Source organism: Pseudomonas sp. S2_A10 (genome assembly GCF_054668465.1).
Map to the genome: position 1 here is coordinate 1 of NZ_CP162773.1, position 57,671 is coordinate 57,671.

The 57,671-nt window shown below is 59.1% G+C and carries 47 protein-coding genes, 2 tRNA genes and 3 rRNA genes (1 of these 52 running past the window's edge); 24 read left to right on the plus strand and 28 right to left on the minus strand.

Annotation, left to right across the window (positions count from 1 at the left end; translation table 11 throughout):
- Positions 1 to 1,281, minus strand: a 1,281-nt coding sequence (locus AB4N41_RS00005) for an enoyl-CoA hydratase-related protein (RefSeq protein WP_460138305.1), incomplete at its 3' end; no start/stop codon positions are given.
- Between the two features lie 527 nt (positions 1,282 to 1,808).
- Positions 1,809 to 2,246 carry a hypothetical protein gene (locus AB4N41_RS00010; protein ID WP_041477352.1) on the minus strand — a complete coding sequence of 146 codons (438 nt, stop codon included), beginning with the start codon at positions 2,244 to 2,246 and terminating at the stop codon, positions 1,809 to 1,811.
- 103 nt (positions 2,247 to 2,349) lie between these two features.
- On the opposite strand from AB4N41_RS00010, the gene AB4N41_RS00015 reads away from it, so the two are divergent.
- Positions 2,350 to 2,787, plus strand: a complete 438-nt coding sequence (locus AB4N41_RS00015; protein WP_016775498.1) for a universal stress protein — start codon at positions 2,350 to 2,352, stop codon at positions 2,785 to 2,787.
- A gap of 192 nt (positions 2,788 to 2,979) precedes the next feature.
- On the opposite strand, the gene AB4N41_RS00020 is transcribed toward AB4N41_RS00015, so the two are convergent.
- Positions 2,980 to 4,902, minus strand: coding sequence for an ATP-binding cassette domain-containing protein (locus tag AB4N41_RS00020; protein ID WP_460138306.1), 1,923 nt, complete (start codon positions 4,900 to 4,902; stop codon positions 2,980 to 2,982).
- Between the two features lie 214 nt (positions 4,903 to 5,116).
- Here AB4N41_RS00020 and AB4N41_RS00025 point away from each other — a divergent pair, with 214 nt between their 5' ends.
- On the plus strand, positions 5,117 to 7,045 hold the full coding sequence (locus AB4N41_RS00025) for a transglycosylase SLT domain-containing protein (RefSeq protein WP_252868012.1): 1,929 nt from the start codon (positions 5,117 to 5,119) through the stop codon (positions 7,043 to 7,045).
- 82 nt (positions 7,046 to 7,127) lie between these two features.
- On the opposite strand, the gene AB4N41_RS00030 is transcribed toward AB4N41_RS00025, so the two are convergent.
- On the minus strand, positions 7,128 to 8,909 hold the full coding sequence (locus tag AB4N41_RS00030; protein ID WP_252876660.1) for an ABC transporter transmembrane domain-containing protein: 1,782 nt from the start codon (positions 8,907 to 8,909) through the stop codon (positions 7,128 to 7,130).
- 258 nt (positions 8,910 to 9,167) lie between these two features.
- Between AB4N41_RS00030 and AB4N41_RS00035 the strand changes: the two genes are divergently transcribed.
- Positions 9,168 to 9,347, plus strand: a complete 180-nt coding sequence (locus AB4N41_RS00035; protein WP_024013646.1) for a PA1571 family protein — start codon at positions 9,168 to 9,170, stop codon at positions 9,345 to 9,347.
- Between the two features lie 154 nt (positions 9,348 to 9,501).
- On the opposite strand, the gene pdxB is transcribed toward AB4N41_RS00035, so the two are convergent.
- Positions 9,502 to 10,647 carry a 4-phosphoerythronate dehydrogenase PdxB gene (pdxB, locus tag AB4N41_RS00040; RefSeq protein ID WP_460138307.1) on the minus strand — a complete coding sequence of 382 codons (1,146 nt, stop codon included), beginning with the start codon at positions 10,645 to 10,647 and terminating at the stop codon, positions 9,502 to 9,504.
- Positions 10,648 to 10,807: 160 nt separating this feature from the next.
- Between pdxB and AB4N41_RS00045 the strand changes: the two genes are divergently transcribed.
- The gene (locus tag AB4N41_RS00045) at positions 10,808 to 12,217 is read left to right on the plus strand and encodes an MATE family efflux transporter (RefSeq protein WP_276574740.1); all 1,410 of its coding nucleotides are present in this window, start codon (positions 10,808 to 10,810) and stop codon (positions 12,215 to 12,217) included.
- A 48-nt stretch (positions 12,218 to 12,265) separates the two neighbouring features.
- Here the strand turns inward: AB4N41_RS00045 and tusA are convergent, their stop codons facing one another.
- Positions 12,266 to 12,514, minus strand: a complete 249-nt coding sequence (tusA, locus tag AB4N41_RS00050) for a sulfurtransferase TusA (protein ID WP_016775503.1) — start codon at positions 12,512 to 12,514, stop codon at positions 12,266 to 12,268.
- A 162-nt stretch (positions 12,515 to 12,676) separates the two neighbouring features.
- Positions 12,677 to 13,750, minus strand: coding sequence for a 23S rRNA (cytidine(2498)-2'-O)-methyltransferase RlmM (rlmM, locus tag AB4N41_RS00055; protein WP_041477361.1), 1,074 nt, complete (start codon positions 13,748 to 13,750; stop codon positions 12,677 to 12,679).
- Positions 13,751 to 13,972: 222 nt separating this feature from the next.
- On the opposite strand from rlmM, the gene acnA reads away from it, so the two are divergent.
- Positions 13,973 to 16,714, plus strand: a complete 2,742-nt coding sequence (gene acnA, locus AB4N41_RS00060; protein ID WP_460138308.1) for an aconitate hydratase AcnA — start codon at positions 13,973 to 13,975, stop codon at positions 16,712 to 16,714.
- 314 nt (positions 16,715 to 17,028) lie between these two features.
- Here the strand turns inward: acnA and AB4N41_RS00065 are convergent, their stop codons facing one another.
- A complete protein-coding gene (locus AB4N41_RS00065) occupies positions 17,029 to 17,517 on the minus strand; it encodes an SRPBCC family protein (protein ID WP_016775506.1) in 489 nt (162 codons plus the stop codon).
- 176 nt (positions 17,518 to 17,693) lie between these two features.
- Here AB4N41_RS00065 and AB4N41_RS00070 point away from each other — a divergent pair, with 176 nt between their 5' ends.
- Positions 17,694 to 18,608, plus strand: coding sequence for an ADP-ribosylglycohydrolase family protein (locus tag AB4N41_RS00070; RefSeq protein WP_252876662.1), 915 nt, complete (start codon positions 17,694 to 17,696; stop codon positions 18,606 to 18,608).
- Between the two features lie 40 nt (positions 18,609 to 18,648).
- Complete coding sequence (locus AB4N41_RS00075; protein ID WP_252876663.1) at positions 18,649 to 19,053, plus strand: lysozyme inhibitor LprI family protein; 405 nt, start codon at positions 18,649 to 18,651, stop codon at positions 19,051 to 19,053.
- A gap of 44 nt (positions 19,054 to 19,097) precedes the next feature.
- Here the strand turns inward: AB4N41_RS00075 and mrdA are convergent, their stop codons facing one another.
- The 6 genes from mrdA to AB4N41_RS00105 all read right to left on the minus strand — a co-directional run bounded on the left by mrdA (position 19,098) and on the right by AB4N41_RS00105 (position 26,406).
- The gene (mrdA, locus tag AB4N41_RS00080; RefSeq protein ID WP_041477368.1) at positions 19,098 to 20,990 is read right to left on the minus strand and encodes a penicillin-binding protein 2; all 1,893 of its coding nucleotides are present in this window, start codon (positions 20,988 to 20,990) and stop codon (positions 19,098 to 19,100) included.
- Positions 20,991 to 21,181: 191 nt separating this feature from the next.
- A 5S ribosomal RNA gene (rrf, locus tag AB4N41_RS00085) occupies positions 21,182 to 21,297 on the minus strand.
- 154 nt (positions 21,298 to 21,451) lie between these two features.
- Positions 21,452 to 24,345 (minus strand): 23S ribosomal RNA (locus AB4N41_RS00090).
- Between the two features lie 238 nt (positions 24,346 to 24,583).
- A tRNA-Ala gene (locus AB4N41_RS00095) sits at positions 24,584 to 24,659 on the minus strand.
- Between the two features lie 10 nt (positions 24,660 to 24,669).
- Positions 24,670 to 24,746: transfer RNA gene (locus tag AB4N41_RS00100), tRNA-Ile, on the minus strand.
- A gap of 123 nt (positions 24,747 to 24,869) precedes the next feature.
- Positions 24,870 to 26,406, minus strand: a 16S ribosomal RNA gene (locus AB4N41_RS00105).
- The 16S, 23S and 5S rRNA genes sit together here with 2 tRNA genes alongside, the layout of an rRNA operon.
- A gap of 667 nt (positions 26,407 to 27,073) precedes the next feature.
- On the opposite strand from AB4N41_RS00105, the gene rhtA reads away from it, so the two are divergent.
- Both rhtA and AB4N41_RS00115 read left to right on the plus strand, forming a co-directional pair.
- Positions 27,074 to 27,961, plus strand: coding sequence for a threonine/homoserine exporter RhtA (gene rhtA, locus AB4N41_RS00110; protein WP_252876664.1), 888 nt, complete (start codon positions 27,074 to 27,076; stop codon positions 27,959 to 27,961).
- Positions 27,962 to 28,129: 168 nt separating this feature from the next.
- Positions 28,130 to 28,411, plus strand: a complete 282-nt coding sequence (locus AB4N41_RS00115; protein WP_095182157.1) for a hypothetical protein — start codon at positions 28,130 to 28,132, stop codon at positions 28,409 to 28,411.
- Here AB4N41_RS00115 and AB4N41_RS00120 read toward each other — a convergent pair whose 3' ends face one another.
- Entirely contained in the window at positions 28,412 to 28,981 is a 570-nt protein-coding gene (locus tag AB4N41_RS00120) for a TetR/AcrR family transcriptional regulator (protein WP_095182158.1), read from the minus strand. It lies immediately after the preceding gene.
- Positions 28,982 to 29,072: 91 nt separating this feature from the next.
- On the opposite strand from AB4N41_RS00120, the gene AB4N41_RS00125 reads away from it, so the two are divergent.
- Together AB4N41_RS00125 and AB4N41_RS00130 are read left to right on the plus strand one after the other, a co-directional pair.
- Positions 29,073 to 29,801 carry an SDR family oxidoreductase gene (locus AB4N41_RS00125; protein ID WP_252876665.1) on the plus strand — a complete coding sequence of 243 codons (729 nt, stop codon included), beginning with the start codon at positions 29,073 to 29,075 and terminating at the stop codon, positions 29,799 to 29,801.
- 41 nt (positions 29,802 to 29,842) lie between these two features.
- A complete protein-coding gene (locus AB4N41_RS00130; RefSeq protein ID WP_252876666.1) occupies positions 29,843 to 30,439 on the plus strand; it encodes a 2-hydroxychromene-2-carboxylate isomerase in 597 nt (198 codons plus the stop codon).
- A 44-nt stretch (positions 30,440 to 30,483) separates the two neighbouring features.
- Here the strand turns inward: AB4N41_RS00130 and AB4N41_RS00135 are convergent, their stop codons facing one another.
- The 5 genes from AB4N41_RS00135 to AB4N41_RS00155 form a co-directional block, all read right to left on the minus strand.
- Positions 30,484 to 32,292 carry an aminopeptidase P family protein gene (locus AB4N41_RS00135; protein WP_252876667.1) on the minus strand — a complete coding sequence of 603 codons (1,809 nt, stop codon included), beginning with the start codon at positions 32,290 to 32,292 and terminating at the stop codon, positions 30,484 to 30,486.
- A gap of 65 nt (positions 32,293 to 32,357) precedes the next feature.
- Positions 32,358 to 33,524 (minus strand): aminotransferase class V-fold PLP-dependent enzyme, encoded by a 1,167-nt coding sequence (locus AB4N41_RS00140; protein ID WP_252876668.1) that lies wholly within the window; start codon positions 33,522 to 33,524, stop codon positions 32,358 to 32,360.
- 206 nt (positions 33,525 to 33,730) lie between these two features.
- Positions 33,731 to 34,345 carry a LysE family translocator gene (locus tag AB4N41_RS00145; protein ID WP_252876669.1) on the minus strand — a complete coding sequence of 205 codons (615 nt, stop codon included), beginning with the start codon at positions 34,343 to 34,345 and terminating at the stop codon, positions 33,731 to 33,733.
- Positions 34,346 to 34,446: 101 nt separating this feature from the next.
- The gene (locus AB4N41_RS00150) at positions 34,447 to 34,716 is read right to left on the minus strand and encodes a hypothetical protein (protein WP_016770723.1); all 270 of its coding nucleotides are present in this window, start codon (positions 34,714 to 34,716) and stop codon (positions 34,447 to 34,449) included.
- 101 nt (positions 34,717 to 34,817) lie between these two features.
- On the minus strand, positions 34,818 to 35,180 hold the full coding sequence (locus AB4N41_RS00155; RefSeq protein WP_056788591.1) for an antibiotic biosynthesis monooxygenase: 363 nt from the start codon (positions 35,178 to 35,180) through the stop codon (positions 34,818 to 34,820).
- A gap of 102 nt (positions 35,181 to 35,282) precedes the next feature.
- Between AB4N41_RS00155 and soxR the strand changes: the two genes are divergently transcribed.
- The 10 genes from soxR (at position 35,283) to AB4N41_RS00205 (ending at position 42,786) form a co-directional block, all read left to right on the plus strand.
- Entirely contained in the window at positions 35,283 to 35,735 is a 453-nt protein-coding gene (soxR, locus tag AB4N41_RS00160) for a redox-sensitive transcriptional activator SoxR (protein WP_056788635.1), read from the plus strand.
- 111 nt (positions 35,736 to 35,846) lie between these two features.
- Complete coding sequence (locus AB4N41_RS00165) at positions 35,847 to 36,305, plus strand: VOC family protein (protein WP_056788589.1); 459 nt, start codon at positions 35,847 to 35,849, stop codon at positions 36,303 to 36,305.
- Between the two features lie 214 nt (positions 36,306 to 36,519).
- Positions 36,520 to 37,719 carry a PepSY-associated TM helix domain-containing protein gene (locus AB4N41_RS00170; protein ID WP_016770800.1) on the plus strand — a complete coding sequence of 400 codons (1,200 nt, stop codon included), beginning with the start codon at positions 36,520 to 36,522 and terminating at the stop codon, positions 37,717 to 37,719.
- A complete protein-coding gene (locus tag AB4N41_RS00175) occupies positions 37,716 to 38,258 on the plus strand; it encodes a hypothetical protein (protein ID WP_056788587.1) in 543 nt (180 codons plus the stop codon). The genes AB4N41_RS00170 and AB4N41_RS00175 overlap by 4 nt, the downstream gene beginning before the upstream one ends.
- On the plus strand, positions 38,255 to 38,596 hold the full coding sequence (locus AB4N41_RS00180; protein ID WP_056788584.1) for a hypothetical protein: 342 nt from the start codon (positions 38,255 to 38,257) through the stop codon (positions 38,594 to 38,596). Before AB4N41_RS00175 ends, AB4N41_RS00180 begins: the two co-directional genes overlap by 4 nt.
- A complete protein-coding gene (locus AB4N41_RS00185) occupies positions 38,593 to 39,168 on the plus strand; it encodes a DUF6162 family protein (RefSeq protein WP_056788582.1) in 576 nt (191 codons plus the stop codon). The genes AB4N41_RS00180 and AB4N41_RS00185 overlap by 4 nt, the downstream gene beginning before the upstream one ends.
- A gap of 35 nt (positions 39,169 to 39,203) precedes the next feature.
- On the plus strand, positions 39,204 to 40,133 hold the full coding sequence (locus AB4N41_RS00190; protein WP_056788579.1) for a metal ABC transporter substrate-binding protein: 930 nt from the start codon (positions 39,204 to 39,206) through the stop codon (positions 40,131 to 40,133).
- On the plus strand, positions 40,130 to 40,981 hold the full coding sequence (locus AB4N41_RS00195) for a metal ABC transporter ATP-binding protein (RefSeq protein WP_252876670.1): 852 nt from the start codon (positions 40,130 to 40,132) through the stop codon (positions 40,979 to 40,981). The genes AB4N41_RS00190 and AB4N41_RS00195 overlap by 4 nt, the downstream gene beginning before the upstream one ends.
- Positions 40,981 to 41,880: a metal ABC transporter permease gene (locus AB4N41_RS00200; protein WP_007917717.1), complete on the plus strand. Its 900-nt coding sequence runs from the start codon at positions 40,981 to 40,983 to the stop codon at positions 41,878 to 41,880. Before AB4N41_RS00195 ends, AB4N41_RS00200 begins: the two co-directional genes overlap by 1 nt.
- Positions 41,881 to 42,786, plus strand: a complete 906-nt coding sequence (locus AB4N41_RS00205) for a metal ABC transporter substrate-binding protein (protein ID WP_056788574.1) — start codon at positions 41,881 to 41,883, stop codon at positions 42,784 to 42,786.
- Between the two features lie 198 nt (positions 42,787 to 42,984).
- Here AB4N41_RS00205 and AB4N41_RS00210 read toward each other — a convergent pair whose 3' ends face one another.
- The 5 genes from AB4N41_RS00210 to AB4N41_RS00230 all read right to left on the minus strand — a co-directional run bounded on the left by AB4N41_RS00210 (position 42,985) and on the right by AB4N41_RS00230 (position 47,551).
- Positions 42,985 to 43,209 (minus strand): MbtH family protein, encoded by a 225-nt coding sequence (locus tag AB4N41_RS00210; RefSeq protein ID WP_016770808.1) that lies wholly within the window; start codon positions 43,207 to 43,209, stop codon positions 42,985 to 42,987.
- 83 nt (positions 43,210 to 43,292) lie between these two features.
- Positions 43,293 to 44,705, minus strand: a complete 1,413-nt coding sequence (locus tag AB4N41_RS00215) for an aspartate aminotransferase family protein (RefSeq protein ID WP_252876671.1) — start codon at positions 44,703 to 44,705, stop codon at positions 43,293 to 43,295.
- A 141-nt stretch (positions 44,706 to 44,846) separates the two neighbouring features.
- A complete protein-coding gene (locus AB4N41_RS00220; RefSeq protein ID WP_252876672.1) occupies positions 44,847 to 45,332 on the minus strand; it encodes a GNAT family N-acetyltransferase in 486 nt (161 codons plus the stop codon).
- Between the two features lie 216 nt (positions 45,333 to 45,548).
- A complete protein-coding gene (locus AB4N41_RS00225) occupies positions 45,549 to 46,871 on the minus strand; it encodes an ATP-binding protein (protein WP_252876673.1) in 1,323 nt (440 codons plus the stop codon).
- On the minus strand, positions 46,871 to 47,551 hold the full coding sequence (locus AB4N41_RS00230; RefSeq protein WP_039759813.1) for a response regulator: 681 nt from the start codon (positions 47,549 to 47,551) through the stop codon (positions 46,871 to 46,873). The genes AB4N41_RS00225 and AB4N41_RS00230 overlap by 1 nt, the downstream gene beginning before the upstream one ends.
- Positions 47,552 to 47,706: 155 nt before the next feature.
- Here AB4N41_RS00230 and dsbD point away from each other — a divergent pair, with 155 nt between their 5' ends.
- From dsbD to dsbG, 3 genes are read left to right on the plus strand one after another with little or no spacing between them, the layout of a single operon-like run.
- A complete protein-coding gene (gene dsbD, locus AB4N41_RS00235) occupies positions 47,707 to 49,440 on the plus strand; it encodes a protein-disulfide reductase DsbD (RefSeq protein ID WP_252876674.1) in 1,734 nt (577 codons plus the stop codon).
- Complete coding sequence (locus tag AB4N41_RS00240; RefSeq protein WP_252876675.1) at positions 49,440 to 50,321, plus strand: TlpA disulfide reductase family protein; 882 nt, start codon at positions 49,440 to 49,442, stop codon at positions 50,319 to 50,321. Before dsbD ends, AB4N41_RS00240 begins: the two co-directional genes overlap by 1 nt.
- A complete protein-coding gene (gene dsbG / locus AB4N41_RS00245; RefSeq protein WP_056788557.1) occupies positions 50,297 to 51,067 on the plus strand; it encodes a thiol:disulfide interchange protein DsbG in 771 nt (256 codons plus the stop codon). Before AB4N41_RS00240 ends, dsbG begins: the two co-directional genes overlap by 25 nt.
- A 30-nt stretch (positions 51,068 to 51,097) precedes the next feature.
- On the opposite strand, the gene AB4N41_RS00250 is transcribed toward dsbG, so the two are convergent.
- The 3 genes from AB4N41_RS00250 to AB4N41_RS00260 all read right to left on the minus strand — a co-directional run.
- Positions 51,098 to 52,126: a ParB/Srx family N-terminal domain-containing protein gene (locus AB4N41_RS00250; RefSeq protein ID WP_252876676.1), complete on the minus strand. Its 1,029-nt coding sequence runs from the start codon at positions 52,124 to 52,126 to the stop codon at positions 51,098 to 51,100.
- 172 nt (positions 52,127 to 52,298) lie between these two features.
- A complete protein-coding gene (locus AB4N41_RS00255; protein WP_252876677.1) occupies positions 52,299 to 53,111 on the minus strand; it encodes an alpha/beta fold hydrolase in 813 nt (270 codons plus the stop codon).
- Positions 53,112 to 53,338: 227 nt separating this feature from the next.
- Positions 53,339 to 57,671: the 3' end of a non-ribosomal peptide synthetase gene (locus tag AB4N41_RS00260; RefSeq protein ID WP_460138309.1), read on the minus strand. Its footprint extends 8,666 nt past the window's final position; the window shows 4,333 of its 12,999 coding nt (coding positions 8,667-12,999); its start codon lies beyond the right edge, outside the window; the stop codon is at positions 53,339 to 53,341.

Genomic DNA, 57,671 nt, shown 5'->3' on the forward strand with positions numbered 1-57,671 from the left:
GGACGCGAGGATGGTGTCCTCTTTGACCTTGTCTTCGACTTCAGCCAGTACCGCTTGCTTGACCTTCGGGTTTTCGACCACAGCTTCAACGACCAGATCGACGTGACCGAAGTCGCCGTAGGACAGGGTCGGACGAATGCCGTTGAGCACTTCAGCCATCTTCGCAGCGGTCATGCGACCCTTGTCAACGCGGCCGACCAGCAGCTTGGCGGCTTCGGCCAGACCCTGCTCGATACCGTGCTCGTTGATGTCCTTCATCAGGATCGGCGTGCCTTTGGAAGCCGACTGATAAGCGATACCGCCACCCATGATGCCGGCGCCGAGTACGGCAGCCTGCTTCACGTCCTTGGCGATTTCGTCATAGGCCTTGGCCTTTTTCTTCAGCTCCTGATCGTTCAGGAACAGGCCGATCAGGCTCTGTGCGGCAGAGGTCTTGGCCAGTTTGACGAAGCCTGCAGCTTCAACTTCCAGTGCCTTGTCGCGACCGAAGTTCGCGGCTTTCTGGATGGTCTTGATCGCTTCAACCGGCGCCGGGTAGTTCGGGCCGGCCTGGCCAGCCACGAAACCTTTGGCGGTTTCGAAAGCCATCATTTGCTCAATGGCGTTCAACTTGAGTTTTTCAAGTTTCGGCTGACGCTTGGCTTTGTAATCGAACTCACCGGAGATGGCGCGCTTGATCAGTTCAAGGGCAGCTTCCTGCAGCTTCTCTGGAGCAACCACGGCGTCGACGGCGCTGACTTTCAGGGCGTCTTCAGGACGGTTTTCCTTGCCGGCGGCAATCCACTCGATGGCGTTGTCGACACCGATCAGGCGTGGCAGACGCACAGTACCGCCGAAGCCTGGGTAGATGCCCAGTTTGACTTCCGGCAGACCGATCTTGGCCTTGGTGGACATGACGCGATAGTCGGCCGCCAGGCACATTTCCAGACCGCCACCGAGGGCGATGCCGTTGATGGCCGCGACGGTCGGCACGTTGAGGTCTTCGAAATCGCTGAAGATCTTGTTGGCTTCGAGATTGCCTGCAACCAGCTCGGCATCCGGCAGCTTGAAGTTGTCGACAAATTCGGTGATGTCGGCGCCGACGATGAACACGTCCTTGCCGCTGCTGACGATCACGCCCTTGATCGAAGCATCTGCCTTGATGGTGTCTACGGCCTGACGCAGTTCGTTCAGGGTTAGACGGTTGAACTTGTTGACGGACTCACCCTTGAGGTCGAATTTCAATTCGACGATGCCACTTTCAAGAGCTTTAACCGTGATGGCTTTACCTTCGTAAATCATCAACTGATCTCCACGATATGGAAGCTGAACAGTACACGTCGGACGCAGGCATATGGCTCAGAAGGACGCTTTGTTCGTCGATGCTGACACCTGTCCGCCTGGCACACCCGCCAACGCGATAGTCGGGATTCTGTAGGAGCAGTCTGTAAGACAAACGCTCAATTCATACGCCCGTTTGATTCGGGTACGTCACCTTCACGGAATTTCAGACAATTGTCAATCGCCCTAAATTCGGGCTGAAATGCGACTTTGCGGTCATTTCTGCACCATGATGAGCAGCAACACCCGTCTCGATGTTGAGCCATTCATAGAATCAATAGTTAGAAAAGTCGCCCTAATTTCCGCCGAGCCCTGTTCAGAAGGCTACGCTGGGTGGACTGCGAGGAAATTTGCCGAGGCGATCAAAGCGCCTGCCGCAACAAAAGATTACCGGCCTGCCTGGCCAATCCGCCCGACGAATCATGTCGGGCTTTTTATTGCGCGTCTGCCGGACGTTTCACACCGTTGCAGTGAGAAAAGTCCGCGCATCACGCCAGTGCTTTCAGGGTCGCGTCGATATCCTGCAGAACCGTCGCCTCGCCCTTCTCGCCCCAGTACAAGGCGATCATCTGCTTGTCCGCTTCGATCTTGAAAACATTGCCCGGCAATTTTTCGAAATAATCGAGCAGGATCCGGTCATCGCAGACTTCTTGCCATTGATTGACCCACACGCCCGGGGTTTTCTGCCAATAGGTCCAGCACGCCGGTTGACTGCCACGCCGGGGCCGGTGGTACTGGGCGCAGGGGTTTGGCGGCTCCGGCAGCAGCCAGTGCGGCCACTCCTGCGGCGCCAGCTGCATGGCCAGGCCGATGCGTCGCGCCTCCATGCGCAGGGCCATGCGCCCGCTCTGCGTTCGCGATGGGCGCAACCATGCCAGTGGACTTAAAACTACCAGCAGGATTGACACCACCAGCCAGACCGTCATATCTGTACTCCCGATTTTTGATGAGCCCATTGTGTCACTTGCGAACCAATGCGCTTGAAACCAGCCATACTTACCAATATCGAACCCTCAGGAGGAGCACCTCATGCCCTACCACCACATACTGGTCGCTGTAGATCTGACCGAAGAGTGCGACCCTGTGATCCACCGCGCCCGCGAGCTGTCGGTGAGCAACGCTGCCAAGTTGTCGCTGGTGCATATCGTTGAACCGATGGCCATGGCCTTCGGTGGCGACGTGCCAATGGACCTGTCACAACTGCAACAACAGCAGTTCGATCAGGCCAAGGAGCGTCTTGAAAAACTCAAATCGAAATACCCCGAGCTCGAAGGCGCCAATTGCCATCTGACCTACGGCCAGCCACGCCAGGAAATCCATCATTTCGCCAAGGAACAAGCGTGCGATCTGATCGTGGTCGGAAGCCATGGCCGTCATGGCTTGGCACTGCTGCTCGGCTCGACCGCGAATGACGTGCTGCACGGTGCGCCATGCGATGTGCTGGCGGTACACCTGGTCAAACGCTGATCTGTCTTGCTCTTTGTGGGAGCGAGCCTGCTCGCGAATACGTCGGCACATTCAATATGAGTGCCGCCTGACACACCGCTTTCGCGAGCAGGCTCGCTCTCACAGTTGACCTGCTCCAGCCTGTAGATCGCGCTACATATGAAAAGCCCGGCGCTCATCACTGAGCGCCGGGCTTTTTCACATCAGGAGCAATCAGGCATCCAGCTCGGCCCAACGCTCCACCAACGCATCCAGCTCGGCCTGCAACTGCTCCAGCGAAGCAATCACCTTGGCCGTTTCCGCCGGCGGACGCTGATAGAAACCGGCTTCAGCCATTTCGGCTTCAACCGCGGCGATTTGCTGCTCCTTGGCGTCGATGTCGCCCGGCAAGGCTTCCAGCTCGCGCTGCAGCTTGTAGCTCAGTTTCTTCTTGGCAACCGGAGCAGCCGCCGCAGGCGCAGCCACCGGAGCCGGCTCAGCGGTAACCACCGCCGAGTTCAGGTCAGCCTTGCCCGACTTGCTTTCAGTCACGCCCAACAGACGCGGCGAACCGCCCTGACGGATCCAGTCCTGATAGCCGCCGACGTATTCACGAACCTTGCCTTCACCTTCGAAGACCAGGGTGCTGGTCACCACGTTATCGAGGAATGCCCGGTCGTGGCTGACCATCAGCACGGTGCCGTTGAAAGTCAGCAGCACTTCTTCGAGCAGCTCGAGAGTTTCCACATCGAGGTCGTTGGTCGGTTCGTCGAGCACCAGCAGGTTCGCCGGTTTGCTGAACAGCTTCGCCAGCAACAGACGCGCACGTTCACCACCCGACAACGCCTTGATCGGCGTGCGTGCACGCTGCGGGCTGAACAGGAAGTCGCCGAGATAGCTCAGCACGTGACGGCTCTGCCCGTCGATGTCGATGAAGTCGCGACCTTCGGCGACGTTGTCGATCACGGTTTTTTCCAGATCCAGCTGATGGCGCAACTGGTCGAAGTACGCCACGTCGATCCGGGTGCCCTCTTCCACTTTACCGCTGGTCGGTTGCAGACCGCTGAGCATCAGTTTCAACAGGGTGGTCTTGCCGGTACCGTTGGCGCCGAGCAGACCGATACGGTCGCCGCGCTGCAGGACCATGGAGAAATCCTTGATCAGGAACGGCCCGCCCGGATGCGCGAAGCTCACGTTCTCGAGGACCATCACCTGCTTGCCGGATTTGTCCGCGGTTTCCAGCTGGATGTTGGCCTTGCCGGTACGCTCGCGACGCTCACTGCGCTCAACGCGCAGGGCTTTCAGGGCGCGCACGCGACCTTCGTTGCGAGTGCGGCGGGCCTTGATGCCCTGACGGATCCACACCTCTTCCTGAGCCAGACGCTTGTCGAACAGCGCGTTGGCGGTTTCTTCAGCGGCCAGCGCAGCTTCTTTGTGCACGAGGAAACTGGCGTAGTCGCCGTTCCAGTCGATCAGCCCACCGCGATCCAGTTCGAGGATTCGCGTGGCGAGGTTTTGCAGGAAGGAACGGTCGTGCGTGATGAACAGCACGGCGCCCTGGAAATCTTTCAGCGCCTCTTCGAGCCAGGCAATCGCACCGATGTCCAGGTGGTTGGTCGGTTCGTCGAGCAGCAGCAGGTCCGGTTCGGACACCAGCGCCTGCGCCAGCAGCACGCGACGACGCCAGCCGCCGGAGAGTTCGGCGAGGGTCTTGTCGGCCGGCAGTTGCAGACGGCTCAGGGTGCTGTCGACCAGCGTCTGCAGGCGCCAGCCATCACGGGCTTCGAGGTCGTGCTGAACATGCATCAGCTTGTCCAGATCAGCGTCGGTGACGATGTTCTGGCTCAGGTGATGATATTCGGCGAGCAAGGCGCCAACACCATCGAGGCCTTCAGCCACCACGTCGAATACCGTCCGGTCGTCGGCCACTGGCAATTCTTGCGGCAATTCGCCGATTTTCAGACCGGGGGCACGCCACACCGAGCCGTCATCGGGCTTCTGGTCGCCCTTGACCAGTTTCATCATGCTGGACTTGCCAGTGCCATTGCGGCCGATGATGCACACCCGCTCACCACGGGCGATCTGCCAGGACACCTTGTCCAACAACGGCATAGCGCCGAACGCAAGGGACACATCGCTGAATTTGAGCAGGGTCATGAGCTTCTCCAAAAACCGGGCGCGCATTCTACCTGACTTGAGGCTTCAGCAGGCCGGCAATTTGTCTGTCGAAGCACTCTGCACAACATTTGTTGCGAACTTGTGCAGCGAGGCTCGCAAAGCTTTCGCCGCTTGCTGGCAAAAGGCTAAGCTACAGTCAATTCAGTGCGGATTCCGATCGGCACTTGTCATGATTTCTCTGCCCGGATGTCTCATGCGCAGTCGCCTTTTCAGTGTTTTGTCCTGCTTGTTTCTTACCGCCGCTGCCGCTCAATCCGTCCAGGCGGTGGACTTGTCCACCCAACGCCAGTATTACGATGAAGCCAAGCGCGCCTTGGCCAAGGGTGATACCGGCCCGTATTTCCGTTACAGCCAGGCGCTGGCCGATTATCCGCTGGAACCGTATCTGGCCTACGACGAACTGACCGCGCGTCTGAAGACCGCGAGCAACGCAGAAATCGAGAAATTCCTCGCCGAACACGGTGACCTGCCGCAGGCCAACTGGATGAAGCTGCGCTGGTTGCGCTGGCTCGCCGATCGTGGCGACTGGGCGACCTTCGTCAAGTATTACGATCCGAAGCTGAATTTCACCGAGCTCGACTGCCTCAACGCGCAGTACCAAATCAGCCACGACAAGAAGGCTGAAGGCTATGCCAACGCAGAAAAACTCTGGCTGACCGGCAAATCGCAACCCGCCGCCTGTGACGCGCTGTTCGGCATCTGGGCTGCCGACGGCCAGCTTACCGAGCAGAAACGCTGGGAGCGCACCAAACTTGCTGCGCAGGCACGCAACTATCCGCTGGCCAACAGTCTGATCAACGGCCTGACCACCCTCGCCCCGCGCGGTCGTTTGCTGGTCGACGTGGCGCAGAAACCCGAATTGCTCAATCAGCCGTCGCGCTTCAGCCCGGCCGACGAGCCGATGTCAGACGTCGTCAGCCTCGGCTTGCGCCGCCTCGCTCGGCAGGATCCGGACAAGGCCATGGCTTTGCTCGACGGTTACGCCAGCAGCATGCATTTCTCTCGCGATGAGAAGGTCGCGATCGCTCGCGAGATCGGCCTGACCCTCGCGCGCCGCTTCGACAGCCGCGCGCTGGACGTGATGACCAAATACGATCCGGAGCTGCGCGACAACACCGTCTCGGAATGGCGCCTGCGCCTGCTGCTGCGTCTGGCACGCTGGAACGATGCCTACGAATTGACCAAACGTCTGCCGCAAGACCTGGCCACCACCAACCGTTGGCGCTATTGGCAGGCGCGCAGTCTGGAGCTGGCCGAGCCACAAAACCCGCAAGCGCTGACCCTGTACAAGAATCTGGCGCGGGAACGAGACTTCTACGGCTTCCTCGCCGCAGACCGTTCACAATCGCCTTACTCGCTGAACAACAAGCCGCTGGTGCTCAGCCAAGCGTTGATCAACAAGGTTCGTAACACCCCCGGCGTGCGGCGCGCGCTGGAGTTTCATGCACGCGGGCAGATCGTCGACGGGCGTCGCGAGTGGTATCACGTCAGCCGTCATTTCAATCGCGATGAAATGGTCGCCCAGGCCAAACTGGCCTACGACCTGAAATGGTACTTTCCGGCGATTCGCACCATCAGTCAGGCACAGTACTGGGACGATCTGGACATCCGCTTCCCGATGGCTCACCGCGATACCCTCGTGCGTGAAGCCAAGGTTCGCGGCCTGCATTCGAGCTGGGTGTTCGCCATCACCCGGCAGGAAAGCGCCTTCATGGACGACGCGCGCTCCGGCGTCGGCGCCAGCGGTCTGATGCAACTGATGCCAGCCACCGCCAAGGAAACCGCACGCAAATTCAGCATCCCCCTGGCTTCGCCGCAGCAGGTGCTCAATCCAGACAAGAACATTCAGCTCGGCGCCGCTTACCTCAGCCAGGTGCACAGCCAGTTCAACGGCAACCGCGTGCTCGCCTCCGCCGCTTATAACGCCGGGCCAGGCCGCGTGCGTCAGTGGCTGCGCGGCGCTGATCACCTGAGTTTCGACGTCTGGGTGGAAAGCATCCCGTTCGACGAAACCCGTCAATACGTGCAGAACGTGTTGTCCTACTCGGTGATCTACGGGCAAAAACTCAACTCGCCGCAACCGCTGGTGGATTGGCATGAGCGGTATTTTGACGATCAGTAATCACCAGGCTGACGCCGGATCATGAAAAATGCCCGTATCGTGAGATGCGGGCATTTTTTTGGTCGGTTACTTGGTCGATCGCTCAGTCTGCTGTGACAGATCGACCATCATTGAACTGCAACGCCGCCAGCCGTGCGTACAGCGGATTGCTGGCGATCAACTCCTGATGTGTCCCCACCGCTACTAGCTTGCCTTGATCCATCACCGCAATCCGGTCAGCGTTCTTCACCGTGGCCAGCCTGTGAGCGATCACCAGCGTGGTGCGGTTTTCCATCAGCGTTGGCAGGGCCTGCTGGATCAGATGTTCGCTCTGTGCGTCGAGGGCGCTGGTGGCTTCGTCCAGGAGCAGGATCGGCGCGTCCACTAGCAAGGCGCGGGCAATGGCCAGACGTTGGCGCTGACCGCCGGACAACCCGAGGCCGCCATCGCCCAGATGAGTCTGATAGCCGTCCGGCATTTGTTCGATGAAGTCGTGGGCGTGGGCAATTCGCGCAGCTTCCTTGACCTGTTCAAGCGTGGCCGTCGGGCAGCCGTAGCGAATGTTGTCCTCCACGCTGCCGAAAAACAACGCGGGGGTTTGCGAGACCAGGGCGAAACAGCGGCGCAGATCCAGCGGGTCAAGGCTGGTCAGCGGCACGCCATCGAGGAAAATCTGCCCCTCGCGTGGATCGTAGAAGCGCAGCAACAAGTCGTAAACCGTGGACTTGCCCGCGCCCGACGGCCCCACTAATGCCAAGGTCTCGCCCGCCCTCACCGTCAGATTCAAGCCATCGACGGCGTAGCTTTCCGGACGCGAGGGGTAGGAAAAGCGCACGTCGCGCAGCTCAAGTTCACCTTTGACTCGCGCTGGCAGAGTGACCAGTCCGGTCAACGGTGGCTGGATGATGTTTTCCGAACGCAGCAATTCTGCGATCCGCTCCGCTGCGCCAGCAGCGCGCTGCAGCTCGCCGATCACTTCGCTCAGCGTGCCGAACGCACTACCGACAATCAGGCTGTAGAAAACGAACGCCGCCAGTTCCCCAGCCGAAATCCGCCCCGCCATCACATCCATGCCGCCGACCCACAACATCACCGCCACCGCCCCAAGCACCAGCACGATCACCAGAGTGATCAGCCACGCACGCTGGAAGATCCTCTTACGCGCGGTTTCGAACGCCTGCTCGACGGTAGAAGCGAAACGCTGCTCGTCCTGCACTTGATGGTTGTAGGCCTGCACGGTTTTGATCTGACCAAGGGTTTCCGACACATAGCTGCCAATGTCGGCGATGCGGTCCTGGCTCTGGCGCGACAGATTGCGCACGCGGCGGCCGAAAATCAGGATCGGCGCGATCACCAGCGGCAGTGCAATCACGACAATGCTGGTCAACTTCGGATTGGTGATGAACAGCAACACCACACCACCGATGACCATCAGCAGATTGCGCAGGAACAGCGAAAGCGACGAGCCGATCACCGATTGCAGCAGCGTGGTATCAGCGGTCAGACGCGACTGGATTTCCGAGCTGCGGTTGTCCTCATAAAAGCCCGGATGCAGATACACCAAGTGATTGAACACTTGGCGGCGAATGTCGGCGACCACGCGCTCGCCTATCCACGACACCAGATAGAAACGGGCAAAGGTGCCCAGCGCCAGTCCGAGCACCAGCAACATGAAAATCCCGATCGACTGATTCAGCAGATGCGGCGAACGGGTCATGAAACCCTGGTCTACCAACAACTTGATGCCCTGCCCCATCGACAAGGTGATGCCGGCGGTGACGATCAGCGCGAGCAGTGCGCCGAAGGCATGCCAGCGGTACGGCAGGAGAAAATGACTGGTCAGGCGCAGGGCGCGCCGGTGTCGGGAAGAAAACATGGAGATCATGGCGTTCACGTCTGCGCAAATGGATCGGGCCAGCCTACAGACTCAGATGGGGTGGAACTCTGTAAATCACAATGAGTCAGGTTAAATATGCCCGGGATGTCCGGATGCTAGAAACGATTGGTCTAAGGTTGCGGTTGAGACGAGCGGTCATTTCTGTTTGAGTAGAGATGCCGCCCGCCGACAGACCGCAGGGAGTTGTCACAGCCTGGTCACGTGGCGGTTTTAACTTAGGCACACAACCTGATGAGGAGACAGGCCATGTCCTTGCAACACAGCAGCGAAGACAAGATTGAAGTGATCCGCACCAAACCCGACCAGTCTCTGGGTTGCTCGATTATCGATGAGCAGGGCCGCGAAGTACCGATCACTGAAGACATGATCCAGGACGCGTGCCGCGAACTGGAGAAGCGATTGGTCAAGCCTGCCGAACAAGAGTGATGTAGCCACCGTCTTCCTGACCCGGCCCTGACTGGCCGGGTTTTTTATATCTGTAATTTACCTGCGAATCGTGTAAGAGCTGCCGAAGGCTGCGATCTTTTGATCTTCAAAAAGCAGGATCAAGAGATCGCAGCCTCGTTTCACTCGACAGCTCCTACAGGACACGGGTTGCCCCCAGCGCCGCCACAATCTGCCGCAACAACGGCGACTCCCCTTCAATCCGCACCTTCAGCCCTTCGATCTCGCGTCGCACCGGGTACTGCTTGCGCAACACATCAAACGCCGAGCGCTGCTCAGCGACATTTCCCACCAGGCTGCGGCGGAAATCCGCATCATCGCGGCGCGGGTCATACACGCCCCGGCACAACATCGCCAGCGCCCACGCCGGATCGCTGTCACCGTGCAGGGAAACTTCCGACAACCAGGTTGCTGGCAGCAGATCGCTGAGCTGGATAGCTGCAGGTTGGCCGCTGAAAGCGCAGTAGGCCTGATAAATCTGCGCGGTCCCGCGTTGCTTGCCATCGAGGCTGTAACCGGCAATATGTGGCGTGGCCAATACGCAGAGTTCGGCCAACGCAGGGTCGACTTCCGGCTCTTTTTCCCAGACGTCGAGCACCGCTTGCAGGTCCTCGCGCTCCAGCAGCACCTCACGCAGCGCAACGTTATCCACCACAGGGCCGCGCGCCGCGTTGATCAGCCATGCACCCTGCTTGAGTTGCTGCAAACGCTGTTGATCGAACAGATGCCAGGTTGCAGAGTCGCCGCTGCGGGTCAATGGCGTATGCAGACTGATTACGTCGCACTGCTCGATGATCTGCTCAAGGCTGACATATTCGCCGCCCTCGGCAGCCTGACGCGGCGGATCGCAAACCTTGACGTTCCAGCCCAAGCCCTTGAGAACCTTGATCAAGCGCCCCCCCACTTCACCGGCGCCGACGACGCCGTAAGTACGCTGAGTCAGATCCGCGCCTTCGATTTCGGCCAGTGTCATCAGACTGCCCAGTACGTAGTCGACTACACCACGGGCATTGCAACCCGGCGCGCTCGACCAGCAGATCCCGGCCTCGTTGAAGTAATCGAGATCCAGATGATCGGTGCCGATGGTGCAGGTGCCGACAAAGCGCACCTTGCTGCCTTCGAGCAGCGCGCGATTGACGTTAGTCACCGAGCGCACCAGCAACACATCGGCCTGCTCAACCGTCGCGCGGTCAATGGAGCGGCCCGGCACTCTGCGGATGTCGCCGAAACCGGCAAAAAAAGCATCGAGCAGCGGGATATTTTCGTCGGCAACAATCAGCATGGCGGGCTCCTTGGGCGGATCGGCAGTTTAGGTGCTGACGCGTCGATCAGCCAGCAGGGTTTGCGCTTACAAATACGCAACAGAGGATATTTCCTGACCGAGGCGTCAGCGGCGTAGAATGCGCCGCTCTGCGCATCAATACTTTCTGGACGCTTTGCCTGTGAACCCTGTAACTGACCAACCTGTCGCCGTCTCGCTGAGCCGCCCTGCGCGGATTCGCCTGGAGTTGAAAAACCTGCTCGCCCTGGCCCTGCCGATCATCATCGCGCAACTGGCGACCACGGCCATGGGCTTCGTCGATGCGGTGATGGCCGGGCGCGTCGGCCCCAAGGACCTGGCGGCAGTGGCGCTGGGCAACTCGATCTGGGTTCCGGTGTTTCTATTGATGACCGGCACCCTGCTGGCCACCACACCAAAAGTCGCCCAGCGTTTCGGCGCCGGCAAGCACAGCGAAATTGGCCCGATTGTGCGTCAGGCGTTGTGGCTGGCATTGGTAGTCGGATTGATCGCCACCTCGATGCTGATCGCTGCCGAGCCGGTGCTGCACCTGATGAAGGTCGATCCCGAGCTGATCGGCCCGTGCATGCAATATCTGCACGGCATCGCCAGCGGCTTGCCGGCGGTGGCCCTCTATCACGTGCTGCGCTGCACCAGCGACGGCATCGGCCGCACCCGCCCGGCCATGGTGCTGGGCCTCTGTGGTCTGGCGCTGAACATCCCGCTGAACTACATCTTCATCTACGGTCACTTTGGCGTGCCGGCCATGGGCGGCGTCGGCTGCGGCTGGGCCACGGCGATCGTGATGTGGGTAATGGCGCTGGGCCTGGCCGGGTACGAACGCTGGGCACCGGCCTATCGCTCAAGCGAATTGTTCAGCCGCTTCGACTGGCCGCAGTGGGCGGTGATCAAACGTCTGCTGTCGATTGGTTTGCCGATCGGCATCGCGGTGTTTGCCGAGTCGAGCATTTTTGCCGTGATCGCCCTGCTGATCGGCAGCCTCGGCGCGACGGTGGTGGCCGGGCATCAGATCGCGCTGAACGTCAGCTCGCTGGTATTCATGATTCCCTATTCGCTGGGCATGGCGGTCACCGTGCGTGTCGGTCAGGCGCTTGGGCGCGAAGAACCGCGTGAAGCGCGCTTTGCCGCCGGAGTCGGCATGGGCACGGCGCTGGCCTACGCCTGCCTGTCGGCGAGCCTGATGCTGGCGCTGCGCGAGCCGATTGCGGCGATCTATACCGCTGATCCAACGGTGATTCATATTGCGGCGATGCTGATTGTTTATTCGGCGCTGTTCCAGTTTTCAGATGCAATCCAGGTGACTGCGGCCGGTGCACTGCGTGGCTATCAGGACACTCGGGTGACGATGATCCTGACTCTCTTCGCCTACTGGGGCATCGGTCTGCCGGTCGGTTATGCGCTGGGCCTGACCGACTGGCTCGGCGAGCCACGCGGTCCGAGCGGTTTGTGGCAGGGTTTGATTGTCGGCTTGAGCTGCGCAGCGTTGATGCTGTCGATTCGTCTGACACGCAGTGCGCGCAAGCGGATTCGAATCAGTCGTTCGGCGGGTTGATCACCCATAAAAAAAGACCTGCATTTGCAGGTCTTTTTTTGCCCTGAGTCAGGACTTCTTGCGAATCCAGTACAGATAGGTGCCGGCCTCTTCGTGCTGGCTGACCAGCTCATGGTCAAGAAACACGCAGAACTTGGGGATATCGCGCTTGGTCGAGGGATCGGTGGCGATCACCTTTAGCAAGCCGCCGGGCACCAGATCGCGGATGTGCTGGTGCAGCATCATCACCGGTTCCGGGCAATTGAGGCCGGTGGCGTCGAGGGTGCCGTCGACCGGGGTATCGATCATTTCACTCATGGTTCACTCCAGAAACTGGCCGGCATTGTCGCGCATTGCTTGGGATATCGTCCAACCCATGTGGGAGCGAGCCTGCTCGCGAGGGCAATCCGTCAGTGAACACATCGCTGGCTGCCCCACCGCTTTCGCGAGCAGGCTCGCTCCCACAGGTTCAGTGTTGTGTCAGCGCGATTTGGTTTTCCTGGTGTCGTGCCGGCGCAGATGGCAAGTCACTTCCTCGCGGTCGTGATACAGCTGCTTGCAGCCGATATCAACCTTGATCCCACGAGCCTTGAAACCATCGGCAATGCGCTCGAGCAGACGTTTCACTTCGGCATAACGCTGTTTCATCGGCAGCTTCAGGTTGACCACCGCCTCGCGGCAATGCCCCTCGCCGATCCACTCTTCCAGCATCGCCGCGTTGCGCGCCGGTTTCTCGACGATGTCGCAAACCATCCAGTCCACCGGCTGCTTCGGCTTGAAGGTAAAACCGTCCGCCATCAGATGCTGGACCAATCCGGTTTCCATCAGGCTTTCAGCCATCGGGCCGTTGTCGATCGCCGTCACCAGCATGCCCCGGTTGACCAGTTGCCAGGTCCAGCCGCCCGGTGCGGCGCCGAGGTCAACGCCGGTCATGTCGCTGTGCAGGCGATCTTCCCACTGATCACGTGGAATGAAGTGGTGCCACGCCTCCTCCAGCTTCAAGGTCGACCGGCTCGGCGCCTCGCGAGGAAACTTCAGGCGCGGAATGCCCATCGGCCACATCGCCGAATTGCCGGCATCGGCCATGCCGAGAAACACTTCGCGGCCACTCTTGAAGGTCAGCAACAAACGCGGCTTGCTGGCGTCTTCCACCAGTTTGCCAGCGGCGGTCAGCGCCTTGCGCAGCGGGCCTTCGAATTTTTTGCAGAAATTCGACAGTTCCTTGCCGTCATTGGTATCGACCACTTCCAGCCACAGACTGCCAAACACCGGGAAATCGGCCATGTGCGCGAGGATTACGCTGATGCGATCGTTTTCCGGCAGATCAATGAAAAAGCCCCGCGCCCACTGCCGAGGGAAGATCAATTCGGCGAAACGCTGACCGCGCATCAGGCGTTCGGCGCCGTCGGCTTCAGTGCAGACAAACTCGGCGCAGGCCGTGGCGGTTTTGGCTTTGGCGTAACCGGCGACATTGAGACGGGCGGCGAGATCGGAAATCTCCGAACAGACTTCGCCTTCGAAGCCTGGCCGGCAATGCATGAATAGGGTGTTCATTCTTACTCCTGGGCAGCGGTCGATCATTCGACCGGTGCGCGATGCTCAAGCCTTGCGTTGCCGCAATGCCTGTCACGAAAACCGGCGCATGATAGCTGAAGTCGGAACCATGGTTGCGCCGATAGAGTCCAGTTATTAGCCAGCTACTCAAAACAGGGCTAGGTTTAATGCTCTGCCCGTCCCCTCAGTCCGTAGCCGTGCGGACTCAAAGGAGTGATCGTAATGCCGTCCCTCGATAGTCTGAAGTCACTGAAAACCCTACAAATCGATGCCACGACCTACCATTATTTCAGCCTGCCGGAAGCCGCCAAAAGCCTGGGCGACCTCGACAAGCTGCCGATGTCGTTGAAGGTCCTGCTGGAAAATCTGCTGCGCTGGGAAGACGAAAAAACCGTCACCGGCACTGACCTCAAAGCCATCGCCGCCTGGCTCAAGGAGCGCCGCTCTGATCGGGAAATCCAGTACCGCCCTGCCCGTGTATTGATGCAGGATTTTACCGGCGTCCCCGCCGTGGTCGATCTCGCCGCCATGCGTGCGGCAATGGCCAAGGCCGGCGGCGATCCGCAGCGGATCAATCCGTTGTCGCCGGTGGACCTGGTGATTGACCACTCGGTGATGGTCGACAAGTTTGGCAGCGCCAGTGCGTTTGAACAGAACGTCGACATCGAAATGCAACGCAACGGCGAGCGCTATGCCTTTCTGCGCTGGGGCCAGAGTGCGTTCGATAACTTCAGCGTGGTCCCGCCGGGTACCGGCATCTGCCACCAGGTCAACCTCGAATATCTCGGCCGCACCGTTTGGACCAAAGACGAGGATGGCCGCACCTACGCGTTCCCCGACACGCTGGTCGGCACCGACTCCCACACCACCATGATCAACGGCCTCGGCGTACTCGGCTGGGGCGTGGGCGGGATCGAAGCGGAAGCGGCGATGCTTGGGCAACCGGTATCGATGCAGATTCCGGAAGTGATCGGCTTCAAACTCACCGGCAAACTCAAGGAAGGCATCACCGCCACCGATCTGGTGCTGACCGTAACGCAGATGCTGCGCAAGAAAGGCGTAGTCGGCAAATTCGTCGAGTTCTATGGCGATGGTCTCGCCGATCTGCCACTGGCCGACCGCGCAACCATCGCCAACATGGCCCCGGAATACGGTGCGACGTGCGGCTTCTTCCCGGTCGACGATGTCACGCTGGAATACCTGCGCCTGTCCGGCCGGCCGCCGGAAGTGGTGAAACTGGTCGAGGCCTACACCAAGGCTCAAGGCCTGTGGCGTCTGCCGGGTCAGGAGCCGGTGTTCACCGACAGCCTGGCCTTGGACATGGGCAGCGTAGAGGCCAGCCTGGCCGGACCGAAACGTCCGCAGGATCGAGTCTCCCTGCCGAACGTCGCGCAGGCCTTCAGTGATTTCATCGACCTGCAATTCAAACCCACCAGCAAGGAAGAAGGACGCCTGGAAAGCGAGGGTGGCGGCGGCGTAGCAGTGGGCAACGCCGATCTGGTGGGCGAAGCGGACTACGAATACGAGGGCAAGACCTATCGCCTGAAAAACGGTGCAGTGGTCATCGCCGCGATTACCTCCTGCACCAACACCTCCAACCCGAGCGTGATGATGGCTGCTGGACTGCTGGCGAAAAAAGCTGTCGAGAAAGGTCTGACGCGCAAGCCTTGGGTCAAAAGCTCACTGGCCCCCGGTTCGAAAGTCGTCACCGACTATTACAAGGCTGCCGGGCTGACTCAATACCTTGATCAGCTCGGGTTTTCGTTAGTTGGCTACGGTTGCACCACCTGCATTGGCAACTCCGGGCCACTGCCGGAGCCGATCGAGAAAGCCATTCAGAAAGCCGATCTGACCGTCGCGTCGGTCTTGTCCGGCAACCGCAATTTCGAAGGCCGCGTGCACCCACTGGTGAAGACCAACTGGCTGGCCTCGCCTCCGCTGGTCGTCGCCTACGCACTGGCTGGCAGCGTTCGCACCGACATCAGCAGCGAACCGCTGGGTGAGGATCAGCAGGGCAATCCGGTGTACCTGCGCGATATCTGGCCGAGCAGCCGGGAAATCGCCGAAGCGGTGAATCAGGTCAACACGGCGATGTTCCACAAGGAATACGCCGAAGTGTTTGCCGGTGATGAGCAATGGCAGGCCATCAAGGTGCCGCAAGCGGCGACTTACGTGTGGCAGGACGATTCGACCTACATTCAGCATCCACCTTTCTTCGACGACATTTCCGGCCCTCTGCCGGAAGTCAAAGACGTCAAAGGCGCGCGGGTCTTGGCCTTGCTCGGCGATTCAGTGACCACCGACCACATCTCCCCCGCCGGCAACATCAAGATCGACAGCCCGGCCGGGCGATACCTGCAGGAAAAAGGCGTGGAGCCGCGCGACTTCAACTCCTACGGTTCCCGTCGCGGCAATCATGAAGTGATGATGCGCGGTACTTTTGCCAACATCCGTATTCGCAACGAGATGCTGGGTGGCGAGGAAGGTGGCAACACCCTTTACATTCCCACCGGGGAAAAAATGGCGATCTATGACGCAGCGATGAAATATCAGGCTTCGGGTACGCCGTTGGTGGTGATTGCCGGTCAGGAGTACGGCACCGGGTCGAGCCGTGACTGGGCGGCGAAAGGCACAAATCTGCTGGGCGTCAAAGCGGTGATTGCGGAGAGCTTCGAACGTATTCACCGCTCTAATCTGGTCGGCATGGGTGTGCTGCCGTTGCAGTTCAAGCTTGATCAGAATCGCAAGAGTCTCAATCTGACCGGCAAAGAGACGTTCGAGATTCTGGGATTGACCGGCGTCGAGCTGAGGCCGCGGATGAACCTGCCGCTGGTTATCACTCGGGAGGATGGGCGTCAGGAGAGAATCGAAGTCTTGTGCCGCATTGATACGCTGAATGAGGTCGAGTACTTCAAATCCGGGGGGATCCTGCATTATGTGTTGCGGCAGTTGATTGCTTCGTGACGGGATGACATTCGCGCAGGCTGTGATCTTTTTGACTTGGCTTTTAAAAGCAGAATCAAAAGATCGCAGCCTTCGGCGGCTCCTACATTCAGGCGAAAAAAAACCCGCCGAAGCGGGTTTTTCCCAAGACCATTATCGACTCCCTGTCGGCAGCGATCCTTGCGATGGTCGATCGTCCATGATCCTGAAACACTCCCTGTGTCTCAGTTGATGTGTGTAGATTACCCAGTGGATCCAATCAGCAATAGTCGTAAAAGCTACCAATGCGTGTAAGACATTCGCCATACAAACACTTCCGAAAACCCCTAGGTCCGTCAGGCACCGCCGCTTTCACGAGCCCTGGCGCTTTCGGCGAGAAACTGTTCAAGCCTGCTCAACTGCTCCTCCCAGCCGCGACTGTCCATGTAATACGCTTCTTTCTGACGGATATCAGGGATGTGCGCGAAGCCGGACTCCGAGACCTTGAGTAGAGTGCCGTCCTCGAAGTCCTGCAATTCGAACTTGACCAGCGTGGTCGGCTCTTGCGAGTAGTCGATCTTCGGGTTGACCGCATACGGGTGCCAGCGGAAAGAAAACAACTGCTGCGGCTCGACCCGCTCGATCAGCACATTCCACAATACGTGTTCATAACCGGGGTACGTGACCTGGCCCTGCGTCCACTCACCGGCAATGAAGCGCCGGCCCTCAAGTGCCACGCCAAACCACTGGCCGAACGCCTCTGCATCGACCAATGCGCGCCAGACATGGGAACGCGACGCCTTGAGCGTGATCTTGCGTTCGAAACTGTTAGGTACTGGTTTCATACGTCACCTCCTGTTCTGAACACTAGGCTTGTATGACCACATGTCCAATGCGAAGTTGTATCCAGGCGCTGCAGGCATCGATCCGAGCAGACACATCCTGCGGTAGTTTGCGCTCTGTGATCGGCGCCGCTTGACCTGTTATCTTTCCAGCGAATCCGCAGAAACAAGGACGAATCATGCAGCCCTCTCTTGCCGATCGGTATCGCGGCGCCCTCCTCGGCCTGGCTTGCGGCGATGCGGTCGGCACAACAGTTGAGTTCCAGCCGCGAGGATCATTCCAGCCGCTGAGCGACATGGTCGGCGGTGGCCCGTTCCAGCTCAAGCCAGGGCAATGGACCGATGACACCTCAATGGCACTCTGCCTGGCCGAGAGCCTGCTGCGCAAAAACGGTTTCGACGCGGCTGATCAGATGGGCCGCTATCTCAATTGGTGGAAATGGGGATATCTGAGCTCCACCGGGGAATGTTTCGACATCGGCATGACCGTGAGCCAGGCGCTGGAACAGTTTCAGCGAACCGGGAAGCCTTTCGCGGGGTCGACTGATCCATTGACTGCTGGCAACGGGTCGCTGATGCGATTGGCTCCTGTCGTACTGTTTTATTTTCCCGACGCTAGACAGATCCAGATCCACGCTGCCGACAGTTCGCGCACAACCCATGCGGCGCCGGAGGCAATCGAGTGCTGCCAATTGCTGGCTGATCTGATCGCACGAGCGCTTGAGGGAGCCGACAAAACGCAACTGCGCCAATCGCTACTTGCAGAGTATTCGCAACCCAAGGTGGTTGCGATCGCGCGGGGTGAGTATCTCGGCAAAAAAGAAAACGAAATCAAGGGCAGCGGCTATAGCGTGCAATCATTGGAAGCCGCTTTGTGGTGCTTCCATCACACGCAAACGTACGCTGACGCGATACTGAAAGCAGCCAATCTCGGTGATGATGCGGATACCACAGCTGCTATCGTGGGTCAGTTGGCCGGTACTTACTACGGCGCTCGGGCGATTCCCGAGCACTGGCTGGAGCAGTTGCATGAAGGCGAGGAAATCACCGCCACTGCGGATCGCTTGCTTGAGGCCTCCCGGCTACGTACATAACACTCGATACACTCTTTCCACTCGATACAGCGAGAATCTTATGTCAGTGCGTCTGCTTCTGGCCTCTGCGCCCTTTTTGTTTGCCCCTTTCGCCCATGCCGCCGTTGATTGCGCCAACGCCAGCGATCAGTCGACGATGAATCAATGCGCGGGGCAAGCCTTCAAAGCGGCAGACAAGGAACTGAATACGCTCTATCAGCAGATCACCGGACGCCTGAAGGACAACCCGGACGGAAAGAAGCTGCTGGTCAACGCGCAGCGGGCGTGGGTCAGCTTTCGGGATGCCGAGTGCAAGTTTTCGGCTTCTGGGGTGGCAGGCGGGAGTGTGTATCCATTGGTTTACAGTAGTTGTCTTACAGACGTAACCAAGGCCAGAGTAGAAACCCTCAAGCAGTATTTGAAATGTGAGGAAGGTGATATGAGCTGCCCGGTACCCGGTGCGTAATCACAGGCTCCGCTTACGGAGCCTGTGCTGTGAACCGTTACGCCTCAGACGTGAGGATCGCCCGGCGCTTTGCTCGGCGCAGCGTATTGAGGTTTAAGGTGACCATCCTGATCGAGTAACCAGGCGTCCATGATCTGCCGCACTACTGGACCGGCAACACGACCACCCGCCTCGCCGTTCTCGATCATTACCGAGATGGCGATCTTCGGATGCTCGGCCGGTGCGAATCCTACAAACAGGGCGTTGTCACGGTGGCGCTCAAGGGTTTTCTCGCGGTTGTAACGCTCACCCTGCTTGATCGCCACCACCTGCGCCGTACCACTCTTGCCGGCGATGCGATATTGCGCCCCCGCAGCGGCCGCACGGGCAATGCCTCGAGCATCGTGCATGACCATCTGCATACCGTGGTTGACCTGCTCCCAATCCCGCGGATCTTTAAGCAGGATATTTGGCATTGGATGCTCATCAACCGGAGCTACACCGTCGACCGACTTGGCCAAATGCGGCCGATTCCATATCCCCTTATTGGCGATCAGGGCAGTGGCCTGGGCCAATTGCAGCGGTGTGACCTGCATGTATCCCTGGCCGATGCCGAGAATAACCGTCTCGCCGGGATACCAGGCCTGTCGCCGTGTAGCGCGTTTCCACGCTTGCGACGGCATCAGACCGGGGGACTCTTCAAACATGTCCAGCGAGACTTTTTCACCAAGGCCGAACATCGCCATGTAGTCGTGCAGACGATCGATGCCAAGCTTGTGCGCCAGATCATAGAAGTAGGTGTCGTTGGAACGCATGATCGCCGCGTCCATGTCCACCCAGCCATCACCGCTGTGGTTCCAGTTGCGATACTTGTGATCGAAGTCCGGTAATTGGTAATAGCCGGGATCGTATACGCGGGTCTGCGGGGTCACGACGCCGGCGTCCAGACCAGCGATAGCGACTTCCGGCTTGATCGTCGAGCCCGGGGCGTACAGACCACGCAACACGCGGTTGAACAATGGCCGATCAATGGAATCCCGCAGCGCTGAATATTCCTTCGAACTGATCCCGGTGACGAACAGATTCGGATCGAAACTCGGATTGCTGACCATCGCCAGCACTTCTCCGGTGGACGGGTCGAGAGCTACCACTGAACCACGACGGTCTCCCAAAGCAGCTTCGGCAGCTTCCTGCAGCTTTACATCGAGGCTCAGGACGATGTTTTTGCCTGGCACCGGATCGGTGTGCTTGAGTACCCGTAGCACGCGGCCTTGAGCATTGGTCTCGACTTCTTCGTAACCGACATGGCCGTGTAACTGCGCCTCATAGAAACGCTCGATACCGGTTTTACCAATGGACTGCGTACCTCGGTATTCCACGGAGTCGAGGGTTTTAGCTTCCTTTTCATTGATCCGACCGACATAACCGATCGAATGAGCGAAATGTGCGCCGAGAGGATAGTGCCGGACAAACTGCGGTTCGACATCAATGCCCGGCAAGCGAAATTCGTTCACCGCCAGGACGGCGATCTGCTCTTCCGTCAGCTCATAAAACAGTGTGACCGGTGTGAATGGATGCCGGGATTGCTTCATCGCCTTGTCGAATACCGTGCGGTCTTCAGCAGGCAAGTGCAGCAAGTTGATGACTTCGTCCAATTCTTGATTGACGTCGGTTGCACGCTCACGGGTGATGGTCAGGTTGTAGCTGGGACGGTTGTCGGCGAGTAATACGCCGTTGCGGTCGTAGATCAATCCCCGCGTCGGCGGTATCGGCAGGACATGGACACGGTTGTTTTCGGAGATGGTCGAGTGGTAATCGAATTCCACGACCTGGAGAATGTACAGGCGCACCACCAAAGCGCAGCTGATGGCGAACACGAACAGAGCACAGGCAATCAAGCGTTTGTTGACCAGCCTCGTCTCTTTTTCATGGTCCTTGATCGGGATTGGTTCAGGCATTTCTACAGCAACTCTTAGACGTAAATGAGTGCCGATCCGTGGGCAGGACATCAGTCCGTTAAAAAACGAGCTGCACCATACCAAAACTCGCCATCCACTTCAGGATGAATTTCCCCGGTGGCAGGCTAAAAACTTTCTCGCAGGCAAAACAAAACCCCAACTGCTTTCGCAATTGGGGTTTCGGAATTTAATCTTGACGATGACCTACTCTCACATGGGGAAACCCCACACTACCATCGGCGATGCATCGTTTCACTGCTGAGTTCGGGATGGGATCAGGTGGTTCCAACGCTCTATGGTCGTCAAGAAATTCGGGTACTGACTCGGGACCAGACGGCCTCGCTTCAGCAAATTGGGTATGTGACAGCTAGGTGTTTGTGAATTTCGAACTTTCGGTTCGTTTCGTCTTCACACACCGCAATCTGGTGCCTTTTCAGGTCAGCAAATTGCTTGGGTGTTATATGGTCAAGCCTCACGGGCAATTAGTATTGGTTAGCTCAACGCCTCACAGCGCTTACACACCCAACCTATCAACGTCGTAGTCTTCGACGGCCCTTCAGGGAACTCAAGGTTCCAGTGAGATCTCATCTTGAGGCAAGTTTCCCGCTTAGATGCTTTCAGCGGTTATCTTTCCCGAACATAGCTACCCGGCAATGCCACTGGCGTGACAACCGGAACACCAGAGGTTCGTCCACTCCGGTCCTCTCGTACTAGGAGCAGCCCCTCTCAAATCTCAAACGTCCACGGCAGATAGGGACCGAACTGTCTCACGACGTTCTAAACCCAGCTCGCGTACCACTTTAAATGGCGAACAGCCATACCCTTGGGACCGGCTTCAGCCCCAGGATGTGATGAGCCGACATCGAGGTGCCAAACACCGCCGTCGATATGAACTCTTGGGCGGTATCAGCCTGTTATCCCCGGAGTACCTTTTATCCGTTGAGCGATGGCCCTTCCATACAGAACCACCGGATCACTAAGACCTACTTTCGTACCTGCTCGACGTGTCTGTCTCGCAGTCAAGCGCGCTTTTGCCTTTATACTCTACGACCGATTTCCGACCGGTCTGAGCGCACCTTCGTACTCCTCCGTTACTCTTTAGGAGGAGACCGCCCCAGTCAAACTACCCACCATACACTGTCCTCGATCCGGATAACGGACCTGAGTTAGAACCTCAAAGTTGCCAGGGTGGTATTTCAAGGATGGCTCCACGCGAACTGGCGTCCACGCTTCAAAGCCTCCCACCTATCCTACACAAGCAAATTCAAAGTCCAGTGCAAAGCTATAGTAAAGGTTCACGGGGTCTTTCCGTCTAGCCGCGGATACACTGCATCTTCACAGCGATTTCAATTTCACTGAGTCTCGGGTGGAGACAGCGCCGCCATCGTTACGCCATTCGTGCAGGTCGGAACTTACCCGACAAGGAATTTCGCTACCTTAGGACCGTTATAGTTACGGCCGCCGTTTACCGGGGCTTCGATCAAGAGCTTCGCGTTAGCTAACCCCATCAATTAACCTTCCGGCACCGGGCAGGCGTCACACCCTATACGTCCACTTTCGTGTTTGCAGAGTGCTGTGTTTTTAATAAACAGTCGCAGCGGCCTGGTATCTTCGACCGGCATGAGCTTACGGAGCAAGTCCTTCACCCTCACCGGCGCACCTTCTCCCGAAGTTACGGTGCCATTTTGCCTAGTTCCTTCACCCGAGTTCTCTCAAGCGCCTTGGTATTCTCTACCCAACCACCTGTGTCGGTTTGGGGTACGGTTCCTGGTTATCTGAAGCTTAGAAGCTTTTCTTGGAAGCATGGCATCAACCACTTCGTGTTCTAAAAGAACACTCGTCATCAGCTCTCGGCCTTAAGATCCCGGATTTACCTAAGATCTCAGCCTACCACCTTAAACTTGGACAACCAACGCCAAGCTGGCCTAGCCTTCTCCGTCCCTCCATCGCAATAACCAGAAGTACAGGAATATTAACCTGTTTTCCATCGACTACGCTTTTCAGCCTCGCCTTAGGGACCGACTAACCCTGCGTCGATTAACGTTGCGCAGGAAACCTTGGTCTTTCGGCGTGGGTGTTTTTCACACCCATTGTCGTTACTCATGTCAGCATTCGCACTTCTGATACCTCCAGCAAGCTTCTCAACTCACCTTCACAGGCTTACAGAACGCTCCTCTACCGCATCACCCGAAGGTGATACCCGTAGCTTCGGTGTATGGTTTGAGCCCCGTTACATCTTCCGCGCAGGCCGACTCGACTAGTGAGCTATTACGCTTTCTTTAAAGGGTGGCTGCTTCTAAGCCAACCTCCTAGCTGTCTAAGCCTTCCCACATCGTTTCCCACTTAACCATAACTTTGGGACCTTAGCTGACGGTCTGGGTTGTTTCCCTTTTCACGACGGACGTTAGCACCCGCCGTGTGTCTCCCATGCTCGGCACTTGTAGGTATTCGGAGTTTGCATCGGTTTGGTAAGTCGGGATGACCCCCTAGCCGAAACAGTGCTCTACCCCCTACAGTGATACATGAGGCGCTACCTAAATAGCTTTCGAGGAGAACCAGCTATCTCCGAGCTTGATTAGCCTTTCACTCCGATCCACAGGTCATCCGCTAACTTTTCAACGGTAGTCGGTTCGGTCCTCCAGTCAGTGTTACCTAACCTTCAACCTGCCCATGGATAGATCGCCCGGTTTCGGGTCTATTCCCAGCGACTAGACGCCCTATTAAGACTCGCTTTCGCTACGCCTCCCCTATTCGGTTAAGCTCGCCACTGAAAATAAGTCGCTGACCCATTATACAAAAGGTACGCAGTCACAGAACAAAGTCTGCTCCCACTGCTTGTACGCATACGGTTTCAGGATCTATTTCACTCCCCTCTCCGGGGTTCTTTTCGCCTTTCCCTCACGGTACTAGTTCACTATCGGTCAGTCAGTAGTATTTAGCCTTGGAGGATGGTCCCCCCATATTCAGACAAAGTTTCTCGTGCTCCGTCCTACTCGATTTCATGACTAAGAGATTTTCGCGTACAGGGCTATCACCCACTATGGCCGCACTTTCCAGAGCGTTCCGCTAATCTCAAAGCCACTTAAGGGCTAGTCCCCGTTCGCTCGCCACTACTAAGGGAATCTCGGTTGATTTCTTTTCCTCAGGGTACTTAGATGTTTCAGTTCCCCTGGTTCGCCTCTTGCACCTATGTATTCAGTACAAGATAACCATCTTATGATGGCTGGGTTCCCCCATTCAGACATCTCCGGATCAAAGTCTGTTTGCCGACTCCCCGAAGCTTTTCGCAGGCTACCACGTCTTTCATCGCCTCTGACTGCCAAGGCATCCACCGTATGCGCTTCTTCACTTGACCATATAACCCCAAGCAATCTGGTTATACTGTGAAGACGACATTCGCCGAAAATTCGAATTTCTCAACTAAGAGAACTCACAAATTTTACCTTAGCCTGATCCGTTACCAGTGAAAGTAACGTTCAGTCTATCTTTCTATCACATACCCAAATTTTTAAAGAACGATCTAATCAAAAGACTAGAAATCAATATTCAGCTCGAATATTCATTTCTAAACTCTCAAACTTCGAAGCAGTTTATGGTGGAGCCAAGCGGGATCGAACCGCTGACCTCCTGCGTGCAAGGCAGGCGCTCTCCCAGCTGAGCTATGGCCCCATAACAAAATTGGTGGGTCTGGGCAGATTCGAACTGCCGACCTCACCCTTATCAGGGGTGCGCTCTAACCAACTGAGCTACAGACCCAATTTCGAGCTTGTAACTGTTAGCTCAGAGCTATCAGCTTGGAGCTTAAAGCTGCTTCTATCGTCTTCTTCAATGAATCAAGCAATTCGTGTGGGAGCTCATGCAGCAGCTGATGTCGTCGATTAAGGAGGTGATCCAGCCGCAGGTTCCCCTACGGCTACCTTGTTACGACTTCACCCCAGTCATGAATCACACCGTGGTAACCGTCCTCCCGAAGGTTAGACTAGCTACTTCTGGTGCAACCCACTCCCATGGTGTGACGGGCGGTGTGTACAAGGCCCGGGAACGTATTCACCGCGACATTCTGATTCGCGATTACTAGCGATTCCGACTTCACGCAGTCGAGTTGCAGACTGCGATCCGGACTACGATCGGTTTTATGGGATTAGCTCCACCTCGCGGCTTGGCAACCCTTTGTACCGACCATTGTAGCACGTGTGTAGCCCAGGCCGTAAGGGCCATGATGACTTGACGTCATCCCCACCTTCCTCCGGTTTGTCACCGGCAGTCTCCTTAGAGTGCCCACCATTACGTGCTGGTAACTAAGGACAAGGGTTGCGCTCGTTACGGGACTTAACCCAACATCTCACGACACGAGCTGACGACAGCCATGCAGCACCTGTCTCAATGTTCCCGAAGGCACCAATCCATCTCTGGAAAGTTCATTGGATGTCAAGGCCTGGTAAGGTTCTTCGCGTTGCTTCGAATTAAACCACATGCTCCACCGCTTGTGCGGGCCCCCGTCAATTCATTTGAGTTTTAACCTTGCGGCCGTACTCCCCAGGCGGTCAACTTAATGCGTTAGCTGCGCCACTAAGAGCTCAAGGCTCCCAACGGCTAGTTGACATCGTTTACGGCGTGGACTACCAGGGTATCTAATCCTGTTTGCTCCCCACGCTTTCGCACCTCAGTGTCAGTATCAGTCCAGGTGGTCGCCTTCGCCACTGGTGTTCCTTCCTATATCTACGCATTTCACCGCTACACAGGAAATTCCACCACCCTCTACCATACTCTAGCTTGCCAGTTTTGGATGCAGTTCCCAGGTTGAGCCCGGGGATTTCACATCCAACTTAACAAACCACCTACGCGCGCTTTACGCCCAGTAATTCCGATTAACGCTTGCACCCTCTGTATTACCGCGGCTGCTGGCACAGAGTTAGCCGGTGCTTATTCTGTCGGTAACGTCAAAACAGCAAAGTATTAATTTACTGCCCTTCCTCCCAACTTAAAGTGCTTTACAATCCGAAGACCTTCTTCACACACGCGGCATGGCTGGATCAGGCTTTCGCCCATTGTCCAATATTCCCCACTGCTGCCTCCCGTAGGAGTCTGGACCGTGTCTCAGTTCCAGTGTGACTGATCATCCTCTCAGACCAGTTACGGATCGTCGCCTTGGTGAGCCATTACCTCACCAACTAGCTAATCCGACCTAGGCTCATCTGATAGCGCAAGGCCCGAAGGTCCCCTGCTTTCTCCCGTAGGACGTATGCGGTATTAGCGTTCCTTTCGAAACGTTGTCCCCCACTACCAGGCAGATTCCTAGGCATTACTCACCCGTCCGCCGCTGAATCCAGGAGCAAGCTCCTCTCATCCGCTCGACTTGCATGTGTTAGGCCTGCCGCCAGCGTTCAATCTGAGCCATGATCAAACTCTTCAGTTCAAACATCTTTGGGTTTTTAAGAAACCCTAAACTTGGCTCAGCAATCGTTGGTTACATCTTTGATTTCTCGCGGAGTAACTTGTGATGCTGATAATCTTGTTGACTATCAGTCTGACTGCACAAGCACCCACACGAATTGCTTGATTCAGTTGTTAAAGAGCGGTTGGTTAAGATCTTTCGTCTCAACCGAGGCGCGCATTCTACAGCAGCCTCATTTGCTGTCAAGTGATTATTTTCAGAAGTTTTCGAAGAATTCTTCAACAACTTCAACCACTTGCGCTTCCGATCTCTCGTTAGCGGGAGGCGAATTCTACAGCGTTAATCGCTGCTGTCAACACCTCTTTTTCTCCGCTTTCGACCGAGAAGATCGAACCGTTAAAAGAGCTACACATCACTGCTCTTTCAACTCCTTCCAGACTTCGATGACCTGAAGCAAGCCGCTGTCGAAAACCGCGTAACTCTTTGAATCTCAAGGAGTTTTCCGTTTCGACTGCGCCGGAAGTGGGGCGAATTATAGACCTCTGGAATCTGCCGTCAACCGTTAATTTCGCTTTTCTTTCAAATCAGCAAAAACGCTTTCTATATATAGACGCGACCCCATCCAATGCGCAGTATATTGCCCACTACCACAACAATACTGTGTTTTTGCCTTGGATGCTGCCGCGCAATGAATGATCAACCCCGCTCCCTTGCTTCCACATTGTTTCCGGTTTGCCTGCTCATGATAGCCATGGCGTCCATCCAGTCGGGCGCTTCTCTGGCCAAAAGCATGTTCCCCATTATCGGCGCACAAGGAACAACCACTCTTCGCCTGATCTTTGCCAGCGTGATCATGCTGCTGATACTGCGCCCATGGCGTGCAAAGCTGACCGCCAAGTCTCTTCGTACCGTGATCGTCTACGGAATGGCATTGGGTGGAATGAACTTCCTCTTTTATATGTCGCTGCGCACAGTGCCGCTGGGCATCGCCGTTGCGCTGGAATTCACCGGCCCTCTGGCTGTAGCTATATATGCGTCTCGCCGAGCCATCGATTTTGTATGGATTGCGCTTGCTGCGGCCGGCTTGCTTCTATTGATACCTACCGGGGCAACCACTGTCGGCATTGATCTGGTCGGAGCGGGCTATGCGCTGGGCGCCGGGGTCTGCTGGGCGCTGTACATTTTATTCGGGCAAAAGGCCGGCGCCGATAACGGGGTGACGACGGCAGCCCTCGGCGTAATGATCGCCGCGCTGTTCGTGGCACCGATCGGAATCGTTCATGCCGGTGCTGCGCTGCTTACACCATCGTTGATTCCAGTCGCTATCGGCGTTGCCATTCTGTCGACCGCCCTGCCCTATACCTTGGAGATGGTCGCGCTGACGCGTATGCCCGCGCGCACCTTCGGCACGCTCATGAGTATCGAGCCGGCCTTCGGCGCGCTGTCAGGCCTGCTTTTTCTCCAGGAATACCTTTCATTGTCACAATGGCTGGCCATCCTGTGCATTATTCTGGCTTCAGTGGGCGCAACCATGACCATGGGTAGCGGAGCAAAGCCTGCTGTCGCGGCTGACTGAAGCGTAGCGAAAGTGGCTCTGGTAATTGGCGCTCATTTAGGCCATGTTTAGCTGCGTAACCCATCGCCAGGCATGGATTTTTTTCGCAAAGGACGGCACCACGCTGCAAACGCGAGCGAATACAGGCAGACCCGAGCACCAGACTCGCGGCCGCTATTAAGGATGGTAATGAAACGAATTTTGCTAATGATCGCCCTGCTGGCGATCGCGAGTTGCGCGGCGACTTCGGAAACCCAGGTCAAACGCGGCAAGAAGGGACTGCACATCAACTGTTCCGGTCTTTCATCCTCATGGGACAAGTGCTACACCAGCGCAGCCAACTCCTGCGCCCCCAAGGGTTACAAGGTGATCGCCAAATCCGGGGATGTCGTCGAGGAACCTGGCGATTATCCGTTCGGCCTGAACCCCGCCGGTTATACCAGCCGCAGCATGATCGTCATCTGCAAATAACTACTCGGCTCGCGGCAAAGCGAGCTGACGTGTAATTTCCTCGTGACTCGAGCGCAACACCGTACGCTGCACGTCCGGTGCTGCCAGCATCCGCGCAACCACCAATGCGCCCACGCATTGCGACAGCACCGACCAGGCCAGACTCTCGCTTTCCAGTATCTCGGCCCAGCCCTGCTGAAGGCGGCAGATCCATTCTTCAGCCTGCTCACGCACCTGTACATCGGCACGGGCAATCTCCGCGCCCAATGTCGGCAGCGCGCAACCGGACTCTGGTTGCTCGACGTGGGCCATGCTCAGGTACTGCTTCAGACAACGCTCCAGCCGCTGCCGATCTGCACCGCCCTGGCCACCAAGGCGCTCAAGACTTTCACTCAACTCTCGCTCGACGATGGCAGCGAACAACGCATCCTTGGATGCAAAGTGGCTGTAGAACGCGGCGCCACTCAAACCGATGGCTTTCATCAGGCCATCCACGCCCACCGTGGAAAACCCCGATTTCTTTGCCGACAGCGCGCTGCTTTGCAGCAATCGTTCGCGGGTTTCCGATTTGTGTCCGGCCGAATAACGCATGTCATCTCCTGAAGTAGATCGCCTTGACGCTGCCCAAATCCTAGCATAACGTTCGTTAACTAAACGATCGTTAACCCAAAGGGATTCACCCATGAATAACAAGAAGGTCGTGTTGGTTGTCGGTGCCGGTGATGCCACCGGCGGGTCGATTGCCAAGCGCTTTGCCAGTGAGGGGTTTATAGCCTGCGTGACCCGGCGCAGCGCCGACAAATTGCAGCCTCTGGTTGACGCAATCATCGCTGAGGGCGGTGAGGCCCATGGTTTTGCCTGCGATGCGCGCAAGGAAGAAGACGTCATCGCCTTGATCGAAGACATCGAAACCCGCGTCGGCCCGATCGAAGCCTTTGTTTTCAACATCGGCGCCAACGTGCCCTGCAGCATTCTCGAAGAAACCGCGCGTAAATATTTCAAGATTTGGGAGATGGCCTGCTTCTCCGGTTTTCTCAATGCCCGTGAAGTGGCCAAGCGCATGGTCACTCGGCAGCGCGGTACGATTCTGTTCACTGGTGCCACGGCCGGGTTGCGCGGCGCCTCTGGATTTGCCGCTTTCGCTGGAGCCAAACATGGCATCCGCGCACTGGCGCAAAGCATGGCGAGAGAGTTGGGGCCGATGAACATTCATGTCGCCCACGTCGTAGTTGATGGTGCGATCGATACCGACTTCATCCGCAACAGCTTTCCCGAGAAATACGCGACCAAGGATCAGGACGGCATTCTCAATCCCGAGCACATCGCTGAAAACTATTGGTATCTGCACAGTCAGCCACGGGATGCCTGGACTTTTGAGCTGGACCTTCGGCCCTGGAACGAACGCTGGTAAGCCCTCCTCCCTCATTACAACAATAAGAGCGCAATTTGATCATGACGAAAACCGTGGAATTCTATTTCGACCTCGGCAGCCCCGCCACCTATCTGGCGCACACTCAGCTAGCGAAAATCTGCGCCGATACCCAGAGCGAACTGATCTACATCCCGATGCTGTTGGGTGGCGTGTTCAAAGCCACCGGCAACGCTTCGCCGGCAATGATTCCGGCCAAGGGCCGCTACATGTTTCAGGACCTCGATCGTTTCGCCAAACGCTACGGCGTACAGCTCAGATTCAATCCGCACTTTCCAATCAACACACTGATATTGATGCGTGCCGTCACTGGCATGCAGATGCGCCAGCCGCAGCGTTTCGCGGAGTTCGTCGATTGCCTGTTCAGGGCGCTTTGGGTAGAAGGTCGTAACCTCAACGATCCGCAAACCATTGCTGCCGTGCTGACTGAAAACGGCTTAGACCCCCAAGAGATAATCGCGCTGACCAACGATGAATCAGTCAAAGCCGCACTCAAGGAAAACACCGAAGCCGCGATCAAGCGCGGCGTTTTCGGTGCCCCCAGCATGTTTATCGGCGATCAGTTGTTCTTCGGTCAGGATCGACTCGACTTCGTGGAAGAGGCATTGCGCCAGGACTGAAGCCAAGCCCCAAGGCACCGCGAGCGGCGCCTTGGGTAAATCGATCAAATGGCCACAGTGCGCTCGTTCAACCAGCTCAGCGCCGCGCCATCCAGCAATGGACTCAGTCGCTCACGCACTTCGCGGTGGTAGTCGTTCAGCCACTGCTTTTCTTCGTGGGTCAGCAGGTCAGCAATCAGGCAGCGGGTATCGATCGGGCACAGCGTCAGGGTTTCAAACTTGAGGAAGTCGCCGAATTCGCTGCTGCCGGCCTCACGGTTCATCGCCAGGTTTTCGATGCGCACGCCCCAGCGGCCCGGGCGATAAGTGCCGGGTTCGATCGAGGTGATCATCCCCGGCTGCATTGCCGTTTGTGGCGCCGGTGCCGCCTGATAAGCGATCACTTGCGGACCTTCGTGAACGTTGAGGAAATAGCCCACGCCATGACCAGTGCCGTGACCGTAGTCGACGTTGTCAGCCCAGATCGGCGCACGAGCGATGGCGTCGAGCAGCGGCGACAGAATGCCTTTCGGGAAACGTGCCCGCGACAAGGCAATCACGCCTTTCAGCACGCGCGTGCAATCCTGCTTCTGCTCTTGCGTCGGCGTGCCCACGGGGACCATCCGCGTGATGTCAGTGGTACCGCCGAGGTATTGGCCACCGGAATCGATGAGCAACAGACCATCGCCCTCGATCAGCGCATGCTCTTCTTCGGTAGCGTGATAGTGCGGCATCGCGCCATTGGCGTTGAACGCGGCAATCGTGTTGAAGCTCAGCGAAACGTAATCGGGACGACGTTCACGGGCAGCGGTAAGTTTCTCGTCGATGGTCAGTTCGGTGATGCGCTCGCGTCCCCACGCCGATTCCAGCCAGGCAAAGAATTCGCACAACGCCGCGCCATCCTGCTCCATCGCTTTGCGGATGTGCTGAGCGTCGGCTTCGCTTTTCTGCGATTTGGCCAACGTAGTCGGGTTGAGGCCCTCGACCAGTTTCACGCCACTTTCGAGGTTATCCAGCAACCCCGTGGTCACTCGCGCCGGATCGACCAGCAGGCTCGCGTCACTCGGCACAGCACGCAACGCATCGGCCACTTCGCTGTAGTCACGCAGCGTCACGCCATCCTGCTCCAGTACGGCGCGCAGATCGGCATCGACCTTGCTCAGCGCCACGAACAGCGTGGCCTGTTGCTGATTGATCAAGGCGAACGAAACAAACACCGGATTGAACGAGACATCACCACCACGCAGGTTGAACAGCCAGGCGATGTCATCCAGGGTGGCGATGAAGTGCCAATCGGCGCCACGCTCTTGCAAGGTTTCGCGCAATTTCGCCAGCTTCTCGCCACGGCTGACGGTCGCTTGCGGCGGCAGATGCTGATAGATCGGCGCGTTCGGCAGGCTCGGGCGTTCACGCCAGACTTCCTGCAACAGGTCGATATCGGTACGCAGGCGAGCGCCGCGTGCTTCGAGTTTGCTGCTCAGCGTACGCGCCGACGCCACTGCCATTACCGCGCCGTCGACCGCAACCACGCCGCCCTCAGGGGTTTGTTCGGCCAGCCAGTCCAGCGGGCTCGGTTGCCCCGGTTGCAGCTTGACCAGTTCGATGCCGCTGCCGTTGAGCTCTTTCGTCGCCTGTTCCCAGTAACGACTGTCGGCCCACACACCGGCGAAATCAGCGGTGACGATCAGCGTACCGACCGAGCCATGGAAACCCGACAACCATTGCCGGCCCTGCCAGTAACCCGGCAGGTATTCCGAAAGATGCGGGTCGGCGGACGGCACCAGCAGCGCATGGATGCCTTCGCGGCGCATCAGTTCACGGGTATGCGCCAGGCGCTGAGGCACCGATCCTTCGGTCAAGGTGTGGGAACTCATCATGTCTCCTGCTAATCGCGTCATCGTTATTGTTCGTAGCCTTCGCGGCCATGGAAAGCGTCTGTTTAAAGCCCTGTCGCCCAGAATGCCGGGGCACTGGCGCAGGCAGTTGTGATCAGGTCAACGGCCTTGTCGACATCCTCGACGGTGGTAAACCGCCCGAGGCTCAAGCGAATGGTGCGCCCCGCCAGCCGCGCATCGTGCCCGAGCGCGAGCAGCACGTGGGACGGTGCGTTGCTCGCGGAATTACACGCCGACGTCGCGGAAAACGCGATCGAATGGTTCAACGCGGCGCTGTTGAACTCGCCCTCGCTGAAGGTCAGGCTCAGGGTGTGCGGAATACGTTGCGAGGCACTGCCATTGAGGCGCACGCCGGGCAACTTCAAAAGCTGTTCGAGCAAGCGTTCGCGCAAAGCGATGATGGATTTTTTCTCTTCATCGAATGCGTCGGCGGCCAAAGCGAAAGCAGCGCCCATCCCGGCAATCTGATGAGTCGCCAGGGTTCCGGAGCGCAGGCCACCTTCATGACCGCCGCCGTGGATCTGTGCCTGCAAGCGTTGCTGCGCCTGCGGGCCGACATACAAGGCGCCGATGCCCTTGGGGCCGTAGAGTTTGTGTGCGGAAAACGACATCAGATCCACCGGCCAGCGGCTCAGGTCGATCGCGACTTTGCCCGCGCCTTGCGCCGCATCCACATGAAACAACGCCTGCCGACTGCGCACCACTTCGCCAATCGCCTCGACATCGTTGACCGTGCCCAACTCGTTGTTGACCAGCATCAGCGAGACCAGAAAGGTGTCGTCACGCATCGCTTCGCTGACCGCTTGCGGCGTGATCAAGCCTTGGGCGTCCGGCACCAGATAGGTCACGGCAATGCCCGAGTCCTGCAATTGCCGCGCGGTGTCGAGAATGGCCTTGTGTTCGATCTGACTGGTAATGATGTGCCCGCCGCAAACGCCACGGGCCTGAGCGACGCCTTTGAGGGCGAGGTTGTTGGATTCGGTGGCTCCGGAGGTCCAGACAATCTGCTCAGGCTGCGCGCCGACCAGATCGGCAACTTGCCGGCGCGCCTGCTCGACCGTCTGCCGGGCCTGCTGGCCGAAAGCGTGGGAGCTGGACGCCGGGTTACCGAAGTTACCGTGAAAACCCAGACATTCGATCATCACCTGGATGACCCGCTCGTCCACCGGGGTGGTGGCGGCGTAATCGAAATACAACGGACGTGTGTTCATAAAGGACTCGCAGAGCGTGTTCCGGGATCAGGAGGCTCGTATCTGCAAACGACAATGCACAGCCTCGTGAGCTGTGCATGGGGTTCGAGAGCGTCATCAATACCTGATCGGATGCCGTTAAAGAAGTAGGGCTTCATTTAAAAGTGCGTAGGAACGCTCCTGAAACCGAGCTTAACAGGCATCGGGCCGGCGATTGAAGCAATGCGTCAGTGAAAGCTTTCCAGAAGTAACGGATACAGCGAGATCACCAACAGCGCCGCCATGCCCCAATTGAACACGCACAACCAGCGCGGATCTTTCAGCACATTGCGCAACAGCGTGCCGCATGCGGCCCAGAGGCCGACACTGGGCAGATTGATGACGGCGAACACCGCCGCGATGATCACGACGTTATAGAAATAACCCTGCATCGGCGTGTACGTGCTGATGGCACCGATTGCCATGATCCACGCCTTGGGATTGACCCACTGGAACGCTGCGGCGCCCAGATAGCTGATCGGTTTCGCCTCGCCGTGGGCACTGTCGCCGACCGGGCCGGAGTGGGCGATTTTCCACGCCAGATACAACAAATACGCCGCGCCGACATAACGCAGCACCGTATACAGAATCGGATAGGCCTGAAACACCGCGCCAAGGCCGAAGCCCACCGCTACCACCAATAGAAAGAAGCCGCAGCTGATGCCGAGCATGTGTGGAATGGTGCGGTTGAAACCGTAATTCACTCCGGACGCGAGCAACATGGTGTTGTTCGGCCCCGGTGTGATAGAGGTGACAAGGGCAAACAGGGCAAAGGCCAACAGCAGATCAAGCGAGAGGTTCATCGAGGCAGTCCATCCAGGGTCATTCAGCTGTTGACCCTATCCCACACGGCCCGGCAAACCCACGGACAGTTAGGGAAAACTTCAAGCAGTACAGTTTGCTTTCAGCTTGGACGACCGTGCAGCTGTATGGCACGCTCGGCGCTCATCTCACCCTGTTGGTCGAAGCCAAAAGTCTTCTGCGGCTGACCGAGCAATTGAGCTTTTTTCGCGTGGTATTCGTCGAACGACAAGCCGCTGCGGTTCAGCGCTTCCAGCGCCAGTTCGCGGGATTCTTCAGCGGTGTAAGGGCGCAGCTCGGGCGAAACATGGCCGGCACAACCGGCGAGTACGGAAACAGCGAGCATCAGCGAAACAGTCAGTAAACGGTTCATGGGAGCGTCCTGGCGAGCAATGTGGGGTCGATGGAGAAAGGCTACGCCCGGGCACGCTCGCGCAGAAATCAACGCTCTCAATAGTGGCTATCAGCTTTGCGCTAATACTGGCTGACCGGCAAACGGCAGTGCAGCGCGTCGTCGTGGCTGCGGGCGATACTGCTGTGCACCTGGAACGAATTGAAGGTCACGGTTTTCGCCCGATGGGTGCGGATCAACTGCCAGAAATCCTCTTCGCCGCGTTCGAAACTGCGAAATGCCGCCTCCCCCGCTTCGCGACTTTGCCATTGCAAAAAGCTCAGCACGCGGCGGCCGTCGTCGCTGGCCTGCACGCTGGCGCTGAGAAACCCGTCGTAACGCTGGGCCAGCCCCTCGGTCTGCGTGGCCAGTGCCGAGACCAGCGCTGCTTGCTGGCGGGGTTCGATTTCAAATTCGATCAATTGGGTAAAGCTGCGATTGCTCATGGAAAGCCCCCACTCATGTTGAAGCGAGCCTTGCGACCCGAAGAGCTGCAGGGTAAAACCTCTAGTTAAGTCAAGGTCAAGAGCATTTTCAGCATGATCAGCATGATCAGCAAAGACCAGGTGCACAAGCCTCTCACCGTGGGCGAGGTTGCGGCGCGCAGTGGCGTCGCAGTCACGGCGCTGCACTTTTATGAAGCCAAAGGTTTGATCAAGAGTGAACGCAATGCCGGCAACCAGCGCCGCTATCCGCGCGCCGTCCTGCGCCGGGTGGCGTTGATCAAAGTTGCGCAACGGCTGGGGATACCGCTGGCGGAAATCGGCGAAGCGCTGAAGATCCTGCCGCAGGATCGCGCGCCGTCGGCGGCGGACTGGAAAATGCTGTCTGAACAATGGCAGCGCGAGCTCGATGAACGGATCAGGCAACTTACGCTGATGCGCGATCAGCTCACCGGGTGCATCGGCTGCGGCTGTCTGTCCATGGAGGCGTGTCCGTTACGCAATAAAGGCGACATGCTCGGTGACCGAGGGCCAGGCCCGCACTTTCGCGATGAGTGATGACGCTGCTCGTCGGCGAACAATTTGCGCAGCAAGGACGGTTCTATAGTGATTGCTCCGGGTAAATCCGGTGTAACCACATCTGTTGAAAACAAAAACAGGGAGAACGTCATGAGCGTCAAACCCATTCCCGAGGGGTATCACAGCATTACCCCGTATCTCGGCATCCAACAGGCCGCCGAGGCCATCGAGTTCTACAAGAAAGCCTTCAATGCCAGCGAAGTCATGCGCCTGACCATGCCCGACGGCAATATCGGCCACGCCGAACTGCGTATCGGCGACAGCGCGATCATGCTCGGCACGCCCTGCGACCAAGGGCCGTTGAGCAATCCACAGCAGGCGGTGTCGATCGGCTTGCACCTGTATGTCACCGATGTCGACCAGTCCTTTCAACAAGCGCTGGATGCCGGCGCGCAAAGCGTCTCCGAGGTCAAAGACCAGTTTTACGGTGACCGCAGCGGTACCTTGAGAGATCCGTTCGGCCATCTGTGGTTTCTCGCCACGCACAAAGAGGATCTGAGCGAAGAGCAGATTCGCCAGCGGGCGATGGAGATGTTTAACCAAGGTTGAGGTTTTTCACCTCGAATCAACCGGCAAAAATGCACTGCCGATGTAATTGCGAAACATTTACTTTCATATCCGCTTTCGGGATTTTCTTCGCTCATCCGTCTTATAGGAATGCAGGCCGTTCGCGTAGGCAAAAGCCACGAACGGCCTCCCGGGGGAGTTCCGTGCTGCGAAGCCCGTAGCCCGGCCCCTTCCACCGCAATCAAGACGCGCAATCATGTCGAAGAAATCCCGTTCCAAACTGTGGTTCCTGGTGCATAGCTGGCTGGCGTTGCCGATCTGGTTCTTTGTGTTGATCGTCTGTGTTACCGGCACGCTGGCGGTGGTCAGCCAGGAAATTGTCTGGCTGGCCAACCCGCAAATGCGCGCCAGTCAGCCGTCGGACGATGCGCCGCGACTTAGCTACGACCAGATTCTCGCCGCGATCAAACAGGCCGAGCCGCAAACCCTGGTGCAGAGCATCAATCGTCCGGACGAGTCGCACTTTGCCCTCGATGTCGAAGTCAGCTACCCCGACGGGCGCTCGTTGACGGTCTATGTCAATCCGTACACGGGGGTCATTCAGGGCACCGCGCCAGCCTTCGATTTCAAGGCCTTTACCCGCGCCCTGCATGGCTGGTGGCTGGTGCCGTTCACCAATGGCTATAGCTGGGGCTGGTATCTGGTGTCATTGCTCGGCGTGCCGATGCTGGTGTCGCTGATTACCGGGCTAGTGGTGTACAAGCGCTTCTGGAAAGGTTTTCTGCGCCCGACCCTGCGCGTACGCCACGGTGCGCGGATCTTCTGGGGCGACTTTCATCGCCTGTGCGGCATCTGGTCGATCTGGTTCATCGCGGTGATCTCGATCACCGGCATCTGGTTCCTGATCAAGGCGATCCTGTTCGATAACCAGATTTCCATTTCCAGCGAACCGATTATTCCGGCGATGTCCCGCGAAAGTGTGCCGATCTCGGCCGCCGGCACCCCGCCGCCGCGTATCAGCCTGGACCGCGCCATCGAAATCGCCCAGCAGAAGATTCCGGGGCTGGAGGCCAGTTACGTCAATCTGCCTGGCAATGCCTACTCACACATGAGCGTCAGCGGCCGCGGCTGGTATCCGCTGATGTACCAGACCGCAACACTCAACCCGTACAACGGCGAAATGGCTTCTTCTCGCTTGCTGTCCGATCGATCCTCGCTGGAATTCGTCACCGAATCCATGCGCCCGCTGCACACCGGTGACTTCGGCGGCATCTGGATCAAGTTGATCTGGTTCTTCTTCGGTCTGTTGCTGAGCATGATGATCCTCAGCGGCCTGCTGATCTGGACCAAGCGCACCGCGTTGGCCACCGCCAATGCGCTGAAACGCGAGGACAAGAAAAACCGCGTCACCGCCCAACCGGCGCTGCGCCGTGAACCTTCGGAGGCCAGCCTGTGAACAAAGCCATCTCGGTCACACCGCCGTCGCTCCTGTCGCGTTTCTGGCACAAGTGGCGTTTCCACATCAATGTTCTGCTGTTGCTGATTCCGCTGGGTTTCATGCCGAAATACTTTGCCGATGCCTCGCTGTTTCGCGGCGACAGCGGCCTGGGCCAACGTGAAATAGGCACCGTTCAGGTTGGCCCGTGGAGCCTGCGTCTGGCCGAGTTACGCGAAGAGGCGCCGCACCTTAGCGGTCCGGCCGGCTATATGAAGGATTTCACTGCCGCCGTTTGTGATACCTGCGTCGAACAGGTCAAGGCCACTTACCTGCGCATCGGCAAACCGCGCAGTCTGCGTGCCGCCGGCACGATCTTCTTCGGTACCCCTTACCGCATGGGCACGCAGATGCCGATCCCGGCAAAGACCAAACCTGACGCCGAGCTGTGGATCACCATGGAAGGCTGGGACGGCAGCATGCACCAAGCCGCGATTCCCCTGAGCCAAGCCTCCCCCGCCACGGTTGCGTGGCTGAACAAACAAGGAGCCAAACCATGACTCGCTCACCCTTCCACCCCCGCCTGCTGGCTGGTGCCGCACTGCTGGTGCTGAGCGCCGGGTTCAGTGCCAGCGCCCTGGCGCACAATCCGATGTGCGAATGCAAAGCCATCGATGCCGAACAGATCAAATGCACCGGCGGTTTCTCCGATGGCAGCGGCGCGCCGGGGGTGACGCTCGACGTGATCGGCTACGACGAAACCATTCTGGTGCCGGGCAAACTGGGCGAAGACTCGACCCTGACGTTCAAGAAGCCCGGCAGCGAGTTCTATGTGCTGTTCGACGCTGGCCCCGGCCACGTTGTGGAAATCGACCAGGCGGATATCGAAGCCCCATGAGTAGCCCGACGACGCAAGTGGTACGCCCGGCCGGCGCCGGTCATGAAACCCTCAATGTGCTGCTGTTGTGCCTGCTGATCCTCGCGGTCGCCGGCTCGGTGGTGGCGTGGCGCGGGGTTTCCCATGAACCGGAGCCGGTCGCCAGCAACCAGTACGACGCCCGCCGCGATCTCAGCGCCGCCGAGCAAGGCATCTATGCCGACCTGCGCGTGACCCTCGACGAAATCCGCTTGTTGCGCGAAGAGCAAAAAGCCCTGCCGACACCACAAATGCTCGCCGAAGAAGGTTTCGCGCCGTTCGCGCAGGATGCCAGTTCGGTCAGCCGTGGCGGTCACGCATGGCAGATGTTCGCCGATCGTGCCTATTTCGGTCGGAGTGCGACGCCTGATGTCGCCGGTTCGTTTTTGATGCGTGTCGGCACTGACGCCAACGCGGCGCCGGACATCTGGCTGAACCGCAGCGCCGACCTCGCGCCTGCGGAGGATCTGTCCGACGCGGCGCTGTCCGCCGCTGGCTGGAAACAGATCGTCGCGCAATTCGATGCCGGGGTTACCCGCGAACATCGCCATTGATTCCTCGCCTTTATCCGAGAGAAGACTGCTTGCCCATGTCCATTTCATCTCCTCGCCGTCCATTGTTACGCCTGTTTCTGCTTGGCCTGTGCGCCTGCCTGCTGAGCCCGCTGGCCAGCGCCGAGCAAGGCAAACGCCTGCGTATCGGCATCACTCTGCATCCGTATTACAGCTACGTCGCCAACATCGTCGGCGACAAGGCCGAAGTGGTGCCGCTGATTCCTGCTGGGTTCAATCCGCACGCCTACGAGCCTCGAGCTGAAGACATCAAGCGCATCAGCGGGCTGGACGTGATCGTGCTCAATGGCGTCGGCCATGACGACTTCGCCGACCGGATGATCGCCGCCAGCGAAACGCCCAATGTCAAAACCATCGAAGCCAACGAGAATGTGCCGTTGCTGGCGGCCACCGGTGTCGCTGCGCGCGGCGCTGGCAAAGTGGTCAATCCGCACACGTTCCTGTCGATCAGCGCCTCCATCGCCCAGGTCAACAACATCGCCCGCGAGCTGGGCAAGATCGATCCGGACAACGCCAAGACCTACACCCAGAACGCGCGTGCCTATGGCAAACGCCTGCGGCAGATGCGCGCCGACGCTTTGGCCAAACTGACCCAGGCACCGAACGCAGAACTGCGCGTGGCCACGGTGCATGCGGCTTACGACTATCTGTTGCGTGAATTCGGTCTGGAAGTGACGGCCGTGGTCGAGCCCGCCCACGGCATCGAGCCAAGCCCAAGTCAGCTGAAAAAGACCATCGACCAGCTGCGCGAGCTCGACGTGAAAGTGATTTTCTCGGAAATGGATTTCCCGTCCAGCTACGTCGACACCATCCAGCGCGAATCCGGGGTGAAGCTGTACCCGCTGTCGCACATTTCCTACGGCGAATACACCGCCGACAAGTACGAAAAGGAAATGACCGGCAACCTCAACACCGTGGTTCGGGCGATTCAGGAGTCAGGGGCATGACGTCGAAAGAAACCCTGATCCCTGACAACACCAATAACCCGGTGGGAGCGAGCCTGCTCGCGAAGGCGCCGGATCAGGCAACATCTTCGTTGAATGACACACCGCATTCGCGAGCAGGCTCGCTCCCACAGGGGATAACCGGGCCGGCGCTGGAGTTTGCGGATATCAGCCTGACCTTGGGCCGCACGACGATTCTCGACAAGGTCAGCTTCCAGGTGCAGCCCGGCAGCGTGCATGCGCTGGTCGGCCCCAATGGCGGTGGTAAAAGTTCGCTGATCAAGACCCTGCTCGGGCAGATGCCGCATCAGGGCCAGCTCAGCCTGCACTGGCCCGGCGAGCCCGGTACCATTGGTTACGTCCCGCAGGCGCTGGAGTTCGATCGCGGCTTGCCGATGACCGTCGACGATTTCATGGCCGCCATGTGTCAACGCCGTCCGGCCTTTCTCGGTTTGAGCAAACACTACGCCGGTGCCATCGGCGAGGCGCTGGCACGGGTCGGCATGCAGGACAAGCGCAAGCGGCGCATGGGCGCGCTGTCCGGTGGTGAGCGGCAGCGGGTACTGCTCGCGCAGGGCTTGATCCCGGCACCGCAATTGCTGGTGCTCGACGAGCCGATGTCGGCCCTCGATGAGGCCGGGATCCAGGTGTTCGAACGTCTGCTCACTGACTGGCGCGCGGCGGGCATCACCGTGCTGTGGATCGAGCATGATCTGGAAGCGGTGGGTCGGCTGGCCGATCGGGTCACCGGTCTCAACCGCCGCGTGCTGTTCGATGCCACACCGCAACAGGCACTGACTCCGGAGCGTCTGCTGACGCTGTTTTCCACCCATCCACGGAGCGCGGTCTGATGAGTTACGAAGCCTTTCGTTTGATGGTCCAGGGTTGGGCGTCTTCCGGTTATCTGCCGGAAGCGCTGGCCTACGGTTTTGTCGTCAACGCCCTGCTCGCCGGCCTGCTGATCGGCCCGGTGCTGGGCGGGCTCGGCACGCTGGTGGTGGTCAAGCGCTTTGCATTCTTTTCCGAAGCAGTCGGCCATGCCGCGTTGACCGGTGTCGCCATCGGCATTCTGCTCGGCGAACCCTACACCGGCCCGTACGGCAGCCTGTTCGGCTACTGCCTGCTGTTCGGCATCCTGCTCAATTACCTGCGCAACCGCACCGGGCTGGCACCGGATACGCTGATCGGCGTGTTTCTCTCGGTGTCACTGGCACTGGGCGCGAGCCTGCTGCTGATTCTCGCCGGCAAGATCAACGTGCACATTCTGGAAAACGTGTTGTTCGGTTCGGTATTGACCGTCAACGGCAATGATCTGGCGGTGCTGGCGATCGTCGGTTCGCTGGTCATGGCCCTCGCCCTGCCGCTGTACAACCGCATCATGCTCGCCAGTTTCAATCCGCAACTGGCGGCGGTGCGTGGCGTAGCGGTCAAGACCCTGGATTACCTGTTCGTGATTCTGGTGACCCTGATCACCGTCGCCGCCGTGAAGGTGATTGGCGCGATTCTGGTCGGTGCCTTGCTGGTGATTCCGGCGGCAGCGGCGCGCTTGCTTAGCCAGTCGCTCAAAGGATTTTTCTGGTGTTCGGTGCTGATCGCCACCGTAAGTACGCTGTGCGGGATTCTCGCGCCGATCGTCTTTGACCTGCCGATTCCGTCCGGCGCTGCGATCATTCTGGTCGCCGGCATCGCTTTCGCCCTCGCCGCCATTGCGCGCGGCGTCGTCCCCAGCCTGAAAGGGAACCTTGGATAAATGGCTTTTTCACTGCGTAACCTGACTCTGGCCATGGCCCTGTGTGGCGTGGTCTGCACCCCGCTGCTGGCGGCTGAAAGCGCGAAACCCTTGCGCGTCCTGGCCTCGTTACCGATCACCTATGGATTGGGCGAAGCATTGCTCAAGGGTACCGACGTCAAACTCGAACGCGCGGCGCCGGCCAACCTTCCGGGTAGCCGTCAGACTGCGTATTTCACCGGCCGTGGCGCTCCGACGCTGAGCAAACTGGCCACTGACGCGGACGCGGTGATTGGTCTGCGCTCACTGTGGGCCGATGATCCGCTGTACCCGATCGCGCGGCGCAGCAATATTCGTATCGTCGAAGTCGACGCTGCGCGCCCGGTCGACGGCGCGCTGCCCGGCATTGCCGTGCAACCGGGCCTGCTGGTTGATGGCCTGAACAGTCAGCCATGGCTGGCGAGCAACAATATGGGGCGCATGGCCGATGTGATGGCCGCGGACCTCGTGCGCCTGGCGCCGAGCGCCAAGCCTGCGATCGAAGCCAACCTGGCGGCGTTGAAACAGCGTCTGCTGAAACTCAGCGCAGACACCGAAGCGCGCCTGGCCGAGGCGGACAACCTGAGTGTGATGAGCTTGAGCGATCACTTCGGCTATCTGATTGGCAGCCTCAACCTTGAACTGGCTGGACAGGACGCACGGCCTGATGCCGAGTGGACGCCAGATGAATTAAAGAAGCTGACAGCGACGCTCAAGGACAATGACGTGGCGGTGGTGCTGCACCATCGCCAGCCAGCGGAGCCGGTGAAAGCGGCGATTGCCGAATCCGGCAGCCGCCTGGTGGTGTTGAGTACCGATGCGGCGGATCCGCTGGCGGAGCTGGAGGGGAATGTGGATTTGTTGCTCAAGGGGTTGAGCGGAGCGTAGTCAGGCTGATACCGAGTCATCGTTCATCGCTGGCAAGCCAGCTCCCACAGAGTTTTTGGCGAACACACATTTGTGATCAACCACAATACCTGTGGGAGCTGTCTTGCCAGCGATGAGACTGTGCAGACAATACAAATTCAAGACATGAAAAAACCCGCTGACCATCACTGGTCCAGCGGGTTTTTTATGTCCGGTCGCTTATTGCGCCGCGACTTGCGCATCCATCTTCTGACGCAGGCTCAACGGACGCATGTCGGTCCAGACTTCTTCGATGTAGGCCAGGCATTCCTTTTTCAGGCCGCTCTTGCCCACGGTACGCCAGCCTTGCGGCACAGCTTTGTAATCGGGCCAGATCGAGTATTGCTCTTCGTGGTTGACCACGACCTGAAAGAGGATGTCCTCGCGGTCGAATACTGACGTCATGCTGGTTCTCCATCGTTGTAAGGTCGGCTGCACAACGGATGCAGCCGGGGTATGTAGAAAGAACGTTCGCCGCGCGGAAAAATTTACAGCGCGGCGGTGGCAGCGGCCAATGCGCATCCGAAGATCTCGGCCACCCGATCGATTTCCGCTGCGCTGATCACCAGCGGCGGCAGGAAGCGCACGACCGCGCCATGGCGGCCGCCCAGTTCCAGAATCAGGCCACGCTTGAGGCATTCACGCTGGACCAGCGGCGCCAGACGCGCGAATGCCGGCGGATGACCGAGCGCATCGGGCGCGCCGTTCGGGTCGACCAGTTCGACGCCGAGCATCAGGCCTCGACCACGGATATCGCCCAGTTGCGGGAAGTCGCGTTGCAGGATGTGCAGATGTTCGCTGAGCCGATCACCCATGGCAGCGGCGTGTTCACAGACCTTGTGCTCTACCAGATAACGCATCACCGCTGAACCGGCGGCCATGGCCATCTGATTGCCACGGAACGTGCCGGCATGGGCGCCCGGTTGCCAAGTGTCGAGCCAGTCGCGGTACACCACCACCGCCAAGGGCAGGCTGCCACCGATGGCTTTGGACAACACCACCACATCCGGAACGATGCCCGCATGTTCAAAGGCAAACATCTTGCCGGTGCGGGCGAACCCGCTCTGGATCTCATCAACGATCAGCGCCACCCCGGCCCTTTCGGTAATTCGGCGCAAGCCACGCAACCACTCGATATCGGCCGGAATCACCCCGCCCTCGCCCTGCACCGCTTCGACGATCACCGCCGCCGGCAATTGCACGCCAGCCTCGGGATCGTTGAGCAGGTTTTCCAGGTAGCTCAGATTGGCGTTGACGCCCGCCGCGCCGCCGAGGCCGAACGGGCAACGGTAGTCGTAGGGGAACGGCATGAACTGCACGCCATTGCTGAGCAAGGCACCCAGTGGTTTTTTCGGCCCCAGGCTGCCCATCAGGCTCAACGCACCCTGACTCATGCCGTGATAACCGCCGGAAAATGACAGCACGGTGCTGCGGCCAGTGGCCGTGCGCACCAGTTTCAATGCTGCTTCCACGGCGTCGGTGCCGGTCGGGCCGCAGAACTGGATTTTCGCCTGTGCCGCCAACTCCGTGGGCAGCAGTCCGAACAGGTCCTGGACGAATTGATCCTTGACCGGCGTAGTCAGGTCGAGGGTGTGCAGCGGCAACTCATCGGCCAGCACCTGCTGGATCGCCTCAATCACTACCGGGTGGTTGTGCCCCAGCGCCAACGTGCCGGCCCCAGCCAGGCAGTCGATGAAGGTACGCCCTTCGACATCCTCGACATACAGGCCCTTGGCACGCTTGAGCGCCAGCGGAATGCGGCGTGGATAGCTGCGCGCATTGGATTCCTGGCGACTCTGGCGCGCCAGTAACGGTGATTCGTGGAATTCGTATAACGTTTCTGCCGGCGCCGAGGCGACCCGGGCCGACGACGCTTCGATAAGACTGGTGGCGACTGACATCTTTCGACCCCTCAATTCGTATGGATAGTGACCAAAGCAGCACACCAACAGGTGCGCGTTCCGGTCGCGGGGCGCACTTGCAGGTTTTCCTGTTCTGGAAACGCTTCAGAGCGGTACGGATTTACACCCTTGATCGAGTTGTCAGGCCGGTGAGGACAAAGGTTTGTGCAGCGGCACGGTCTGCACGCCGGTGGAGAGGCCGGGTGGCGCTGCCTGTTGGTAACCCAAGTGCCGATAGAACGCCTCGGCGGTGCGGGTGCTGTTGAGGTAAACATGCTGCACACCGCGAATGCGCAACCAACCTTCGAGATTGTGCATCAGCGCCCGGCCGACGCCCCGGCGAAAGGATTCAGGCTGGACGTAACACAGCGGGATTTCGCCACTGACCCGGGCCATGCCGACACCGACGGGTTTGTCTTCGAACGAAGCGATACAGAGATAGAAGTGTGGGTCGGCGAGCCGGCTACTGATGAAATCGGCGGAGGAGCGGTTGAGCCAGTCGCTGACCAGAAGTGGATGGTTGCGGTGATCGAGTGCACATCCGATACGGATCGAGCGCTCGACAATACGGTTGATGATGCCGGTGTCGGCCAAGGTGGCCGAACGTATGCAGACGGGTGCTTCCATGGCGCAGTTCCCTCAATCCTTTGAGTCAAAGCTGGGTTGACCTTAGCCCCAACCCTGACGGATAGCGAACGCCGAGAAGTTACATTTGATGTGGAAGAACGTGATCATTTGTGGGAGCGAGCCTGCTCGCGAAAGCGTCAGGCCAGTCAACGTCGATGTTGAATGACTTACCGCATTCGCGAGCAGGCTCGCTCCCACAGGGGATCTGAGGTGAGATCAGAGGGCTTGCAACGGCATGGTCAGTTCGACCCGCAAGCCGTCCGGGCGGCTGTCGAAATGCAGGGCACAATCACAGCGCTGAACAATCGCCTGGACAATCGCCAGCCCCAAGCCGCAACCGGTGCTCTGTCCGTTACGCCAGAAGCGCTGAGTCAGATGCTGCAAGTCATCCGGCGCAATGCCCGGACCATGGTCGCGCACGACAAAACGCACACGATTGCCGATGCTCTCCAGGCTAACCTCGACCGCACAATCTTCTGACGTGTGGCGCAGGGCGTTGTCGAGCAGGTTGCGCAATGCAGCAATCGCCAGCACGGCAGGCATTTGCAGAGGCGCGGCGGACAGATCGTCAGGCACGTGCAGTTTGATCCGCAGCCGTTCACCGCCAGTGGCGTCCTGGATCGCCAGTCTGGCCACTTGTTCGGCGCTGCATTGCGAGCCGTCATCAAACGACAGACTGCCTTCGACCCGCGCCAGCAACAGCAATTGCTCAAGGGTGCGATGCAAGCGATCGGCGCCCTCCTCGGCGCGCGCGAGCGACTGATCGCGGGCGCTGCCGTCGGTCATGCGCGCCACTTGCAGGTGGGTCTTGATCGCCGTCAGCGGACTGCGCAGTTCATGCGCGGCGTCGCCGGTCAGACGACGTTCACGTTCGATGGTCTTGCCGATGCGTTGAAACAACTGATTCTGAGTTTCCAGCAACGGCTTCAATTCGCTGGGAAACGCCTGCAACTGCAATGGTTCAAGAGAGTCGGCATTGCGCCGCATCAGCGCCTCGCGCAATCGATTGAGTGGCGCCAGACCCTGACCGATGCCCAGCCACAGCAGGCACAGGCAACCCAGCAAGGCCACGCCGACCGGCACCGAAGCAGCGAGCAGAATCGACATGTTCAAGGCTTCGCGTTCGATTTGCCGATCCGCCGTAGTGATGCGCACATCGCCCCGGGCCAGGGTGAAGCTGCGCCACGGTGCGCCGTCGATCATCTGATCGTGGAAGCCCATTTTTTCCGCTTCCAGCGCTTGCTCGGGGTTGTTATGGCTTCGCGCAAGAATCTCGCCGCGCAATGAGCTGACCTGACAAGCCATGCCACCGGGAATATTCAGCTGTTCTGCGCTGAAATGGGTGCCCTCGCCCTTGCTCGGCAGCGTCGGCAATTGCTCGAGCAAGCCGGCGACCATGCGCGCCGAGGCCACCAGACGCTGGTCGAGGGAAAACATCATCTGATTGCGCAGGTCGCTGAGCATCCACGCCGCCGCCAGCGCCCAGATCAGCGCGAACGCCGCGCCAAGCGTCAGGCTCAGGCGCAGTCGCAGACTCATCACTTGCCTTGCTCTGCGCCATCGGCAGGCCCGAGGCGATAGCCCAGACCGCGCACGGTTTCAACGATGCCTTTGCCAAGCTTGCTGCGCAGATGATGGATATGCACGTTCAGCGCGTTGCTTTCCAGTTCGTCGTTGAAGCCGTAGACGCTGTCCTTCAGTTGCTCGGTGGACAGCACCCGGCCGCGATTGTGCAGCAGCGCCTGCAACAGCGACTGCTCACGGCGCGACAGGTCCACCGGTTGCCCCGCGAGTCGGGTTTCGCGGCTGCTCGGGTCGTAGGTCAGCGCGCCGTGCTCAATCAGGTTGACACTGCGCCCGGCCACGCGGCGCAACAGGGTTTGCAGGCGAGCGAACAGTTCGCGCAGGTCGAAAGGCTTGAGCAGGTAGTCGTCAGCGCCGGCCTGCAGACCATCGACACGATCGGTCACCGAGTCACGGGCAGTTAGGATGAGAACCGGAATTTCCAGGCCGCTCTGCCGCAACTGTTGCAGCAACTTGAGGCCATCTTCGTCCGGCAGGCCGAGATCGAGCACCATCACATCGAATTCGGCGACCTTGAGCATCGCCCGCGCCTTGGACGCGGTGTTGACGTGCTCGACGGTCAGACCCTGAGCCGTGAGCCCGGCAACGATGCCGCTGGCAATCAGCTCGTCGTCTTCGCAAACCAGTACGTGCATGGTGAATCCCACAGGAAAAAAGCGGATTAGGCAGTTGGCCGATTAAGCTGACATTATGGCGCCCAACGTCACTGCGACAAGGGCATGGCGGTTAATCATCGGTTAATCGCCGCTGCCCATTGTGCACCTCACTTGCACAGGGACAAGGCTTCTCCATGCGTCATTTTTTTGTTTTGTTTGCGTTACTGATCTCGGGCCTGGCCCAGGCTGGAAACAATCCTTTCGATACGAAACCGGACTTCTTGCCGGTCGACCAAGCGTTCGTGTTGACTTCCGAGCGTCTGGATTCAGGCGAAACCCAGCTGTTCTGGCAGATCACCGACGGCTACTACCTGTATCAGAAACGCCTGAAATTCGATGGACTGGCCGCCGATCTGCAGCCGGTGTTGCCTGAAGGCGAATCCCACAGCGATGAGTTCTTCGGCGAGCAGCCGGTGTACCGCCAAGGGCTGGAAGTGAAAATCCCGGCAGCGGCCAGCGGTCAGATCAAGGTCAGTTATCAGGGCTGCGCCGATGCCGGTCTGTGTTATCCACCGCAAACCAGGGTGATCGATCTGGGTGGCAAAGCCGCAGCAACAACAGGCGCTGAAGCCCCGGATCAGGCTTTGGCCAGCAGTCTGCAACAACGGGCGCTGGGCTGGAGTCTGCTGGTGTTTTTTGGACTTGGCCTGCTGTTGGCGTTTACCCCGTGTTCGCTGCCGATGCTGCCGATTCTCGCCGGGATGATCGTCGGCAGTGGCGCCACACCACGGCGCGGGTTTGCCTTGGCCAGCAGCTACGTGATCTGCATGGCACTGGTGTATGCGGCGATGGGCGTGATTGCTGCGCTGCTCGGTGCGAACTTGCAGGCGTGGTTACAGAATCCGTGGTTGCTCGGTGCGTTTGCGGCGATTTTCGTGATACTGGCGTTACCGATGTTCGGCTTCTTCGAGCTGCAACTGCCGGTGGCCCTGCGTGATCGCCTGGAACATGCGTCGCGCAGCCGCAGCGGCGGCAGCCTGATCGGCGCCGGGGTGCTGGGCGCATTGTCCGGTCTGTTGGTCGGGCCGTGCATGACCGCGCCACTGGCCGGCGCGCTGCTGTACATCGCGCAGAGCGGTAACGCGTTGCACGGCGGTCTGATTCTGTTTGCACTGGGCATCGGCATCGGTGTGCCGCTGTTGCTGCTGGTCACTGTGGGCAACCGTTTCCTGCCGAAACCCGGCGCGTGGATGAATCTGCTCAAGGGCATATTCGGCTTCCTCTTTCTTGCCACTGCATTGTTGATGCTGCGCCCGGTACTGGACCCGTCGTTGTGGCTGGGGCTGTGCGGCGCTCTGCTGTTGATCGCCGCTTACAGCGCTTGGAAACAATCCGAAGGTTTTGGCCGCGTCGCACAGATGTTTGGCGCGCTGTCCCTGTTGCTCGGTTTGTGGGGCAGCTTGTTGGTGATCGGTGCGGCGGGCGGCAGTGATGATCCGTATCAGCCATTGCAGGTCTACAGCGCCGGCCCTGTCGCCAGCGCGGCGCCGACGGGTCACGATGCCTTCAGCACAATCAAGGAACCGGCGGCACTGCAACGCGAACTCGACGCGGCCAAGGCTCAGGGCCAGTGGGTGTTGCTCGATTACTACGCCGACTGGTGTCTGTCGTGCAAAGTGATGGAGAAGAAGGTGTTTGGTGAAGCCAAAGTCATGCAGGCCCTGAGCGATGTGCGCCTGCTGCGCCTGGATGTGACCGCCGACAACGCCGCCAGCCGCGAGCTGCTCAGCCGTTATAAAGTGCCGGGGCCGCCGACGTTCATCTGGATCGGCGCCGACGGTGAAGAACGCCGCAGCCAGCGCATCACCGGCGAGGTCGATGCCGAGACCTTCCTGCAACGCTGGTCCGCCACCCGAGATGCCAACTGATGCTGACGTTCACCCTCGGCACCTTCGCCATCGCGCTCAACCACCTGCTGCTGATCAGTGCTTTGGCGCTGGCGACGTTTGTCGGCTGGCGAGTGGCCAAGCGCGGCGGCGAGAACCCCGAGTCGGCGCTGTTCAGCCTGTTCTTGCTGGGCATGCTTGCGGCGCGCATTGCGTTTGTCGCGCTGTACTGGTCGCACTATCGCAATGACCCGTGGCAGATCATCGATCTGCGCGACGGCGGTTTTCTCGCCTGGCCCGGGGTCATCGTGCTGTTGCTGGCGGCGTTGTATCGCGGCTGGCGCCGGCCCGCTTTGCGCCGCCCGCTGGGCTTCGGCGTGGTCAGTGGCGTGGCGTTCTGGCTGCTTGCCACCCTGTCGCTGAATATCTACGAACAGGGTACGCGCCTGCCGGATATATCCCTGCGCAACGCCGCTGGCGAAACCATCAAGCTCAGTGAGTATCAGGGCGGGCCGCTGGTGATCAACCTCTGGGCGACCTGGTGCCCGCCGTGCCGGCGGGAAATGCCAGTACTGGAGAATGCCCAGCAACAGCGCCCGGATCTGACGTTCTTGTTCGTCAATCAGGCCGAAAGCATGCAAAGCGTGGCAACGTTCCTGGAAACCCAGGGCCTGAGCCTGAACAACGTGCTGTTCGACCGCCGCGGCCGTCTCGGTCAGGCCGTGGGTTCCATGGCGTTACCGACTACGCTGTTCTATAGCCCGGACGGTCGCTTGCTGACCAGTCACGTCGGTGAACTGTCGAACGCCAGCCTGGCCCGCGCTCTGGAAACCTTCGACACTTCGCCCTCAAGCCCGAATCAGGCCGTTGCCCCGGCCAACTCTGCAAGGAAACTGCCATGCCCCGCCTCCGCCACCTGCTGACGCTGACCCTGGGCACTGCCCTGCTGCACTTGCCGTCGGTGCAGGCTGCTGAAGAACTGCCCGCCGCAATCAAAAAGATCGAAGCCAAGGGCGCGAAAATCGTCGGCCAGTTCGACGCCCCCGATGGCCTGCGCGGGTACGCCGCGCAATACCAGAATCGCGGCATGGCGCTGTACCTGACCCCGGACGGCAAACACGTCGTGGTGGGTAATCTGTACGACGCCGACGGCAAGGACCTGAGCAGCGAGCCTTTGCAGAAACTGGTCTACGCGCCGATGTCCAAGGAAGTCTGGGCCAAGTTCGAGGCGAGCAACTGGATTCAGGACGGCAACAAGGATGCACCGCGCACGGTGTACCTGTTCAGCGATCCGAACTGCCCGTACTGCAACATGTTCTGGGAACAGGCGCGACCATGGGTCAAGGCCGGCAAAGTGCAGTTGCGCCACATCATGGTCGGCATCATCCGCGAAGACAGCCCGGGCAAGTCAGCCGCACTGCTGGCGGCGAAAGACCCGGCCAAGGCCCTGCAAGATCATGAGAGCGCCGGTAAGAGCAGCGCCCTCAAGGCCTTGAAAGACATCCCGGTCGCCGTGCAGAGCAAACTCGCGGCGAACATGCAGTTGATGGAAGACCTCGAACTGCAAGCCACCCCGGCGATTTTCTATATGGACGACAAAGGCGAGTTGCAACAACAGCAAGGCGCGCCATCGCCGGACAAGCTGGTGAAGATTCTCGGGCCGAAATAGTCTTCACAACCACTGACCGGTGCGGGTCTATCAGTACTCACACCGCTCGATAATGTCCTGCAAGTGGTCGGTGTTTCCCTGTTCCGTGAGAAAGCTTGTCACCTCAGCGCACCACGCTTGGTCTGAAGGAATACCGGCCCAAGCGTGCGTCCCTGCCCAATGCCAGGGACGGTCGTCAAACGTATTGATCAGCGCCTGATTGAATGTGTGAACGTTGAACTTGGGATGTCTCGCGTTCTGCAACATCAACGAACCGAACACGCGCTGTTGCGTTGCTTCGCATGGTTTGACTTGCTGGGCTTTGGTCGAGCTCAGGACAATGAAATCAGGTTTGACACCTTCATCGAGCGCGGCCTGCAGTCTGTAATGTCCATCGATGATCACGTAAGAACACAGTCCGCCCACATACCAGAGCAGGATCGGCGGCAAGCTGCCCTCCCTGGCTTTTTTGCGCCACCATTTGAGGCGACCTGCAAAAGGGTCCACCGTGTGCAGACCGATCAAGTGTCCCAAATCCCAATCAAGCCAATGCACGGTGTGCGGTTGCACATTGTCGAGAATGCCCTCGCCGCGCGCGTACCAGTTGGGCAGATGGCTGGACGCCTCGGCCGGGGTGGAAAAATACCAGCCATCCGGACCGGCAACGGGTTTGTATCGGCTAACTGCTGGCAATAAAGGGCGCGCCACCCAGTGGCCGGGATAGAGAAAGTCCGCCTGATTGTTCATCAACTGGTTGATGAAATAGCGACACCAGCGCGGGAAGCGCTCTTGGACGGGTAATTCAAAGTGCTCCTGAACGTCAGCCGAAACGATGGGGGGCACGGATGGCGATTCCAGTTGAACGGGCCGCGGATTGCGAACCAGCCAAGCACCGTAATATGAGGTGGCAATGGTCGCCCAGAAGAGTGGGCTTTCATTGAGCATCAACTTCATCCGCCCGTTGTTACCACTTTGCAGATGAAGCGGCGGTTTGCTTGATTTCGGTCGGTTGACCTCAATACTCAACCCAACCCACTTGTCCTCAAGATCCCTGAGGTCACGCCACCAGAACTGTTGCACGTCATTCCCTTATCAAATGCTTTTATAGATGAGTTTCACACTCGTGATTGCATGGTGACCTGAGAGGCCCCTTCGCGAGCAGGCTCGCTCCCACAGTTGACTGCATTCCCTCAGCAAGAATGCGATTAATTGTGGGAGCGAGCCTGCTCGCGAATGAAGCTCACTCGGTGTGTCAGTTGCGCTCGCGGAGAAACGCCAGCAGCGCCTCGGTGACAAACCCGGGATTCTCCAGATTGGAGATATGCCCCGCCTCCGGCACCAGCACACACGGGCAACCAATCAACTCAGCCATTTCCCGGGCTTCCGAGGGTGGCCGGGGTTTGTCCTGGTCACCGCACAGCACCAGCGTCGTCGCCGGGTTCAGCTCGCCCAGCCGTGGCAACAGGTCGTTGCGGCCAAACGTGATGCGCCCCATCGGCACGATGCTTTCGCGCAGACGCTCGGGGGAATAGCCCTTCAATTTCGCGCGAAAGTCCTGATACAGCGCCGACTGCGGGTCGATGCCCGGGCGGAAGAAGATTGGCACAACGATGTCGAGCAATTGTTCAGAGATGGTGCCGCTGTCTTCGATCTGCTTGAACAGCGAAAAGTAATACTGCCGGGTCGGTTCCGGCTCGACACCGACGTAGGTGTCCATCAGCACCAGACCGTTGAGGCGTTGCGGTGCGGACAGTGCCAGGCGCGTGCCCCACATGCCGCCGACCGAAAGCCCGACGAGGGTGACGCGGTCGATGTCCAGGTGATCGAGCAAGGCCTGCGCCTGTCGGGCGATGTCGTCCAGCGATGTCGTGCCTTCAGGTAACTTGCCGGAATCGCCATGGCCCCACAGATCCAGGGCGATGACGCGATAATGCGGGGTCAGCGCGGCGATCTGCGGCGCCCACATCGCTTGATCCCAGAGATAACTGCCAGCCAGCAACACGGCGGGGCCGGTGCCTTGATCAATGTAGTGCAGTGCTTGTCCGTCAACCGTGAAAAAGGGCATCGACCACCTCCGCGAGAAAGAACAGAACCGGCAGACTGAGCTGCCGGTTAATGATCGTCAAGGATGGAAATGTACAGTCATGTACTGGTGATTTGTGTTGAATTCACCGGCGCCATCGCTGGCAAGCCAGCTCCCACAGGGTTCAACGTCGTTCACAAGATTTGTGCTCACCGCAAAAACTGTGGGAGCTGGCTTGCCAGCGAGGGGCCGGCCCAGGCGCCGGAGAACTACAACCCCTCCAGCTCCGCCATCAGATCATTCAACCGGTCAACCTTCTCCTCTGTAATGTCGCTGGCCGCCAGCCCATCGATGTACTCGGCCAGTTCCTCCACCGTGCTGCATTCGAACATCGCGCGCAGCGGCACATTGCGTTGCAGGGCTTTCTGTACCCGCGAAGCGATCTGCGTAGCCAGCAACGAATGCCCGCCCAGTTCGAAGAAGTTGTCGCGCACGCCGACCTTTTCCACTTTCAGCACCTCAGCCCAGATATCAGCCAGGGTCTGCTCCAGCTCGTTGCGCGGGGCCAGATAATCCTCGCTCTGCAACTGACCGATCTCCAAGGCCGGCAAGGCTTTGCGGTCGAGTTTGCCGTTGGCATTGAGTGGCATCTGCTCCAGCCATAGCCAGTGCAGCGGCACCATGTATTCCGGCAGTTCGGCGCGCAGGCGCTGCTTGATCCGCTCCAGGCGTTCGCCCGGATTGAGCGCTGCGTCGGCCGCGACCAGATAACCGACCAGATGCTTGCCGTTGACGCCTTCCTGCACACCCACCGCCGCGTCGCGCACTTCCGGTTGTTCATGCAGGCGCGCTTCGATTTCACCGAGCTCGATACGGTAACCGCGAATCTTCACTTGATGATCGACCCGGCCGACGTATTCCAGCACGCCGTCAGTGCGGCGCCGTGCCAGGTCACCGGTGCGGTACAGGCGTTCGCCCGGCGCGCCGAACGGATTCGGCACATACACCGGCGCGGTGCGCAACGGATCGCTGACATAACCGCGACCGACCCCGGTCCCGGCGACACACAACTCACCCACCGCGCCCAAAGGCACCAGTTCCAGCGCGCCATCGAGCAGATACAGCAAGTTATTGTCGGTCGGCGTGCCGATCGGCAAGTAACTGCCGCGCGTCGACGCCATGTCGACACGGAAGAACGCCACGTCATCCGAGCATTCCGCCGGGCCGTAAGCATTGACCAGACCAATATCCGGGTAACGCAGCAGCCATTGATGGGCCAGTTCCGGCGGCATCGCTTCACCGGTCGGCAGCATCCAGCGCAAGCCGTCGAGGCTCAGACGCTCGGAGCCGAGCATGCCCTGAATCAGCGACGGCACACTCTCCAGCACAGTGATGCCCTGCGCCTGCACATGCGCCAGCAGACCGTGCGGATCGTGGGCAATCGCGTTCGGCACGATGTCGACCCGCGCGCCGAACAACGGCGCGGCGAGGAACTGCCAGACGGAAATGTCGAAGCTTTGCGAGGCGGTCTGCGCAATCACATCGGCCTCGATCAAGTCGAGGTACGGACGTTTGCTCAACTGGTTGTTGAGCATGCCGCGCTGCTCGACCATCACGCCTTTAGGCAGCCCGGTCGAACCCGAGGTGTAGATCACATAGGCAAGATTGTCCGGGCCACTGTGGATGCCGAGATTGTGCGTCGCTGCCACCGATGCCTGGACCTCTTCCCATATCAGCAGGCGCGGACGATTCGAACAGCCAAACTCTTCGAGCAAGGTCTGCGCCTGCTCAAGGCAGGCTGCGCTGCACACCAGCAAAGGCGTGCGGCTCAGCTCGATGATGCGGCTCAGACGCTGGCTCGGCAGGCCCGGATCCAGCGGCAGATAACCAGCGCCGGCCTTGAAGCTGCCGATGATCATGCCGAGCAGGTCGAGATTACGCTCGGCCAGCAGCGCCACCGGTTGATCCATGCGCACACCGGCAGCGACCAGGGCATGGCCGAGGCGGTTGGCGTTGTGATTCAGTTCGGCATAGCTCAAATGCTGATCGAGGCAACTGGCGGCGATGCGCTGCGGATGCGCCGCGACCTGCGCTTCGAACAGCGCCACATAGCTTTGCTCCAGCGGATAGTCGTGGCCGCTCTGGTTGCAACCGTGCAGGAGGAAATCGCGTTCTTCGTCGCCTAGCAGCGGCAAATCGGCCATGTCGCCATGGAAGCCGTCGACCAGCGCCAGCAGCAGGCGCTTGAACTCACTGAGCATGCGCTCGACCGTCGCCTCGTCGAAGTAACGCTGGTCATAGGACAGGTGCAAGCCAAGGTCATCGCCCGGGTAGCACACCGCTGTCAGCGGGAAGTTGGTATGGGTGCGACCGGAATCCGAGGTCGCATTCAGGCTCTGTGCACGATCAAGCACCGAGACTTCCACCGGGGCGTTTTCGAAGACAAAGAGGCTGTCGAACAGCGGCTGGCCTTTGGGCAATTCGCTCTGCTCCTGGATATTCACCAGCGGCAGGTATTCGTACTCGCGCAGTTGCATGTTGCTGTCGAGCAAAGCGCTGAGCCACTGGCGCACGCTGCTGCGCTGATCGTCCGCAGGCATCTTCACCCGCAGGGCAACGCTGTTGATGAACAGGCCGACGGTGCGTTGCATTTCCGGCATCTCCACCGGCCGCCCGGCCACAGTCACGCCGAAGAGCACGTCGCGATCGCCGCTCAGGCGCCGCAAAACCAGAGCCCATGCAGCCTGGGCGAAGGTGTTGACGGTCAGTTGATGTGCCTGCGCCAGTTCCCGCAGCCGTGCACCGTCCTCGACATTCAGGCGGGTGTAGCGGTCGCCGACGATCATGCCGCCGCTTTCACCGGCGTGTTCGCGCAGGAACGGCCGGTCGCTCGGGATCGGCGTGGTGCGCTCGAAGCCTTGCAGGTTCTGCTGCCACCACTGCCGCGCCTCGGCCAGGCTCTGGCGTTGCAGCCAGCCGATGTAATCGCGATAACGCGGCGGCACGCTCAACTGCGCTTCGCGTCCTTCACCGAGGGCGGTGTAGATTTCGAAGAAGTCGTTCATCAGCAGAGAACGGCACCAGGCGTCGATGAGGATGTGGTGGTTGCTCATCATGAACCAGTAACGCGCCGCGCCGACCTTGATCAGGCGCAGGTGGAATGGCGCCTGATTGAGCAGATCGAACCCGGCCTCGCGCTCGCTTTTCAGCAGCGCTTGCAGCTTCGGTTCCTGCTCGGTCTCGGCGACGGCGCTCCAGTCCAGATACTCGATCGGCGTGCGCCCCGGCGTGTGAATCACTTGCAGCATGTCTTCGCCGACGTTCCAGCAGAACGAGGCCCGCAATGCTTCATGGCGAGCGACCACCGCTTGCCAGGCCTGGGCGAAACGCTGCGGGTCGAGCTCGCTGTTGATGCGATAACGATCCTGCATGTAGTACAGACCGGTGCCCGGTTCCAGCAGGGTGTGCAGGAGCATGCCTTCCTGCATCGGCGTCAGCGGGTAGACATCTTCGATGTGCGCGGCCGGTACCGGCAGCGCATCGAGTTGCGCCTGAGTCAGTCTGGCCAGCGGGAAGTCCGATGGCGTCAGACCGCCGGCTTCGTCTCGCAGACAATGGGCTATCAGGCTTTGCAACTCAACGAGGTAGGCGTCGGCCAGATCGTTAATGGTTTGCGCCCCGTAACGCTCGGCACTGAAAGTCCAGCGCAGCAGCAATTCACCACCGTAAATCTGACTGTCGACACTCACCTCGTTGGGCAACGGCGCCTGCGGATCGTGGGCTGCACCGATTGGCTCATCGAGAGGACGGAACAATGCATCGGCGCCGAAGCTCTGGTCGAACTGGCCGAGGTAGTTGAAGGTGATCGGCGCCTGTGGCAGCGCGGCCATGCTCTGGCGGCAGCCGTCATCGGCCAGATAACGCAACACGCCATAACCGAGACCTTTGTGCGGCACGGCGCGCAATTGTTCTTTGATCGCCTTGATCGAAGCGCCCTGCCCGGCGGCCTCTTCGACATTTTGCGGAGTCAGGCGCAGCGGATAAGCGCTGGTGAACCAACCGACGGTGCGGGTCAGATCGATCTCGTCGAACAGGGTTTCGCGACCGTGTTCTTCCAGTTGAATCAGTGCCGAGGGCTGGCCACTCCAGCGGCACAGCACACGAGCCAGTGCGGTCAGCAGCAGGTCGTTGACCTGAGTGCGGTAAGCGCTCGGTGCCTGTTGCAGCAGCTGTCGGGTGCGCTCGGCATCGAGCCGTACGCTGACGGTTTGCGCATGGCGATTCTGCCTGCCGCCCTGCGGGTTTTCGCAAGGCAGATCAGCGCTCGGCCCGGCCAGTTGCGCCTGCCACCAGCTCAATTCCTCACGCAGCGATTCGCTGCCGGCGTAGGCCTGCAAACGCGCGGCCCAGTCCTTGAAGGCGCTGGTTTTCGCCGGCAGTTTCAGCGGCTGCGCAGTGTCGAGTTGGCGATAGGCGGTTTGCAGATCATCCAGCAACACGCGCCAGGAAACACCGTCGACCACCAAGTGGTGGATGGCGATGAACAGGCGTTGCTGAACATCCGCAACATCGACCAGCACCGCGCGCAGTAACGGGCCGTTG

Coding starts and splice junctions, on each gene's coding strand:
- acnA (WP_460138308.1), top strand. CDS start 13,973: ATGCCGTCCCTCGATAGTCTGAAGTCACTGAAAACCCTACAAATCGAT.
- pdxB (WP_460138307.1), bottom strand. CDS start 10,647: ATGCTGATTGTTGCCGACGAAAATATCCCGCTGCTCGATGCTTTTTTT.
- AB4N41_RS00115 (WP_095182157.1), top strand. CDS start 28,130: ATGAAACGAATTTTGCTAATGATCGCCCTGCTGGCGATCGCGAGTTGC.
- mrdA (WP_041477368.1), bottom strand. CDS start 20,990: ATGCCTGAACCAATCCCGATCAAGGACCATGAAAAAGAGACGAGGCTG.
- AB4N41_RS00185 (WP_056788582.1), top strand. CDS start 38,593: ATGAGTAGCCCGACGACGCAAGTGGTACGCCCGGCCGGCGCCGGTCAT.
- AB4N41_RS00135 (WP_252876667.1), bottom strand. CDS start 32,292: ATGAGTTCCCACACCTTGACCGAAGGATCGGTGCCTCAGCGCCTGGCG.
- AB4N41_RS00075 (WP_252876663.1), top strand. CDS start 18,649: ATGTCAGTGCGTCTGCTTCTGGCCTCTGCGCCCTTTTTGTTTGCCCCT.
- AB4N41_RS00020 (WP_460138306.1), bottom strand. CDS start 4,902: ATGACCCTGCTCAAATTCAGCGATGTGTCCCTTGCGTTCGGCGCTATG.
- AB4N41_RS00190 (WP_056788579.1), top strand. CDS start 39,204: ATGTCCATTTCATCTCCTCGCCGTCCATTGTTACGCCTGTTTCTGCTT.
- AB4N41_RS00035 (WP_024013646.1), top strand. CDS start 9,168: ATGTCCTTGCAACACAGCAGCGAAGACAAGATTGAAGTGATCCGCACC.
- AB4N41_RS00065 (WP_016775506.1), bottom strand. CDS start 17,517: ATGAAACCAGTACCTAACAGTTTCGAACGCAAGATCACGCTCAAGGCG.
- AB4N41_RS00210 (WP_016770808.1), bottom strand. CDS start 43,209: ATGACGTCAGTATTCGACCGCGAGGACATCCTCTTTCAGGTCGTGGTC.
- AB4N41_RS00145 (WP_252876669.1), bottom strand. CDS start 34,345: ATGAACCTCTCGCTTGATCTGCTGTTGGCCTTTGCCCTGTTTGCCCTT.
- soxR (WP_056788635.1), top strand. CDS start 35,283: ATGATCAGCAAAGACCAGGTGCACAAGCCTCTCACCGTGGGCGAGGTT.
- AB4N41_RS00180 (WP_056788584.1), top strand. CDS start 38,255: ATGACTCGCTCACCCTTCCACCCCCGCCTGCTGGCTGGTGCCGCACTG.
- AB4N41_RS00165 (WP_056788589.1), top strand. CDS start 35,847: ATGAGCGTCAAACCCATTCCCGAGGGGTATCACAGCATTACCCCGTAT.
- AB4N41_RS00170 (WP_016770800.1), top strand. CDS start 36,520: ATGTCGAAGAAATCCCGTTCCAAACTGTGGTTCCTGGTGCATAGCTGG.
- AB4N41_RS00030 (WP_252876660.1), bottom strand. CDS start 8,909: ATGATCTCCATGTTTTCTTCCCGACACCGGCGCGCCCTGCGCCTGACC.
- AB4N41_RS00215 (WP_252876671.1), bottom strand. CDS start 44,705: ATGTCAGTCGCCACCAGTCTTATCGAAGCGTCGTCGGCCCGGGTCGCC.
- dsbG (WP_056788557.1), top strand. CDS start 50,297: ATGCCCCGCCTCCGCCACCTGCTGACGCTGACCCTGGGCACTGCCCTG.
- tusA (WP_016775503.1), bottom strand. CDS start 12,514: ATGAGTGAAATGATCGATACCCCGGTCGACGGCACCCTCGACGCCACC.
- AB4N41_RS00025 (WP_252868012.1), top strand. CDS start 5,117: ATGCGCAGTCGCCTTTTCAGTGTTTTGTCCTGCTTGTTTCTTACCGCC.
- AB4N41_RS00120 (WP_095182158.1), bottom strand. CDS start 28,981: ATGCGTTATTCGGCCGGACACAAATCGGAAACCCGCGAACGATTGCTG.
- AB4N41_RS00140 (WP_252876668.1), bottom strand. CDS start 33,524: ATGAACACACGTCCGTTGTATTTCGATTACGCCGCCACCACCCCGGTG.
- rlmM (WP_041477361.1), bottom strand. CDS start 13,750: ATGAACACCCTATTCATGCATTGCCGGCCAGGCTTCGAAGGCGAAGTC.
- AB4N41_RS00255 (WP_252876677.1), bottom strand. CDS start 53,111: ATGCCCTTTTTCACGGTTGACGGACAAGCACTGCACTACATTGATCAA.
- AB4N41_RS00225 (WP_252876673.1), bottom strand. CDS start 46,871: ATGAGTCTGCGACTGCGCCTGAGCCTGACGCTTGGCGCGGCGTTCGCG.
- AB4N41_RS00125 (WP_252876665.1), top strand. CDS start 29,073: ATGAATAACAAGAAGGTCGTGTTGGTTGTCGGTGCCGGTGATGCCACC.
- AB4N41_RS00205 (WP_056788574.1), top strand. CDS start 41,881: ATGGCTTTTTCACTGCGTAACCTGACTCTGGCCATGGCCCTGTGTGGC.
- AB4N41_RS00015 (WP_016775498.1), top strand. CDS start 2,350: ATGCCCTACCACCACATACTGGTCGCTGTAGATCTGACCGAAGAGTGC.
- AB4N41_RS00155 (WP_056788591.1), bottom strand. CDS start 35,180: ATGAGCAATCGCAGCTTTACCCAATTGATCGAATTTGAAATCGAACCC.
- AB4N41_RS00240 (WP_252876675.1), top strand. CDS start 49,440: ATGCTGACGTTCACCCTCGGCACCTTCGCCATCGCGCTCAACCACCTG.
- AB4N41_RS00200 (WP_007917717.1), top strand. CDS start 40,981: ATGAGTTACGAAGCCTTTCGTTTGATGGTCCAGGGTTGGGCGTCTTCC.
- rhtA (WP_252876664.1), top strand. CDS start 27,074: ATGAATGATCAACCCCGCTCCCTTGCTTCCACATTGTTTCCGGTTTGC.
- dsbD (WP_252876674.1), top strand. CDS start 47,707: ATGCGTCATTTTTTTGTTTTGTTTGCGTTACTGATCTCGGGCCTGGCC.
- AB4N41_RS00195 (WP_252876670.1), top strand. CDS start 40,130: ATGACGTCGAAAGAAACCCTGATCCCTGACAACACCAATAACCCGGTG.
- AB4N41_RS00150 (WP_016770723.1), bottom strand. CDS start 34,716: ATGAACCGTTTACTGACTGTTTCGCTGATGCTCGCTGTTTCCGTACTC.
- AB4N41_RS00230 (WP_039759813.1), bottom strand. CDS start 47,551: ATGCACGTACTGGTTTGCGAAGACGACGAGCTGATTGCCAGCGGCATC.
- AB4N41_RS00010 (WP_041477352.1), bottom strand. CDS start 2,246: ATGACGGTCTGGCTGGTGGTGTCAATCCTGCTGGTAGTTTTAAGTCCA.
- AB4N41_RS00220 (WP_252876672.1), bottom strand. CDS start 45,332: ATGGAAGCACCCGTCTGCATACGTTCGGCCACCTTGGCCGACACCGGC.
- AB4N41_RS00130 (WP_252876666.1), top strand. CDS start 29,843: ATGACGAAAACCGTGGAATTCTATTTCGACCTCGGCAGCCCCGCCACC.
- AB4N41_RS00070 (WP_252876662.1), top strand. CDS start 17,694: ATGCAGCCCTCTCTTGCCGATCGGTATCGCGGCGCCCTCCTCGGCCTG.